This window comes from Acinetobacter sp. CAU_H_78 (genome assembly GCF_058599365.1).
On record NZ_CM178652.1, the window covers coordinates 458833 to 515650 of the forward strand.

51 protein-coding genes, 6 tRNA genes, 3 rRNA genes and 3 pseudogenes (2 of these 63 running past the window's edge) are annotated in these 56818 nt (G+C 42.3%); 37 read left to right on the forward strand and 26 right to left on the reverse strand.

All coding sequences use genetic code 11. The annotated features are described in order from the left end of the window. The 4 genes from AC4MCD_RS02230 to AC4MCD_RS02245 all read left to right on the forward strand — a co-directional run. A tRNA-Ser gene (locus tag AC4MCD_RS02230) sits at nucleotides 1-32 on the forward strand (it extends 58 nt beyond the left edge of the window). Between the two features lie 13 nt (nucleotides 33-45). Beyond that, nucleotides 46-122, forward strand: a tRNA-Arg gene (locus AC4MCD_RS02235). Between the two features lie 48 nt (nucleotides 123-170). Further along, nucleotides 171-247: transfer RNA gene (locus AC4MCD_RS02240), tRNA-Arg, on the forward strand. Nucleotides 248-822: 575 nt separating this feature from the next. Then, nucleotides 823-899: transfer RNA gene (locus tag AC4MCD_RS02245), tRNA-Arg, on the forward strand. 100 nt (nucleotides 900-999) lie between these two features. Here AC4MCD_RS02245 and AC4MCD_RS02250 read toward each other — a convergent pair. Further along, a complete protein-coding gene (locus AC4MCD_RS02250) occupies nucleotides 1000-2301 on the reverse strand; it encodes an SRPBCC family protein (RefSeq protein ID WP_491876521.1) in 1302 nt (433 codons plus the stop codon). A gap of 160 nt (nucleotides 2302-2461) precedes the next feature. On the opposite strand from AC4MCD_RS02250, the gene AC4MCD_RS02255 reads away from it, so the two are divergent. The 3 genes and pseudogenes from AC4MCD_RS02255 (at nucleotide 2462) to AC4MCD_RS02265 (ending at nucleotide 4823) form a co-directional block, all read left to right on the forward strand. After that, nucleotides 2462-2959: a YcxB family protein gene (locus tag AC4MCD_RS02255; protein WP_419364187.1), complete on the forward strand. Its 498-nt coding sequence runs from the start codon at nucleotides 2462-2464 to the stop codon at nucleotides 2957-2959. A gap of 26 nt (nucleotides 2960-2985) precedes the next feature. Beyond that, nucleotides 2986-3627, forward strand: coding sequence for a fumarylacetoacetate hydrolase family protein (locus tag AC4MCD_RS02260; protein ID WP_180025515.1), 642 nt, complete (start codon nucleotides 2986-2988; stop codon nucleotides 3625-3627). 258 nt (nucleotides 3628-3885) lie between these two features. Beyond that, nucleotides 3886-4823, forward strand: a pseudogene (locus AC4MCD_RS02265) (DMT family transporter). 131 nt (nucleotides 4824-4954) lie between these two features. Here AC4MCD_RS02265 and AC4MCD_RS02270 read toward each other — a convergent pair. Further along, entirely contained in the window at nucleotides 4955-6202 is a 1248-nt protein-coding gene (locus tag AC4MCD_RS02270; RefSeq protein ID WP_419374474.1) for a YihY family inner membrane protein, read from the reverse strand. A 113-nt stretch (nucleotides 6203-6315) separates the two neighbouring features. On the opposite strand from AC4MCD_RS02270, the gene wrbA reads away from it, so the two are divergent. Beyond that, the gene (gene wrbA, locus AC4MCD_RS02275) at nucleotides 6316-6912 is read left to right on the forward strand and encodes an NAD(P)H:quinone oxidoreductase (protein ID WP_419364190.1); all 597 of its coding nucleotides are present in this window, start codon (nucleotides 6316-6318) and stop codon (nucleotides 6910-6912) included. A gap of 50 nt (nucleotides 6913-6962) precedes the next feature. Here wrbA and AC4MCD_RS02280 read toward each other — a convergent pair whose 3' ends face one another. Next, nucleotides 6963-7397: a hypothetical protein gene (locus tag AC4MCD_RS02280; RefSeq protein WP_171431289.1), complete on the reverse strand. Its 435-nt coding sequence runs from the start codon at nucleotides 7395-7397 to the stop codon at nucleotides 6963-6965. A gap of 835 nt (nucleotides 7398-8232) precedes the next feature. On the opposite strand from AC4MCD_RS02280, the pseudogene AC4MCD_RS02285 reads away from it, so the two are divergent. The 3 genes and pseudogenes from AC4MCD_RS02285 (at nucleotide 8233) to AC4MCD_RS02295 (ending at nucleotide 10566) form a co-directional block, all read left to right on the forward strand. After that, nucleotides 8233-8609, forward strand: a pseudogene (locus AC4MCD_RS02285) (hypothetical protein). Next, nucleotides 8603-9805 (forward strand): CsgG/HfaB family protein, encoded by a 1203-nt coding sequence (locus AC4MCD_RS02290; protein WP_491876522.1) that lies wholly within the window; start codon nucleotides 8603-8605, stop codon nucleotides 9803-9805. The pseudogene AC4MCD_RS02285 and the gene AC4MCD_RS02290 overlap by 7 nt, the downstream one beginning before the upstream one ends. Nucleotides 9806-9891: 86 nt before the next feature. Next, complete coding sequence (locus AC4MCD_RS02295) at nucleotides 9892-10566, forward strand: hypothetical protein (protein ID WP_419364193.1); 675 nt, start codon at nucleotides 9892-9894, stop codon at nucleotides 10564-10566. A gap of 282 nt (nucleotides 10567-10848) precedes the next feature. Here the strand turns inward: AC4MCD_RS02295 and AC4MCD_RS02300 are convergent, their stop codons facing one another. From AC4MCD_RS02300 to AC4MCD_RS02310, 3 genes are all read right to left on the reverse strand, one after another. Then, nucleotides 10849-11424, reverse strand: coding sequence for a xanthine phosphoribosyltransferase (locus tag AC4MCD_RS02300; RefSeq protein WP_005233791.1), 576 nt, complete (start codon nucleotides 11422-11424; stop codon nucleotides 10849-10851). 90 nt (nucleotides 11425-11514) lie between these two features. Beyond that, nucleotides 11515-12174 (reverse strand): DUF3108 domain-containing protein, encoded by a 660-nt coding sequence (locus tag AC4MCD_RS02305; protein WP_373686180.1) that lies wholly within the window; start codon nucleotides 12172-12174, stop codon nucleotides 11515-11517. 207 nt (nucleotides 12175-12381) lie between these two features. Next, nucleotides 12382-13068, reverse strand: a complete 687-nt coding sequence (locus AC4MCD_RS02310) for a hypothetical protein (protein ID WP_312210164.1) — start codon at nucleotides 13066-13068, stop codon at nucleotides 12382-12384. Between the two features lie 262 nt (nucleotides 13069-13330). On the opposite strand from AC4MCD_RS02310, the gene AC4MCD_RS02315 reads away from it, so the two are divergent. Next, nucleotides 13331-14188, forward strand: a complete 858-nt coding sequence (locus AC4MCD_RS02315) for an energy transducer TonB (RefSeq protein ID WP_419364231.1) — start codon at nucleotides 13331-13333, stop codon at nucleotides 14186-14188. Here the strand turns inward: AC4MCD_RS02315 and AC4MCD_RS02320 are convergent. The 5 genes from AC4MCD_RS02320 to miaB all read right to left on the reverse strand — a co-directional run bounded on the left by AC4MCD_RS02320 (nucleotide 14185) and on the right by miaB (nucleotide 18224). Next, nucleotides 14185-14586, reverse strand: a complete 402-nt coding sequence (locus AC4MCD_RS02320) for a hypothetical protein (RefSeq protein ID WP_491876523.1) — start codon at nucleotides 14584-14586, stop codon at nucleotides 14185-14187. The genes AC4MCD_RS02315 and AC4MCD_RS02320 overlap by 4 nt on opposite strands. 156 nt (nucleotides 14587-14742) lie before the next feature. Beyond that, complete coding sequence (locus AC4MCD_RS02325) at nucleotides 14743-15042, reverse strand: antibiotic biosynthesis monooxygenase family protein (RefSeq protein WP_491876524.1); 300 nt, start codon at nucleotides 15040-15042, stop codon at nucleotides 14743-14745. Nucleotides 15043-15134: 92 nt separating this feature from the next. Next, nucleotides 15135-15617 (reverse strand): rRNA maturation RNase YbeY, encoded by a 483-nt coding sequence (gene ybeY, locus AC4MCD_RS02330; RefSeq protein ID WP_419364199.1) that lies wholly within the window; start codon nucleotides 15615-15617, stop codon nucleotides 15135-15137. 34 nt (nucleotides 15618-15651) lie between these two features. Continuing rightward, a complete protein-coding gene (locus AC4MCD_RS02335; protein ID WP_004786823.1) occupies nucleotides 15652-16728 on the reverse strand; it encodes a PhoH family protein in 1077 nt (358 codons plus the stop codon). A gap of 38 nt (nucleotides 16729-16766) precedes the next feature. Continuing rightward, nucleotides 16767-18224, reverse strand: a complete 1458-nt coding sequence (gene miaB / locus AC4MCD_RS02340; protein WP_419364202.1) for a tRNA (N6-isopentenyl adenosine(37)-C2)-methylthiotransferase MiaB — start codon at nucleotides 18222-18224, stop codon at nucleotides 16767-16769. Between the two features lie 334 nt (nucleotides 18225-18558). Between miaB and AC4MCD_RS02345 the strand changes: the two genes are divergently transcribed. From AC4MCD_RS02345 to AC4MCD_RS02370, 6 genes are all read left to right on the forward strand, one after another. Then, on the forward strand, nucleotides 18559-20493 hold the full coding sequence (locus AC4MCD_RS02345) for a lytic transglycosylase domain-containing protein (RefSeq protein ID WP_491876832.1): 1935 nt from the start codon (nucleotides 18559-18561) through the stop codon (nucleotides 20491-20493). Nucleotides 20494-20527: 34 nt separating this feature from the next. After that, complete coding sequence (locus AC4MCD_RS02350; RefSeq protein ID WP_491876833.1) at nucleotides 20528-21166, forward strand: ribonuclease T2 family protein; 639 nt, start codon at nucleotides 20528-20530, stop codon at nucleotides 21164-21166. A 172-nt stretch (nucleotides 21167-21338) separates the two neighbouring features. Further along, nucleotides 21339-22325, forward strand: a complete 987-nt coding sequence (locus tag AC4MCD_RS02355; protein ID WP_004786815.1) for a malate dehydrogenase — start codon at nucleotides 21339-21341, stop codon at nucleotides 22323-22325. A 177-nt stretch (nucleotides 22326-22502) separates the two neighbouring features. Beyond that, nucleotides 22503-22781 carry a DUF2789 family protein gene (locus tag AC4MCD_RS02360; protein WP_491876525.1) on the forward strand — a complete coding sequence of 93 codons (279 nt, stop codon included), beginning with the start codon at nucleotides 22503-22505 and terminating at the stop codon, nucleotides 22779-22781. Between the two features lie 63 nt (nucleotides 22782-22844). Then, nucleotides 22845-23099, forward strand: a complete 255-nt coding sequence (locus AC4MCD_RS02365; protein ID WP_151205357.1) for a DUF2789 family protein — start codon at nucleotides 22845-22847, stop codon at nucleotides 23097-23099. A gap of 117 nt (nucleotides 23100-23216) precedes the next feature. Further along, the gene (locus tag AC4MCD_RS02370) at nucleotides 23217-23483 is read left to right on the forward strand and encodes a DUF2789 family protein (protein WP_419364207.1); all 267 of its coding nucleotides are present in this window, start codon (nucleotides 23217-23219) and stop codon (nucleotides 23481-23483) included. Nucleotides 23484-23543: 60 nt separating this feature from the next. Here AC4MCD_RS02370 and AC4MCD_RS02375 read toward each other — a convergent pair whose 3' ends face one another. Next, nucleotides 23544-24071: a hypothetical protein gene (locus tag AC4MCD_RS02375; RefSeq protein ID WP_419364209.1), complete on the reverse strand. Its 528-nt coding sequence runs from the start codon at nucleotides 24069-24071 to the stop codon at nucleotides 23544-23546. A gap of 60 nt (nucleotides 24072-24131) precedes the next feature. Then, nucleotides 24132-24734 (reverse strand): 2OG-Fe(II) oxygenase, encoded by a 603-nt coding sequence (locus AC4MCD_RS02380; RefSeq protein WP_419364210.1) that lies wholly within the window; start codon nucleotides 24732-24734, stop codon nucleotides 24132-24134. A 117-nt stretch (nucleotides 24735-24851) separates the two neighbouring features. Here AC4MCD_RS02380 and AC4MCD_RS02385 point away from each other — a divergent pair, with 117 nt between their 5' ends. From AC4MCD_RS02385 to AC4MCD_RS02425, 9 genes and pseudogenes are all read left to right on the forward strand, one after another. Continuing rightward, complete coding sequence (locus AC4MCD_RS02385) at nucleotides 24852-25709, forward strand: 23S rRNA (adenine(2030)-N(6))-methyltransferase RlmJ (protein WP_419364212.1); 858 nt, start codon at nucleotides 24852-24854, stop codon at nucleotides 25707-25709. Nucleotides 25710-25746: 37 nt separating this feature from the next. Then, nucleotides 25747-26568, forward strand: a complete 822-nt coding sequence (pssA, locus tag AC4MCD_RS02390; protein WP_491876526.1) for a CDP-diacylglycerol--serine O-phosphatidyltransferase — start codon at nucleotides 25747-25749, stop codon at nucleotides 26566-26568. Between the two features lie 24 nt (nucleotides 26569-26592). Further along, nucleotides 26593-27672, forward strand: a complete 1080-nt coding sequence (locus AC4MCD_RS02395) for a DUF6670 family protein (RefSeq protein WP_491876527.1) — start codon at nucleotides 26593-26595, stop codon at nucleotides 27670-27672. 436 nt (nucleotides 27673-28108) lie between these two features. Then, nucleotides 28109-29646, forward strand: a 16S ribosomal RNA gene (locus AC4MCD_RS02400). 61 nt (nucleotides 29647-29707) lie between these two features. Then, a tRNA-Ile gene (locus tag AC4MCD_RS02405) sits at nucleotides 29708-29784 on the forward strand. A gap of 66 nt (nucleotides 29785-29850) precedes the next feature. Next, nucleotides 29851-29926 (forward strand) — tRNA-Ala (locus tag AC4MCD_RS02410). Between the two features lie 399 nt (nucleotides 29927-30325). Continuing rightward, nucleotides 30326-33217: ribosomal RNA gene (locus AC4MCD_RS02415) — 23S ribosomal RNA — on the forward strand. A 202-nt stretch (nucleotides 33218-33419) separates the two neighbouring features. Then, nucleotides 33420-33534, forward strand: a 5S ribosomal RNA gene (rrf, locus tag AC4MCD_RS02420). Together the 16S, 23S and 5S rRNA genes with 2 tRNA genes alongside form the textbook arrangement of a ribosomal RNA operon. 162 nt (nucleotides 33535-33696) lie before the next feature. Further along, nucleotides 33697-35292: pseudogene (locus tag AC4MCD_RS02425) on the forward strand (Na/Pi cotransporter family protein). Here the strand turns inward: AC4MCD_RS02425 and AC4MCD_RS02430 are convergent. Then, nucleotides 35276-36658 (reverse strand): dihydrolipoyl dehydrogenase, encoded by a 1383-nt coding sequence (locus tag AC4MCD_RS02430; RefSeq protein ID WP_491876528.1) that lies wholly within the window; start codon nucleotides 36656-36658, stop codon nucleotides 35276-35278. The pseudogene AC4MCD_RS02425 and the gene AC4MCD_RS02430 overlap by 17 nt on opposite strands. A 151-nt stretch (nucleotides 36659-36809) precedes the next feature. Between AC4MCD_RS02430 and AC4MCD_RS02435 the strand changes: the two genes are divergently transcribed. Next, nucleotides 36810-38345, forward strand: coding sequence for a hypothetical protein (locus AC4MCD_RS02435; protein WP_491876529.1), 1536 nt, complete (start codon nucleotides 36810-36812; stop codon nucleotides 38343-38345). A 415-nt stretch (nucleotides 38346-38760) separates the two neighbouring features. Here the strand turns inward: AC4MCD_RS02435 and AC4MCD_RS02440 are convergent, their stop codons facing one another. After that, nucleotides 38761-39096, reverse strand: a complete 336-nt coding sequence (locus AC4MCD_RS02440; protein ID WP_491876530.1) for a protein tyrosine phosphatase family protein — start codon at nucleotides 39094-39096, stop codon at nucleotides 38761-38763. A gap of 125 nt (nucleotides 39097-39221) precedes the next feature. Here AC4MCD_RS02440 and AC4MCD_RS02445 point away from each other — a divergent pair, with 125 nt between their 5' ends. The 3 genes from AC4MCD_RS02445 (at nucleotide 39222) to AC4MCD_RS02455 (ending at nucleotide 41000) form a co-directional block, all read left to right on the forward strand. Continuing rightward, entirely contained in the window at nucleotides 39222-40118 is an 897-nt protein-coding gene (locus tag AC4MCD_RS02445; RefSeq protein WP_491876531.1) for an alpha/beta hydrolase, read from the forward strand. Beyond that, a complete protein-coding gene (trxC, locus tag AC4MCD_RS02450) occupies nucleotides 40119-40553 on the forward strand; it encodes a thioredoxin TrxC (protein ID WP_491876532.1) in 435 nt (144 codons plus the stop codon). Between the two features lie 75 nt (nucleotides 40554-40628). Continuing rightward, nucleotides 40629-41000, forward strand: a complete 372-nt coding sequence (locus AC4MCD_RS02455) for an acyl-CoA thioesterase (RefSeq protein ID WP_171523022.1) — start codon at nucleotides 40629-40631, stop codon at nucleotides 40998-41000. A gap of 58 nt (nucleotides 41001-41058) precedes the next feature. On the opposite strand, the gene AC4MCD_RS02460 is transcribed toward AC4MCD_RS02455, so the two are convergent. Further along, nucleotides 41059-41562, reverse strand: coding sequence for a DUF4442 domain-containing protein (locus AC4MCD_RS02460; protein WP_491876533.1), 504 nt, complete (start codon nucleotides 41560-41562; stop codon nucleotides 41059-41061). Between the two features lie 27 nt (nucleotides 41563-41589). Then, on the reverse strand, nucleotides 41590-42078 hold the full coding sequence (locus AC4MCD_RS02465; protein WP_004783667.1) for a YajQ family cyclic di-GMP-binding protein: 489 nt from the start codon (nucleotides 42076-42078) through the stop codon (nucleotides 41590-41592). Nucleotides 42079-42169: 91 nt separating this feature from the next. Between AC4MCD_RS02465 and AC4MCD_RS02470 the strand changes: the two genes are divergently transcribed. Further along, on the forward strand, nucleotides 42170-42484 hold the full coding sequence (locus AC4MCD_RS02470) for a rhodanese-like domain-containing protein (RefSeq protein WP_179993326.1): 315 nt from the start codon (nucleotides 42170-42172) through the stop codon (nucleotides 42482-42484). A gap of 150 nt (nucleotides 42485-42634) precedes the next feature. Here the strand turns inward: AC4MCD_RS02470 and mnmC are convergent, their stop codons facing one another. From mnmC to AC4MCD_RS02490, 4 genes are read right to left on the reverse strand one after another with little or no spacing between them, the layout of a single operon-like run. Further along, complete coding sequence (mnmC, locus tag AC4MCD_RS02475; RefSeq protein WP_491876534.1) at nucleotides 42635-44542, reverse strand: bifunctional tRNA (5-methylaminomethyl-2-thiouridine)(34)-methyltransferase MnmC2/FAD-dependent 5-carboxymethylaminomethyl-2-thiouridine(34) oxidoreductase MnmC1; 1908 nt, start codon at nucleotides 44540-44542, stop codon at nucleotides 42635-42637. Nucleotides 44543-44581: 39 nt separating this feature from the next. Beyond that, the gene (locus AC4MCD_RS02480) at nucleotides 44582-45100 is read right to left on the reverse strand and encodes an SH3 domain-containing protein (protein ID WP_491876535.1); all 519 of its coding nucleotides are present in this window, start codon (nucleotides 45098-45100) and stop codon (nucleotides 44582-44584) included. Between the two features lie 5 nt (nucleotides 45101-45105). Beyond that, complete coding sequence (locus AC4MCD_RS02485) at nucleotides 45106-45408, reverse strand: YciI family protein (RefSeq protein WP_491876536.1); 303 nt, start codon at nucleotides 45406-45408, stop codon at nucleotides 45106-45108. A 28-nt stretch (nucleotides 45409-45436) separates the two neighbouring features. Next, on the reverse strand, nucleotides 45437-46048 hold the full coding sequence (locus AC4MCD_RS02490; RefSeq protein ID WP_005233839.1) for a septation protein IspZ: 612 nt from the start codon (nucleotides 46046-46048) through the stop codon (nucleotides 45437-45439). 44 nt (nucleotides 46049-46092) lie between these two features. On the opposite strand from AC4MCD_RS02490, the gene AC4MCD_RS02495 reads away from it, so the two are divergent. Further along, the gene (locus AC4MCD_RS02495; protein ID WP_491876537.1) at nucleotides 46093-46944 is read left to right on the forward strand and encodes a PHP domain-containing protein; all 852 of its coding nucleotides are present in this window, start codon (nucleotides 46093-46095) and stop codon (nucleotides 46942-46944) included. Nucleotides 46945-46946: 2 nt separating this feature from the next. On the opposite strand, the gene AC4MCD_RS02500 is transcribed toward AC4MCD_RS02495, so the two are convergent. The 3 genes from AC4MCD_RS02500 to radC all read right to left on the reverse strand — a co-directional run bounded on the left by AC4MCD_RS02500 (nucleotide 46947) and on the right by radC (nucleotide 49715). Continuing rightward, on the reverse strand, nucleotides 46947-47969 hold the full coding sequence (locus tag AC4MCD_RS02500) for a hypothetical protein (RefSeq protein ID WP_491876538.1): 1023 nt from the start codon (nucleotides 47967-47969) through the stop codon (nucleotides 46947-46949). Between the two features lie 67 nt (nucleotides 47970-48036). After that, a complete protein-coding gene (locus AC4MCD_RS02505; RefSeq protein ID WP_104425728.1) occupies nucleotides 48037-48948 on the reverse strand; it encodes a bestrophin family protein in 912 nt (303 codons plus the stop codon). Between the two features lie 71 nt (nucleotides 48949-49019). Beyond that, complete coding sequence (radC, locus tag AC4MCD_RS02510) at nucleotides 49020-49715, reverse strand: RadC family protein (RefSeq protein ID WP_419375150.1); 696 nt, start codon at nucleotides 49713-49715, stop codon at nucleotides 49020-49022. Nucleotides 49716-49828: 113 nt separating this feature from the next. Here radC and coaBC point away from each other — a divergent pair, with 113 nt between their 5' ends. Both coaBC and AC4MCD_RS02520 read left to right on the forward strand, forming a co-directional pair. After that, entirely contained in the window at nucleotides 49829-51103 is a 1275-nt protein-coding gene (gene coaBC / locus AC4MCD_RS02515) for a bifunctional phosphopantothenoylcysteine decarboxylase/phosphopantothenate--cysteine ligase CoaBC (RefSeq protein ID WP_262738091.1), read from the forward strand. 223 nt (nucleotides 51104-51326) lie between these two features. Further along, on the forward strand, nucleotides 51327-51839 hold the full coding sequence (locus AC4MCD_RS02520) for a hypothetical protein (RefSeq protein WP_491876539.1): 513 nt from the start codon (nucleotides 51327-51329) through the stop codon (nucleotides 51837-51839). Nucleotides 51840-51888: 49 nt separating this feature from the next. On the opposite strand, the gene dusA is transcribed toward AC4MCD_RS02520, so the two are convergent. Further along, nucleotides 51889-52911: a tRNA dihydrouridine(20/20a) synthase DusA gene (gene dusA, locus AC4MCD_RS02525; RefSeq protein ID WP_419365685.1), complete on the reverse strand. Its 1023-nt coding sequence runs from the start codon at nucleotides 52909-52911 to the stop codon at nucleotides 51889-51891. Between the two features lie 296 nt (nucleotides 52912-53207). Here dusA and AC4MCD_RS02530 point away from each other — a divergent pair, with 296 nt between their 5' ends. Then, nucleotides 53208-53852, forward strand: a complete 645-nt coding sequence (locus AC4MCD_RS02530) for a hypothetical protein (protein ID WP_419375146.1) — start codon at nucleotides 53208-53210, stop codon at nucleotides 53850-53852. Nucleotides 53853-53858: 6 nt separating this feature from the next. Here the strand turns inward: AC4MCD_RS02530 and AC4MCD_RS02535 are convergent, their stop codons facing one another. Beyond that, nucleotides 53859-55046, reverse strand: a complete 1188-nt coding sequence (locus AC4MCD_RS02535) for an MFS transporter (protein ID WP_491876540.1) — start codon at nucleotides 55044-55046, stop codon at nucleotides 53859-53861. 968 nt (nucleotides 55047-56014) lie between these two features. On the opposite strand from AC4MCD_RS02535, the gene AC4MCD_RS02540 reads away from it, so the two are divergent. Next, on the forward strand, nucleotides 56015-56818 hold the 5' portion of the coding sequence (locus tag AC4MCD_RS02540) for a Re/Si-specific NAD(P)(+) transhydrogenase subunit alpha (RefSeq protein ID WP_034170850.1). Its footprint extends 324 nt past the window's final position; the window shows 804 of its 1128 coding nt (coding positions 1-804); its start codon is at nucleotides 56015-56017; its stop codon lies off the right edge, out of view.

The following is a 56818-nucleotide window of genomic DNA, read 5'->3' on the forward strand; positions in this document are numbered from 1 at the left end:
TATCGAGGGTTCGAATCCCTCTCTCACCGCCACTTTACTTATGTCGCGCTCATAGCTCAGCTGGATAGAGCACTTGGCTACGAACTAAGGGGTCGGGAGTTCGAATCTCTCTGAGCGCACCAATAAGTAAACCGGAAAATAACGCAGTCTATAAAGACGACACAAGTTACGCGCTCATAGCTCAGCTGGATAGAGCACTTGGCTACGAACTAAGGGGTCGGGAGTTCGAATCTCTCTGAGCGCACCAACTTGAACATCGAAAGATGTAAAATTGACAAAGAACCGCATATGTTGCGGTTTTTTTGTGCCTGAAATTTGTGAACATTGATAGATGTGTGTTTATACTGAAAAATTAAAACTATAAAGATAATTAAAATGAATAAAAAAAAGTTAAAAAAATATGTCTTCAGCAGTTTTATCATCTACCACATATTACTATTGATCTTCTTTCTACTTACTTTAAATTCTGATTGTAATATTTTGATAGCGAGTAGTTGTAACAATGTGGATTTAATCTACATTATCTTAATATTTCCTTGGATTATTATTGCTGTTTTGATACATGAAGTGCTAGTCAATATTTTTTGACTCATATGATCTGAAATTTTGTTTAACTTTAGACTTAAATAATATAAAAAATGTATAAATTTAAAGGGTTTTATTTATGCTCAAAATATCCAGTCGGTAAAATATGATTAAACTTGTTGGGCTTTTAATCAAAAAGCAGCGTTATGCTTAAATACTAAACACTCGTACGTAAAATTGCTTAAAAGCACTTAACAAAAGCTGAAATTCATATATAATGCACTTCATCAAGACGTCGCGCTCATAGCTCAGCTGGATAGAGCACTTGGCTACGAACTAAGGGGTCGGGAGTTCGAATCTCTCTGAGCGCACCAATCTTGATAAAGAATTCTGAAAAAACCGCACATTGATGCGGTTTTTTTACGTCTTTAGTTTTTAATTTTTCATATAAAAAACCAATAATTAGAAATGAACTTAAGACTTTAACTTTTGTTGTACTTTCAGTGCGTAGACAGTATTGCCACCAACAGCCGGCAACATGTCATGATAGGGAAGGCTGCGCATGGCTTTCAGTAAGAACGGTGCCTGATCATGAATTTTCATGGAACTGGTGATCTGGAATAGCGTTCCCTGAGATTGCGGCAAAAGCTTCATTCCACCCCGTACAAATTTTAAATCTCCGCCATTGGCATAGAACTGGTTTTGTAAGGTATTTGGCTGTTCAAAACGCATTTTAAAATTAAAGGGAATCTGAATGACGCCCAAGCCGACTGATACCTTGTAGTTGGCATCAATACTTTGCGGGTTGACTGGGTTCAGTTCCACTTTTTTGATTTGTCGTGGAAAGAGTTTCTGGCTGGCCTGAGCCGATAACCAGGGCTGCAGCTTCTCAGTCGGATGCGAGAAATATTGATAGGTGGTACTGAATCTTAGATTTTCTGAACTTTTACCGGCCTTGACCTGATAATTGGGCAAAATAAAGCTGACAGGCTGTCCTGATTTTTGACTGAGCTGGGCAATTTTCTGGGTTTGCTGATTACTGAGCTGAACCCGGGGCACTGCCGTATTTAAAGCTATGGCAGCAGGATATCTAAAACGCTGCTGTAAAGCTTCAAGCAGAAAGGCATTAGTGCCAGCAGGAATGCCGAGTTTGGCTTCCGGCAGGGCATTCAGGATCTTGCTAAATAGAAAACCTTGCGGCTGGTTTAGATCGCCCCATTGCGTCACCGTCACTAAGGTTTTATTGGGACCCAGTGCAAACCATTCTAGCTTTCCGGCCCCATAGGGAATTGGCGCATCCAGAATTAGTGTGCTGATACTGTTATTTTCCAGATGATGCTGCATTACCACAGTTTCTTTAAAGTTTAAGACTGGAATTGGGGTAGGAATATGTACTTGATATTTGACTTGCTGAATGCTCCCTTGCTGTTCAATCACTTTGGCGGATTTCAGGGTCGGAAACAGGCCAACATAATTCGGATAATGTTGCAGTAATTTTTCGACTTGTGCTTCAGATGCAGGCAAGACCACAGCCGCACTATAAAACTGGGATTTGCTGCTAGAAGCCGTTTTAAAAGTCGGTAAATGGGTTTTGCTGGCAGGATGTGCATAAATCAGGATACGCTCGCCAGTGAGTTCAGCCAGTTGTTGAGAATTGCCCTGAAATACATCAAGACTGCTTGGCAGATTAGGGGTCCATGGCGTTATTTTTGCGAAAGCCGGTGAGATTGCACATAAGGTACTACTCATCAGCAAATAGGGGATCAATCCTTTCATCCAATATCCTATTGTGTATTTTTTGTTTTAATGATGATTTATTTAAAACTAAATTTAGTTATTTCCAAAGCAAAGTTATGTAATTGATAGCATAAGCCATGAGTTTCAAGCATATTTTGATATAGTATGGATCAGGATTTTATATTTTTGATGTGATGCTATGACTGAGTCAGCACCAACTTTATCCACCCGTTATTATCTCACTTTAGAAGAATCTCAGGATGGATTTGCTCTGGCCACTTTTGGCAAAAAACAGATTTCACGCTTTCTGACGCCTTTGGTCAGTATCGGGATTATTATCTGGGGCTTTTCAATGGGACTGAATGGGGTTGGCCGTTATTATGTGGCATTGGGTGCCTTCTTCCTGATTTTACAGGGCATCATGCGCTACTGGTTCCTGCCGATGATGTTTAAGCGCCAGTTTGTAAAATATCAGTTTGGAAAAAGTGAACAGGGCATTGACCTGTTTCAGGACTATGCAGAAATTTTCAATAACGGACGTAGCAAGGTCGTGCATTATAATGAAGTACAAAGTTTTGCTGTCGGCAAGCTGACCTATATGCTGGAACTGAAAAACCGTACAGTGGTGATTGTGCCAAAACGTGCCTTTAAAGATGGTGCCGAGCAAAGCATTTTCGAAAATACCTTTAAGAAATAAGACAGATCAAGAACAGGAAAGAGATCATGAGTACACGTCCATCAAAAATTGTTTGTGTCGGTCGCAGTTATGCTGACCATGCCAAAGAGCTTGGAAATGCGGTACCTGATCGTCCTGTGCTGTTTATCAAGCCACCGAGTGCTTTGACATCACTGGATGCTGGTATTGAATGGAATCCGGACTGGGGCAACTGTCATTATGAGTGTGAACTAAGTTTGCGTATTGACCGTACCTTAAGCAAGGAAAATGATCCTGCCAAAGTTTTGCAGGCAATTGGCGCTGTGACTTTAGGTCTGGATCTGACCTTACGTGATCTACAAGATGATCTGAAGAAAAAAGGTCAACCTTGGGAACGGGCCAAAGCTTTTGATGGTTCTTGTGTACTCGCAGACTGGGTGCCAGTAGGTGATGTGATTGCTGACTGGAAAGATGTGCACTATAAGCTGGAGATCAATGATGAGCTGCGTCAAAAAGGCGATACAGCTTTATTGATTTTTGATATTGCGACTTTATTGGCCGACATCAGTCAAGTGTTCACACTGGAAGCAGGTGATGTGGTCATGACCGGTACACCAGCAGGAGTGGCAGCCTTACAATCGGGTGATCAGTTGAAAATGACCCTAAAAGGCCAAAATCAGGATTATGTCTGGACGACATTTGTAAAGTAAGACCGGATTTTTGAGATCAAGGAGCCGAAGGGCTCCTTTATTTTGTTTAGAAAAGTGTAATGAGCAAGGGATAATTTATCAGACTGATCAGGCACCGTTGCCATTCAGTTTCTAGATATAAATTGGATAGCGTCTAAATCGTTTTTTATGCATCACTCTTTTTGCCTGAATCACCCCATCGTGTGTCTATTTTGAAGTATATCTTCTACTTCTGAAAATTTTATTGTGTAGCGGCTCCAATCAAGAACAGGAATATATTTGAATCATCGTCAGGCACTAGATGTTAAAGCATCTGCCATTATGTTTGTACTATGTATGTTGTGGGTTTGCAGCAGGTCGTACTGAAATGGGCGGCCAGTGATATTTCTGCCCTGATGCAAATTGCATTACGTTCAGCCTTATCTGCACTTATGGTTTATCCTTTAATTCAGCAGAGTGTACGCCGTCAGCTTTGGAGTGCACGATACTTGTCTGCGGGTTTACTGGTGGGTGTGCTGTTTGCCGCTGAATTTTATCTGGTGGGTGAGGCGCTGCGTTATACCTCAGCTTCGCATACCATTGTCTTGCTCTATACCGCACCGATTTTTGTGGCTTTAGGCTTGCACTGGAAACTGCCAGCGGAACGTTTGTCTCATGTGCAATGGGGAGGAATTTTCCTTGCTTTTAGCGGTATTGTAGTGAGTTTCGTGCTGCGTCCACAGACAGGATCTGCTCTACAACCTCATGCCTTATGGGGAGATTTTCTGGCATTACTGGCTGGTGTATTCTGGGCAGCCACGACCGTGAGTGTACGTCTGAGCTCGCTGGCTGAAGCACCTGCAACCCAGACCTTATTCTATCAATTGCTGATCGCTGGCATGGTGTTGTTGCCTTTGTCCTTTTTGACTGGGCAAGCCAGTATTCAATGGACAACTTTGTCGATTTCCAGCCTGATTTTTCATACGGTGGTGATTTCCTTTGCCAGTTATCTGATCTGGTTCTGGATGCTAAAACATTATCTGGCTTCACGTTTAGGGGTGTTTTCCTTTTTAACCCCAGTATTTGGCATGCTGTTTGGCGTATTGATTCTAAATGAACATATCGAGATCAATTTTATTGTCGGGACCTGTATGGTGATGCTGGGCGTGATTCTGGTGAGTTTACAGGGATGGTTAAAGAAACCTGAGCCTCAGATCAAGACTCAGACATCTATATAAAAAACCGGTCAATGAAAATGACGACACTTAGTTTTTGGATAAGTATAGCTTTAATGAAAGCAAGGACGATTATTTGCTGAAAATCAAATCAATCTACTTAAATTTAATCCTCTCAAAAGAGAGGATTAAACTTATTTACTGCGGAACAGTTCTGATAATGGAAAATTGAGTTTTTCTTCCAGAAACTGATCAGTTTCATTCAGTTTAGGTGAGAACTTTTGCATCCAGAGATCATCAGTATGCACATCAGTCAGATGCTGTTTGCGCGGTAAAGGATAAGGAAGCTGTAGATAAAAATTCCAGAAGCTGACCTGATCCAGATCGCGTACCAGCACATATTCATTATCATCCGTGCGTTTAATCAGATTCTGTTTTTCAAACATGCTGACATAGCTTGGCCAGCGTCCAATTTCATCCCGTCCTAAAACTTCCAGTGCCTGTGCTTCACTGATACTTTCACCAGTTTTCTGCTTTTTATAAAACAGTTCTAATAGATCCAGTAACATGACGATCGGATGACGCTTATTGTCTTGCCCAGATTCGAATGCAGTCAGGGCATAGCTGATTTCCACGCCCAACAATACAATAATCCAGGACAGGTAAATCCAGAGCAGGAAAATAGGGACAGCTGCGAAAGCGCCGTAAACAATTTCATAACTGGTAAAGTTTGACATCAAAAAGCCGAACAGGTTTTTCAGCAGCTCAAATACGATGGCACTAAACAGGCCGGCAATAAAAGCAGATTTGAGCGGTACACTCCGATTGGGAATAGTCCAGTTCAGAATAAAAAAGCCAAGCACGGTCAGAGAAAAAGATATTACCCAGAGAATAAAGGCGCCATCCAGTTCATAACCGGCAAAGTTATTACTGAGAATATTCATGGAGGCTAAAGTAGAAGAAATCACAAAGGCGCTGCCCAGCAGAATTGGACCGAGTGAAATAATAGTCCAGTAACGCATAAAACCGATAATGCCACCGCGGGTTTCAGTCACACGCCAGATCCGGTTAAAGACCGTTTCGATGCTACTGAGCATCAGTACTGTGGTGATGAATAAGAAAAGAATACCGATAATAGTTAAATTGCTGGACTTCTCCGTGAAGGCATTGAGCGCTTTATCGAAAGCAATCGTTGTTTTAGGTAAAAAGTTACTATAAATCAGCTGTTGGAGCTGTTGTCGTGCCGGTTCCAATGCCCTGATTGAAGAGATAATGACCAGAAACACGGTCAGCATTGGAACTACAGCAAACAGGGTGGTATAGGTCAGTGAACCGGCCTGCTCACGACATCGGTCAGCCTCAAAACGCCGTAGTACAAATAAAATAAATTGAAACCAGTGTTTTTCATAAAAAGGTAACTTCTTTAAATATTCAACGATCATGCGCTTTCAATCTCAATTTTTTTATTCATCATGAATTTTCATTCTTCAGCTTACCCAAAAAAGTTGCGAAATACCGTATAGTTTTATTTTTTTAAGTAATGAATAAGAACTTTATGCAACCTTATGTCCTTGTTTTATATTACAGCAAATATGGCTCAACCAAAGAAATGGCACATCTGATTGCGAATGGTGTTGAAGCAGCAGGGATGGCTGTAAAAATTCGCACTGTTCCAAATATTGCGACGGTGGTGAAAGAAGCAGAGCCGAGTATTCCGGCAGAAGGCGATATCTACTGTACTTTAGATGATCTTGCCCAGTGTGCTGCTTTGGCATTAGGTTCACCCACCCGCTTTGGGAATATGGCTTCAGAAATGAAATACTTCTGGGATCAGACCACCAGTTTATGGCTGAATGGCGCTTTGCATGGTAAGCCAGCCTGTGTTTTTACCGCGTCAGGCTCAATGCATGGCGGACAGGAAAGTACTTTACTGACGATGCTACCGCCATTGTTTCATCACGGTATGATGATCATGGGATTAAGCAATGCAACGCCAGCGCTGTCCAATACTAAAAGTGGTGGTACACCTTATGGTGCTAGTCATGTGAGTGGCCCGCGTCATGACCAAGGATTAAGCCAGGATGAGAAAATTTTATGTGAAGTACAGGGCAAACGTCTGGCCGAAGTTGCTTTAAAACTCCATCAGGCTTAAGGCTTTAATTAAAAAGGAAATGGAGAATCAGCTTCATTTCCTTGATTTTATTAATCTTCTTTTTGATCTTTTTGATCTTTTTGATCTTTTTGATCTTTTTGATCTTTTTGATCTTTTTGATCTTTTTGATCTTTTTGACTGAATCTATGTTTGCAATTCAGACACTGATAATCCAGAAACAGATTGCGATCTACAGAAACGCCTGCTTTTTTACCTAAGAAGTTTCCGACCACGCCTCCAGTAATGCCTACGCTGATTGCGCCTACGAAGGTTCCCACCGTGCCGCCTACAATTACCCCTAAAGGACCTGCGACCGTTCCAATGGCAGCGCCAATTGAAGCGCCAGAAGCTGCGCCACCCACTGTGCCCGCAGTGGCACCAGCTGAGGTCATTAAAATACCACCAATTTTTTTCAGATTCTTTTCGTGATCGCGTAGCTCAATTTCCGTTGAACCACATTTAGGACATTGCATAGGATTTTCCATCAGCGATTAGTATTTATTCATTTTAAGCAAATGTGTGACATGGGATCTTACTTAGACCAGCAGCTATCCAACACATCCGGCTCAACAGTATGTAGGTTCTGAATATTGAAGTCAGGAACATTTCATACCAATTTGATTCTAGTGGAATTTTATTCAGAGAAGTTTAGCTGAGTTGTAAATACATGCATTTTCCACTTTTATAATTTTTTTAATCTATGGGGTGAACAATATGCAGAGCTAAAGCATGAATATGCTTTTTTTAGGGATTTAGTCAGGCATTTCTCTGTTTGAATAGTTTTGAGCCGTGGCTAAATATAAGAAGAAGTCCGTGGTCATGCGAGTATATAAAGACAATTGGCATATTGAGACGAAAAAATATCTATAGAACAGACTTTCTTTATAAATGCCTTTCAGGGTAATTGATTAATTATATTTTATTTAATATGTGATATTTATTATTATTTCTAGAAATGCTAATAAAATAAAAATTTACGACTTTATAAAAATAAAAAGGAAGAGAATATTAATTATTTTAAGATTAATTTTTTATTAATTTAAATATTTAAAATATATTATTTAAATCAAGTTTATTAAATGAATTTTATATTCATTATTTTTCTTAATAATAATTTATTACAAATCACAAATTATAAACAAATTTATTTAATTTTAATAAAAACATAAGTTTAAATTTTTATTTAAAAATAAAAAATATGTGAATACGGATAATTTCTTTATTTTATTTTTTTATCTGATTAAATATTTTTTAGATAAATTAGATCTTATTTAAAGTAAAAAACTAAATAAACATTTTGAATCAGAGGATATTAATATTATGAGAATATTGGCGATCAATATGGGTTTAATTTGTTTATGTTTTTTAAGTAGCGCTTATGCAACCTCAGATGAGTGGAGTCAGCGTTGGAAAGCATCAGCAGCACGTTCTAGTGAAAATTTGGTTCAAGCAAACCTGATCGAACTTAGAGAGTCGGATTATTATTCTGGATTAGGAAAACCACGGTGTATAGCACCTCAACTACCTCTATCGGTACAGTAAATACGCCGACTAATAATATCAACATAGAGGGTTCGGATAACAATATAGATATTGCAAGCGAGCTTCTAAATGGAGCTCCTGTAAATTCGAATACCAATCAAAATACCAAACAGTGTCCTAACTTAAGTACCAGACAGGGAGAATCAGCATGCTGAATTTTCCATCCAGAAGAAAGATTTCTTTTGTGAGCTTACCGGTGCTTTTGAGCTATTTTCTAACTGGGTGTACTGGTTTGGCCCCCTCCAATAAGAAACCGGTGAAACTGGTACAAGGACCTCCTATTACCGATATTTTTACTCCTTTTGATATGGCTTTATCCTGTTTAAAAGGACAATTACGTAATGATGTCAGCTTCTCTGTAGGTGCGATTTTGGATCAAACCGGCAAAGATGTGGTGACCAATGGTGGTAGTGGGAAAATGGTCACTCAAGGCGCTGGAGATATGGTGCAGTCCGCTTTATTTCAGGCGGGAGTCAACTTAATGAACCGACGTGATCCCCGAATTATTGAAAGTGAAGCCAAGTGGGGGATTCGGGATCCAAGACAGATTCAGGCCTCTGATTATTATGTGACTGGCAGTATTAACAGTCTGGATTTTATTCCGGGTGGTGGATTTGATATGCAGATTGCGGGTGTTGGCCCGAACTATAGTCAAACCCGTATTATGGTTGGTCTGGATTTATCTCTTACCGATACACGTACGAGTAAAGTCGTTGCGAATGTATCGCTGCAAAAGCAGATTGCTGCACAGGATTATGGCGTTAGTGCAGGGCGGTTTACTGGACGTACCTTGTTAAATGTTCAAATCGGTAAAGGAGAACGTGAGGCGACTAATTTTGCTTTACGCCAAATGTTGAATCTGGCCACTTTTGAATTACTCAGTCAGGTTGTTCCACCTCCTGTCTTTGCTGGTTGCCGTGCACAAATACCACCTGAATATGGTCAGCTCAATCTGACACGAAGTTCTGTGGCTCTGCATAAGTACAAAAAAAGTCAGGAGCAAAACAGTATAGCGTCCAGCACTGCTGTTCAAGAATCAGCTGTAACAGAATCTTCTTCATCCAATGAAAAAAATAAATCGACCAATTCACCGAGTAAAGATACGAAGCCACCTAAAAACAAAGAATCCGAGGTGATTCAGAATACTGAAGCAGATCCTGAAATGAGTAAACAAGATTTAATTAAATATATCAGTAAGAAAAAAGCTTCGTCTTCTTCAGGTGTAGTAAAGAACGAAAAAGATTCGCAAGAAATGAATTCTAAAGAAAAAGAAGAGGAGAAGGTATCCATGTTGTGGGATGCCAATCCTGAAGTTATAGAAAATTACTGGTCAAGTTCTCAGCGAGATTAATTGACCAGTAAATATGGGCTCGCTCCCATTATGAGAAAGAAATACTGAGCGAGAAGTATTTCAAAGCTAAAAAAGGAAAAACAACGATGAAAAACACGATCAAAACAATCGCTTTATCCGTCGCTTTCCTGTCTGGTGCAGGTATGGCATATGCTCAAGATGATGAAACACCAACTGAAGTAACCGTAGATACTGGTTTACAAGCGACCTTGGAGTCGATCTCTCAGCAGGTGGAAAATGGTTCTGCCTTGAATCTTGCAGTAAATACAGGTGATGTTGATGCCAGCGTCGATTTACAAGCATTAGGAGAGGTATCAAGAGAAGCACAGGATGCAATTAGTTCAATTGAGGGTACGATTGAAACTACAGCAATTGGTGCCGCGAATACAGGTAGTATTACACTAGAGCAAGGTAGCTTTAATCGCGTGATATCAGATGTATCAGATGAGACATATAACTATGACTACAGTGAAGTTACCAGTGCAACTAATAACTCAGAAACTGTAGAAGAGCTCTCAGAGGTTGCTGATAGTTCAGACATCTCAGAAGTGGTGAGTACTACACTGGCGACCAACTATAGTGAGCAAATCAATGAAACTTTAAGTAATTATAGTGCAGCAAATATTGCTTACAATGCAGGTACCATTGATGCATCTGTAAGTGCAATTGCAGAAGGAACTCAAACTGCTGTTAACAACAGCATCACAACTACCGCCATTGGTGCTGTTAACAGCGGTAGTATTACTGTGACTGTCAAATAGTTTATTGTTGAAAATAAACCAAGGGCCTAACTATTGGCAGATAGTTAGGCCTCTTATTTTATAATAATATCAGTTTAAATTGTTGTTATTTGTCGGATAATAAATTCTTAAGGCTTGAGCTGTATTGAAATTTCATAAGAAAAAGTCGAAGTACAACTATTTATATGCAGTCGAAAATAGATAGTTTTATAGCTATGTTTTAGTTATTCCTAACTAACCGAAATTAAAAAAATCCAATAAAAAAGAGTGCCGAAGCACCCTTTAAGATATTCATTTGTAAATTTAATCTCGAACAAATTCGACAGTACCATTCGCTAAAGATTTCACACGCGCTAGTGATTCAACGCGGTAACCTTTTTCAAGTAACAGGTCACGGCCTGGTTGGAATGATTTTTCAATCACAATCCCGATTCCTACCACTTCAGCATTCGCCTGATGAATCAAGTCAGCAAGACCAAGTGCTGCCTGACCATTTGCCAGGAAGTCATCGATCACTAAAACTTTATCAGTTGAGCTGATGTGTTTATTTGAAATGGCAATCGTGCTTTCAGTCTGTTTGGTAAATGAAAATACTTTAGAACGGTATAAATCATCTTTTAACGTGAGAGACTGGTATTTACGTGCAAAGATTACTGGAACACCAAGCTCCAAGCCTGCCATGACTGCAGGTGCAATACCCGATGCTTCAATAGTAATAATTTTGGTAATACCAGCATCTTTAAACAGACGCGCAAATTCCTGACCAATTTGCTGCATCATGATTGGATCAATTTGGTGATTTAAGAAAGAATCAACTTTCAAAACTTCTTCAGATAGAACGATACCTTCGGCTAAGATTTTCTGTTCTAGTGCGTGCACGGGAGAATCCTCAAGAGCAGGTGCTTTTTAAAGCAAAAGCGTATTGTAAAAAGCACCCAAAAAAAATCAAGCGAAATTCACCAAAAAACCTTAGTTCGTTTTACCGTTATAGCCGGTCAGCAGTAAACCGTAAGAGGTTTTCTTATCGACATGCGATACTTTAACTGGTAAGTAGTCCAGTTTCGGTGCTAACCAGAAAGTAGTTTCACGGCCTGGTTTGTTGTGTTTAATCACTACTTTAATGGTACTAAATGAACCATATTTGGTGCTCACCGTTTCTGTACCTTGTTTGACGAATTTACGGCCTTCTACCTCTTTGGCATCAGCAATGTAGTAATTCGATTTTAAACCACCATTTTTCAGGTCTTCACGAATCTGCAATTCAGCATTTAGCTCATCCAGTACATCTGCTCTCCAGGCAAAAGAACGTTTTTCATCATCCTTCTTGGTACTGATTGTTTTGCTAGACGGATTAAAGTTGATACTCATGGTATTGCTATGCACCAGAATCTTACTGGTACGGCTGAAACTGCTTGAACCAATCTTGCCATTATTAAAAGTGAAACGGCTGGTTTCAGTTGCCGAAGCTACACCACCTGCTTTAGCTGCAAAAACATAGGTCCAGTTATTACCAGATTTGCTCAAGGTACGGGTAGCAGAACCCATATTTTTTCCATTATAGCTAAACTGATAATTGGCCTGGAAGGGCGCCATGGCGAAGGTCTGGGTGGATAAACCAGTAAGTACCATTGCGGTAGTCAAGCCTGCAGTCACACCTAAAGTTTTGAATACAGTTTTCGCCATAAAAAATTGTCCTGTGTAATTTCAGATAAAATTGATCACTTTCTACTTTTTATTATTTGGTCAAAATATGGAAAATGAAGGGAGATTTTCAATAAAAATGTATATTTCATGTATTTACTGGTGTGTTTGTTTAGATGTTGAATTACACACAGTTTAAGTCGGTTCTTTCTGTTTGATCGGTGTGACTTTATTGTCATCCATGTCGTCTTCGTCCCATTTCTCTTCTTTTTCCTGAGAAAGCTTTCTGAACAGGGCTGCAAGATTCACATTACCGATTACCACCAGTTCAGCTTCACGAAGTACTGCATGGTTCACATGAACCTTACCTAGCGTCTCAATCACCGAGCGGTTTTTACCTAACCAGCGATTCAGATCCAGATGCAATAAATCATCTTTTACTTTAATGACGCCGAGTTTTTCCAGAATCATGCCAAGAGGATCCTTGTGCAGTACGCGCTGATAGAAAAACAGGGCAAAGCGCACACCCAGTTTATAAAAGACATTTGGATATTTAGCTTCAATCAACTGGGTATCACTGATCTGTTCAAATACGATGAGCTGCGTATTCTTATTCAGCTCCATTTGCACCAGTTTTAAATCAACCGATAAGGTCACATTCAGACCTTTATAGTCCAGCGTAGCATAGAGTCGTAACCAGTCATCATGCAGATCGGCATGCAGATCTTTCAGCATGGAAACATTGTCAGTAACAAAACGTTGAAATGTCGCATTCAGGAAAACTTGAGACAAAGGGAATTCGCGTTCATCCTCAATAAATCCTTCCGCCTTTTGATACGCCTGGCGAATTTTATTAGAAATATTGGAAATTAGCGTTTGCATCTTTAAGCATCCTGGCAATTATATGTTTTAATTCGAAGTGTATCTTGTCGAATTGTATAAAAAATACAAGAGTTTCAGCTTGCAGTTTAGCAAAATAAATAGCACCATTTTTAGGATTTTAGTTATGTAACGTTGAAGATTTGATGGGTTTGGCATTTTTAAAAGAAAAATGCAAAGCCGTTTATTTTTTAATTTTTAAAAATGCTGTTTGGGGGATGAACTCAAGTCTGGGTTCGTAGCGATGAGATCAACCATGATATTAATGCCTCTGGTCAAAGCCTGGTGGAAAGATCCAATTTTTAATAGCGCCGTATTTGCAGCTGTTATTTTGCACGTGATTTTTCTCACGCTGGAATTTGGTATACCACAAGATCAGGAGAGCATGACTAAAGAGATTGCGGTCAGTATTCGTCAAACTGATGAAAAAATTGAGCATGCAGATTTTCTGGCTCAAACTGACCAGCAAGGTTCAGGCAAATTTCGTGAAGCACATCGTATGTCGAGCGATATGCCTGCACCGTTGATGGAGCAAAAGACCGGAGAAGAGCAGCAAGAAAGTCCGGACATGTTGCAGCAACAGCGTGAATTAAGCTTTGAAGAAAAAGTACTGATGACGACTTTAAGCTGGCAAAAACAGGCGGAAGAAAATCAGCGCAAAAAAATGCAGGAACAGTTACAAAGTCAGTTTCAGGCCAAAGCCGCTATGGTAGCCAGTCTGGAAGCCCAATATCTGCAACGACAACAAAACTTCAGTCGTCAGCAAAAAATTAAAACCGTAGATGGCATCCAGTCCAAACAGGATGTTTCTGCGGCTTATCTGGAAAAATTCCGTCAAAAAGTAGAGTTCTATGGTAACCGCTATTATCCAGACGCGGCTAAACAGCAGAATTTGGCAGGAGAGGTGCGCTTGATGGTGATCCTGAACCAGAACGGCGGAATCCGTGCAATTCGCTTAATTGACAGTTCAGGGCATAGTTTGCTAGATGAAGCTGCAAAATCTTCAGTACGCAAGGCAGCACCGTTCGGAGCATTTGATGCCAAGATGTCGGATATTTCCGAGCTACGAATCATTCGAACCTGGCGCTTTGATCCAGCTGAAGCAGAGTTTGAGGTGCGTTAATCGGGACGCTTCGCCTGTATATAACTACCTTGCTGAGTTCCATCGTCCCAGACCACATTTAAATGGTTTTCATCTATGGCTAGATATTTGGGAAATATCATCAAGTCCTGGTACTTTGGATCTGCTTTTAAGCCAATACACTCTTTATTTTGCCACCATGTTCCTTCGGCAAATTGATCCAGAGCACCATAGGCCAGATACCATTTAAAGGTACCATCTGCTTGCAGAAGCAACTCCGAACCTAATTCCATAACTCCGTTTAAATAATAATGGCCTGCCCATGAGCTTTGGTTCTGTTGAAATTTGAGTTTTGGGCACATGGGAATTGAGTGGGCATAAAGTGGTGAGCACAGCCAGGGAGAGAAAATGAGTAATGCAGTCGAGAACAATCTTTTCATTACGTTCTCCTAAAATTTTTGAAGCACAGTTCTTCGTTAAAGTTCATTATGTGCTTATGTATTTCTGGAAGAAATCATGAATGCGTAAGCAGATATTTTTTAAACTCTGTATCCAAGAATAGACCAAGAAAAAGATAAATAAGGATCGATGAATATTTAATTTAACTGTGCATCATAGCGCCGTAAAATTTCACAGACTTCTACTCTGAAATATGTATACCAGCTATTTTTCCCTAACTCTTGAGCGGCCTGATGTTCAGCATCTGCATGCCAGGCGCGAATATCATGAAGACTGTTCCAGTAAGAAAGCGCAATTTCCTGAGTACCTTCGGTTAAGGCTTCAAAATACTGGCAATAAAATTGTGAAAGGGCTCTTTCTCTCATTCGCTGGGCTGTTTCAAAATAACACTGATCTAATTCTTTAATTTGCGCTTTGAAAATCACGACATATTGCATAGTAGTTTTTATTTTATTTCTTTAGTTGAGCTTATTATGAAGTGAACAAAATAAAAAAAAGCGAGCCTTAGCCCGCATTTTAATTGTTGATATTAATCTCTTTCCAGATAGGGGTTGGTAATACCCAGTTTGTTCAGAATCTCGATCTCAATGCCTTCCATTTCTTCAGCATCTTCCTCTGAAGTTTCATGGTCATAACCCATCAGATGCAAAGTGCCATGTACCAGCATATGGGTGAAATGGATCAATGGAGCTTTGTCCTGTTCAGCAGCTTCACGCAGCACTACTGGAATACAAATCACCAAATCACCGATCGGGAAAGCATCCAGAACCTGTGCCATTTCATCTGGAAGTTCGCTTGGAAAAGACAGGACATTGGTCGGTTTATCCTTGCCGCGATATTCCAGATTAAGTTTATGACTTTCATCATTATCGACACAAGCAATGCCAATTTCACAATCACTTTGGGTACCGATATGGCGCAAAGTGGTTTCTACAACTTTTTTAATATAGGCACGTTTCAGCACCAGTTCTGGTGACTGAAAGTCCTGTTGCAGGGAGAGACTAAGTTTCAACGTGAATCCTTAAAAATTAAATAACAATGCAGCTTTAATGCTGTGCATCAGCCGCAGCATCATTCTCAGCGATCAAGGCTTCCTGACGGGCTTTACGCTCGGCACGAGCCTCAGCGCTTAAACGCTGCTGTTCACTGTCCCAGCCTTCATAGGCTTCAACAATTTTCTGAACCAGCTGGTGACGCACGACGTCACGAGAATGGAAACGGGTAATATGAATTTCAGGAATTTTATCAATCACACGTAAGGCATGAGCCAGACCAGACTGCTGACCACGTGGTAAGTCCACCTGAGTCACGTCACCGGTAATCACTGCACGTGAACCAAAACCTAAACGGGTCAGGAACATCTTCATCTGTTCAGGTGTGGTGTTCTGGGCTTCATCCAGAATTACAAAAGAATGATTCAGGGTACGACCACGCATATAGGCGAGAGGTGCAACTTCAATAATCTGACGTTCGATCAGCTTGGCCACTTTCTCGAAACCAAGCATCTCATACAGGGCATCATAAAGGGGACGCAAATACGGATCGATCTTCTGGGTTAAATCCCCCGGCAGGAAGCCAAGTTTCTCACCTGCTTCAACTGCGGGACGAACCAGTAGGATACGCTGGATTTCATTACGCTCCAGCATATCTACAGCGGCTGCAACGGCGAGATAGGTTTTACCGGTACCTGCAGGGCCAATACCAAAGGAAATATCACTTTGCAGAATACGCTGTACATAACGTTTCTGGTTAGCACCGCGCGGGTTGATCCGACCTTTGCGCGTCTGCAGCCAGACATTGTCCAGACCGGTATGTTCCTGTTCTTCCAGGTTCTCCTGGAGTTCACGATCGGTCTGGCTACCTTGAATCATCATATGCAAGGTATCTGCACTGATCTGCTGGCTGTGTTCAGATTCTTCATGAAGACGTTGCAAGAGCATTTCGGCTCTCTCAACGGCATCGATTCCACCATCGATAAAGAAACTTTCACCTCGGTGGGAAATTTTGACGTCTAAACGTTGTTCAATTTGTTTCAAATGACCGTTATAGGCACCTAAGACGGCTTGTAAACGGTCCATCGAAATTCCAGGAAAAGCTACTGTACGTCGAATCGTTGCAGTCAAGAGTGTTCCTTTTAGAAGTGTACGTTATATGCTCTACATTACGCCACGTCAGGCTCAAGATTCAAGAGTTCTCCGTAAACTAAATTTAAAGTTTTAATTTCGGTAATCTCGATCTCTGCAAAGCGTCCTACCCACGCTGCATCGCCAATAAAGGTGACATAACGGGTATTGTCTGCTGTACCGACCAGAACGTTCGGATCTTTATCAGAAACTTTCTCAACCAGTACACGTTGAACTGTACCGAGCATGGCATCTGTTTTACGGATACTCGACTGTTTAATCCAGTCCTGTACTTTGGCCAGACGTTCTTTTTTCACCTGTTCAGGGGTGGTATCTTCCAGCTCTGCGGCAGGGGTGCCCGGACGTTTTGAATAAACAAAACTATAAGAGTGGTCGAAATCTAGATCCTGAATAAACTGATAGGTTTCTTCAAAGTTTTCATCGGTTTCGCCCGGGAAGCCGATAATAAAGTCTGAAGATAAATGCATGTCTGGGCGAACTTTACGTAACTTCTCGATTTTCTCGATATACACATCAATGGTGTGGTTACGCTTCATCGCCTGCAATACATCATTGGAACCGCTTTGTACCGGCAGATGCAGATGTGACACCATCTGTGGCAGGTCACGGTAGCACTGGATCAGATCATCGTTGAATTCTAGTGGATGCGAAGTGGTATAGCGAATACGACCAATACCTGGAATTTCTGCAACCAAACGTAACAGATCGGCAAAAGTACAGATTTTTCCGTCGAAGGTCTCACCGCGATAACCATTCACGTTCTGACCGAGCAGCGAAATCTCACGCACGCCTTTTTCAGCCAGACCGGCAATTTCAGCCAAAACGTCATCTAATGGGCGCGATACTTCTTCGCCACGTGTATATGGAACTACACAGAAAGAACAGTATTTTGAACAGCCTTCCATGATCGAAACAAAGGCCTTATAACCTTCAACACGCGGTTCAGGCAGGAAGTCAAATTTCTCGATATCCGGGAATGAAATATCAACCAGTTTAATTTTTTCTTTTTTCGGTTTTTCGACCTGCTCGAAATGCTGGTCCAGCATTTGCGGTAAACGGTGCAGGGTTTGCGGCCCAAAAATCATGTCCACATAATTGGCACGTTTCTGGATATTGTCACCCTCCTGAGAAGCCACACATCCACCGACACCAATAATTAGGTCAGGATTTTTTTCTTTCAGCTTGCGCCAGCGTCCTAATTCTGAGAATACTTTTTCTTGTGCCTTTTCACGGATCGAGCAGGTATTCATCAGCAGAATATCCGCTTCTTTAGGATCAGTGGTCAGCACATAGCCGTGGGAATCGCCCAGCAGATCTGCCATACGGTGACTGTCATACTCATTCATCTGACACCCTTGCGTTTCGATATACAGTTTTTTAACTGAACCATCGATGGCTGGGGTGTGCGCTGGCTGGGTAACAGTGTTTTCTGAGGCAGCTGGGGCACCATTCGGAATGAAGGTTTGAACCGTCATGTAGGCTCCTACAAGGTAATACGTCGAAAGAGTGAACGAATAATCCATTTGCATAAACAAACGGCTAAATAAAAATTCAATTCACGTTCTGAAATCTTTAAAAGGCGCATATTTTAGCAGGAAAGTCGCTTAAACTTATAGCCTAAAATGCGGCTGGGAAAATATTGATTTATGGACAAAAAGTGTCTGAAAATTAATATTGTCTAATCATAAGGTTACATAAGTGAACAATACAGTGGGTTATAATTTTCCGGCTAACTCTTATGATAGGCAACAGGGGCTGGGCGAAAAATCGATGATAGAAGGCAAATTGATGTTTAAACACACTAAAAATATGAAGAAATATTATAAATTACTAAGCTTGAGTGTGGCGTGTCTCTGTTCAATGAGTGCGCAGGCAGCAGAAGAACAATTTAATGATGCCTTACGAGCGGCAAATGCTGGAAATATCGGACAATTACAACAATATCAGTCTGCCATGCAAAATGATGTCTTGGGCTATTATCCTGAATACTGGATTCTGAACCAGAATCTTGGCTCACAACCTGCCAGTCAAATTATCAGTTTCGCCCAACGTTATCCTCAGTCGGCTATGGCAGAAAAACTCGCAGCCGATTATGTCGAAGAAAAAGTCAAAATGGCTGACTTTGCTACTGCGCAACCCGTTCTGCAATATGTCACCAATGCCGATCCGGCTGAAGCCTGTGCAGTTGCACAAGTCCGTGCTAAAAGTGGCGATCAGCTGGTCTATGCTGAATTTAAAGATGTCTGGCTGACCACCAATTCTCAACCTGAGTCATGTACGGGCTTGGGGCGTATGATGTTATCCAGTCCGCTTATGACCAATGAAGACCGCCAGCAGCGTTTGTGGGTGCAATTGCGTGCTGGACAGTCTGGACAGGCGATTGCCACTGCACAAGGTTTAGGGCTTAACCTGTCTCTGGCTCAGCTCAATACGATTCAGGCCAATCCAACCAATTATTTATGGTCAGCCCCTAAAAGTACTGCGGCTGATCATGCCTATCTGATTTATGCGTTGGGACGTTTGGCAGATAGCGATCTTGATTCAGCAATGTCCATAGTGAAACGCACTGCTGAGGGTACGCCGGTACAAGTGCAGAAAACACTATTCAGAACTGTTGGTTATATTGGCGGCACTACGGTAATGAAGAATAACTTCAACCGTGAAGTGCTGAACTATCTGGATGCCAGCTATGGTTTGCCATTTAGTCCAGAAGAAGCCGAAATTTATGCCCGTCAGGCGATTCGTTTTAGTGCCTGGGAAAGTCTGATTCGTGCCATTGATGGCATGAGCGTGAACCAGAAACAGGAAGACCGCTGGCAATACTGGCTGGCGCGTGCCAGTGAACAGCGCACAGATCGCGCTTCAAAACAGGCAGCAGAAAGTATCTATAAAAAACTGGCGGTCGGTGAGGATTATCATAACCTGCTGGCACGGGATAGATTAGGCCAGTTAACGGCTTCTACCCCAAACTCAGCACAACCATCCAGTCAGGCCATGCAACGCCTGAACCAAGATATTCATTTCCGCCGTGCCTTTGCCTTACGTAATATTAATGCACCAGAGAATTATATTAACCGTGAATGGAACTGGGCAGTTCGTCAGGCTTATTTAAGAAAAGATGACGATTTACTGTTGGCAGCAGCCAAACGCGCGATGGATATGGGTTGGTATGACCGTGCCATTTATGCAGCGGATCGTACGGCGGACAAGCATAATTACAACTATCGTTATCCGATGCCACATCAGAATTATGTCGTGAGTCATAGCCGTAATGCCGGCATTGATGCTGCCTGGGCTTATGGTTTGATGCGTCAGGAAAGCCGGTTTAATACCGGCGCACGCTCTCATGTAGGGGCGGGTGGTCTAATGCAGATCATGCCGGACACCGCCAAATTGGTCGCTCGTCAAATGGGTGAGACCTATAATCCGGCAGCCTTAACCGATATGAACACCAATATCCGTTACGGAACTTACTATTTATCAACAATTCAGCGTCAATTGAGCAATAGTCCAGTACTGGCTACAGCAGGTTATAATGCCGGCCCGAACCGTGCCCGCCGTTGGCAACCCGAATTCCAAAGTATTGCTGCGGATCAATATACCGAGGCTATTCCTTTATTGGAAACGCGAGATTATGTGAAACATGTCATGACGAACGCGACATATTACGGTATTTTATTGGGACAGGGCGCACAATCGGTCGGTAAGCGTATGCAAGCCATTCCGTTACGTAATACACCATAGCATTCAAGAAATCTAAGGGAAGGATAGTTTGTTGATCAAGGGAATAAGGGGTGCTCAAATTTCTGCTGGATGGGCTGCACTTTTATTTTTAGCAGCAAGTCCAGCTGCCTTTGCACTGCCAACAGGTTATGTCATGGACATCCAGATGGTACCGGCACTTTGCAGTCTGGATCCGGCCTACAGTAAAAAAAGAAAATGTCTTGAAGGTTATTCCCTAAATATTTCTGGTCTCTATCCTCAAACCACATCGACACATTGCACTACTACCAGTTCTGCGAAGTTACCGCCTTTGCAGGCTAAGGTGGTGGCGCGTATCATGCCGGATGAAAACACCCGCGCATTACTCTGGCATAATATTGGCGGCTGTATTCCGATGAATGCCATGCAGTATTTTCGTACCGTGATCAATCATGCTGATCGTCTGAAAGTTCCTGAAGAACTCACCGAGCAGGAAAGTCATACCGTTTCCATTGATATGCTGCGTTCCAAATTTCTGAAAATCAATCCGCAACTGCCTTCAACAGCATTGCGCTTTAACTGCCATCAGACCCGCGCATCCAGCCTGCTGACCTCCATCCAGGTCTGTTACAACGCCAATGGTGGCTATAAAGGCTGTCCTGCAAACATTATTAATACATGCCCAAAAACTGTCACAATAAAAGGGACATACTAAGCTTTTTAGTCAAATTAATTTATATTTCCTATCATACTTTTGTTGAAATCCATTCTCTTTTACATGCATCTCGAAGAGGATTGGAGTACAATCTTTGCCGTTTATGATTATTAAGATTAGATAGAACAGCTATTTAATCATTATGACGATCCTCTCAATTGGAGATAATTACATGAAGCAACCTGTTCGCGTTGCCGTTACTGGCGCTGCTGGTCAAATTGGTTACAGCCTATTATTCCGTATCGCAAGCGGTGAAATGCTTGGTAAAGACCAACCAGTTATTCTTCAATTATTAGAAATTCCTGTTGAGAAAGCTCAGCAAGCGCTTAAAGGCGTAATGATGGAACTAGACGACTGTGCTTTCCCATTATTGGCGGGCATGATCGGTACTGATGATCCTAAAGTAGCTTTCAAAGATGCAGACTATGCTCTATTAGTTGGTTCACGTCCACGTGGTCCTGGTATGGAACGTGCTGACCTGCTTAAAGTAAACGGCGAAATCTTCATTGGTCAAGGCCAAGCACTGAATGAAGTTGCTAGCCGTGACGTTAAAGTTCTTGTTGTAGGTAACCCTGCGAACACTAACGCTTACATCGCAATGAAATCTGCTCCAGATCTTCCAGCGAAAAACTTCACAGCAATGTTGCGTCTTGACCACAACCGTGCGTTAACTCAACTTGCTCAAAAAGCGGGTGTTGCAGTTTCTGACATCGAAAACATGACTGTTTGGGGCAACCACTCTCCAACAATGTATGCTGACTACCGTTTTGCTAACGTAAACGGCGAAAGCTTGAAAGACAAAATCAACGATGCAGCTTGGAACAAAGACGTATTCCTTCCAACTGTTGGTAAACGTGGTGCTGCGATCATCGAAGCACGTGGTCTGTCTTCTGCTGCTTCTGCTGCGAACGCTGCAATCGACCATATGCGCGATTGGGCTCTTGGCACAAACGGCAAATGGGTAACTATGGGTATTCCTTCTGACGGTTCTTATGGTATTCCTGAAGGCGTAATGTTCGGTTTCCCTGTAACTACTGAAAACGGTGAATACAAAATCGTTCAAGGTCTTGAAATCGACGAATTCAGCCGTGAACGTATCAACGTTACACTGAACGAGCTTGAAGAAGAGCGCGCTGCAGTTGCTGACATGATCAAATAATTTAATCTTTTAAGATTAAATTAAAAAAAGCACTCCATTTGGGGTGCTTTTTTATTGCTATTTCTAAAAAATTTAAAGAACAAAAAATAACATCTTGTGAAGGAGGGACAACTGAACTTTGCGAGTGGCTCATCTAGTTTAATAAGAAGAATCATCAACAAAAGAGGAGGTACTGAGATGTTAGAGCAGCGACCTACCATGGAACTTTTTTTTGAGCAACTCGGCTTGGATTCAAGCCCGGAAGCAATCGATGAATTTATCAAAACCCATCAGATTGGGATGGATGTACCGCTACACAAAGCACCATTTTGGAGTAAGGCACAACATGACTTTTTGATCAGTCACTGGAAGAAAGATGATGACTGGGCCATATGGGTAGATGTGCTAAATGAGCAGTTACATACTGAAGCCGTGGGCTCAGGCTCCTGTAGCTTGCCCAGTGGTAATTCAAACTAAAGTTTTCAATCTGAACACCTTGATCATTTAACCAACTGATAAATCGAATAATGGAGTCTGCTTATGCTTATGGAACAACAGGTCACTCTGGAACTACTTTTTGAACAACTTGGTTTGCCGTCAGATGAGGCTTCGATCGAGCAATTTGCTAAAGATCATCAGCTCGATGCCAAAGTAGCTCTGCCAGATGCCGAATTCTGGAGTGAAGGACAGAGTGCCTTTTTACGTGAACACTGGCATCAGGATGATGAATGGATTGTCATTATTGACAAGTTAAATCAGTTGCTTCATGTAGAAAGTGATAAAGCAGCAGAATAAACTCCATCAGGTACAAAAAGAAACAACAAGCCTAGTCATTTGACTAGGCTTTTTTTATATTATGTTATAAGTTAGATATATAAATAACTACAAATTAACTGATATAAGGAGGGCGAGATGCTCGGAAGAATGCAACCGTCTTTGGAACTATTGTTTTCTCAACTCGGTCTACCGAATAGTCCAGCTGCCATTGAACTGTATATACGTACTCACCAGTTACCGGCTCATGTTTTTCTGCATGATGCGCCGTTTTGGAATAAAGCGCAGCGCTCATTATTAATCAGTCATCTGGTGCAAGATGATGACTGGGCGATTTGGGTAGATGAACTTAATCAGCAACTGCATATGGATGCGCAACATCCTAAGATTCTAAAGTCCGCTTAAACTTGATATCAAAAAAGCCTCATATTTATGAGGCTTTTTTGATGAAGGTCCTGGAGGTAATTAATGCATCCGGCGACGCAATAACTGAATAAACCAGTCCAATTGGCGGTATTCATCAAAAGCAGGATGTTGCTGTAACAGATCAAAGTCAAACACAGGCATCTTGCTGTATTTGTTCAGCCAATGACGGGTCATGGCAGGTTCTTTCTTGCTGGCAGACGCATAGGCCAGGAAGAAATAAATCTCCGCATGCTCATAATGGGTCATCGGTTTGAGAATCTGTTGGGTGATCAGGGCGAAATGCTTTTCCTGGGTCAGCTCAAAATAAATCATATACGCCTTGGCCAGATGCAAAGACAGATTAATATAAAGATCTAACGGAATTTCCTCAAAATCTACCCGGCCCTGTTCGAGCAAGACAATTGCTTCTTGCAGGAAATGCAGCTGTTCCTGGCGTATCTGGCTAATGGTCACCAGTTGCAAGCGAAGATCGGCGCGCTCAAGAGCCAATTCAGGAGTATTGCCGTTTAAAAACAGCTGATCAGTTTCACCGATACGGGCAATGATCTGTTGGGTGTTTGGTCGCATGAACGCCGTCCTCTAGTCTCAATAAGGGCTATATGAGGCTAAAAATAGAAATTTAAAGTTTTAAATCAGCTGATTGTCTGAACGCAGCCACGCAGTAATCGAAAGACGCTGCTGTTTGGACAGCAGAACCTCATGTAACAGATCACTTTGAAAGATGGCGATGCGGTTCGGTTTAGGCTGGATAATATGCCATTGATCATTTTTATCCTGCAGATGTAATTCGCCGCCCCAGTTATCTTGCCAATCATCATGCAGATAATAAACCGCAGAAATCATTCGGCCATTTTTGCCTTGAGGATTATCGCGATGCAGGGCATAGAACTCACCCGCGTTATAGCAGGCAAAATGGGCTTCCACATCTTTAATGCCTAAATAAAACGCGCGGTTTAAAATTTGAGAAAATTGTTGAAGGGTTTGAATGTGTCGGTGGGAAATTTGAAATTCAGGTTGTAACCAAAGAATATGATCACTACGGATGTTGTTAACGACACCATTTTGAATGGCTGCATTACGAAATTCGTTTAAGTGGCTTAAGCATTCTTGACTCACTGCATGTTGATATTCGCTAGAGTAAGCATCGTCAACAATACTAAAGCCATGTTGATCTAAATCATCTAAGATTTGATCAACATTCCAATCCCCTGGGATGATAACTGCTTCCATTTTTTCAATTCTCGATAGTGTGGTAAAAAAAGGTCCGCTATTTTAGTGCAATAATCGTTTCTGAACGAAATAGTTTTTCATGTTAAAATAGCAATTGATCTTAGGAATAATTGAAACATGAATTACCGTCACTCTTACCACGCAGGCAACTTTGCCGATGTCATGAAGCACGTTTTATTGCTTCAGTTGTTGACTCGACTGAATGCAAAAAACAAACCTTATCGCTATGTAGATACACATGGTGGTGCAGGTAAATATGATTTGTCGACTGCCGAAGCGCAAAAATCAGGTGAGTTTTTAAACGGTATTCATCGTCTTGTTAAGCTGGATGATTCGATCAAGCGTAATGCACCTGAAGGCGTACAACAATATCTAAAAATTGTTGAGAAAATGCGTGAAAACTTTGGTAAAGGTGCATATCCGGGTTCACCATGGTTTGCGCTGGAAGGCATGCGTGAAATTGACAAGGCCACTATTTTTGAAATGCAGCGAGATGTGTTCCAGCAGCTACGTCATAACATTTTTGACAAACGCGCCGGTCTGCATGAGCGTGATGCGTATGAAGGCTTACTCGCAGTCATTCCACCGAAAGAAAAACGTGGTTTGGTGATGATCGATCCGCCGTATGAGCTGGAGCGTAAAGACTTCCCACAACTGGTTGAATTATTGGTTGCTGCTTATAAAAAATGGCCAACAGGCGTATTTGCAGTTTGGTACCCAATTAAAGACCGTGCCATGATTGAACGTTTCGAGAAGAAAATGTTCAAGACCGGGATTCGCCGTCAGTTGGTATGTGAAATCTGTGTATGGCCAGATGATACACCAGTGGGTTTAAATGGTTGTGGTTTACTGGTGATTAACCCACCTTGGAAGTTCTCTGAAGATGCAGACGAAGCGCTGCAATGGTTATTTCCGCATTTACGTATGCAGGAAAATGGCGGTCATGCTGCAGTTCGTTGGTTAGTAGGCGAATAAAATTTTAAAGATCGGGTCATAGTTAGGATCGACAAGAATGACAAGTACAAATAAGCCGGGAAACGAATCTTCGAAAGATTTGCCATTTGATGGCATCACCTTCGAGGTGGAAGAGGTAGAACATACCCAGGAAGGGCAAAGAGTTAAGCGTCGAGGTATCTATTTGTGGCCTAACCTGATTACAACCGCTGCGTTGTTATCAGGCTTTTACTCGATTATTGCCAGTATGAATGGCGAATTCCAGCAAGCCATTTATGCGATTTTCCTGGCGGCCTTATTCGATGGTCTGGATGGCCGTGTGGCGCGCGCTATTGGTGCACAAAGTCCGTTTGGTGAGCAGTTTGACTCACTATCCGATATGCTGGCATTTGGGGTGGCACCGGCTATTTTGATGTATAGCTGGGGATTAAGTGATTTAGGCCGTATCGGGCTGGCGGCTTGTTTTGTCTATACGGCTTGTGCAGCTTTCCGCCTGGCACGCTTTAATGTTCAGATTGGCGTAGTGGATAAACGCTATTTTATTGGCGTTGCGAGTCCATTAGCAGCCGTCATTATTATTTCACTGGTCTGGGTAGGATTGGACTTCCCGGCTGTGTTTGATATTCGTGATTTTACTGTACAAATCATTAATGCTGCAATTATTGTAATCGTTGGCTTATTGATGATTTCTAATATCAAATACTATTCATTTAAAACCGTAGAGCGTAGACGGGTACCGTTTTTCGTGTTGCCGATCGCGGTGTTTATCTTTGCAGCGATGACTTATAATATTCCGGTAGGGATTCTCGTGATCTCTGTCATCTATGCCTTGTCTGGTTTTCTTACGACCTTTATGGCAAAAAGACAGAGTACCTTATAACAATATAAAAATAAGGAGTTTGAGATGCAGTTTCTTCAAGATTTTCTAGATCGTTCGAAACAGCTGAATCAGACTCCTGCTGTTTCCCAGCATAATCTTGCCTATCATGGGCCAAACCAGAAATATAAAATTATTCATCAGGGCCTGACACTTCCTGATCTACCTGCGCCACTCCATTATCTTAATTTTCTAAGTATTATTGGTCAGCCTAATGCTCCTATGTTGGCAAACCCGAGTGCCATTCAAACCAATGCATTGGATACAGCCACAGTAATCTGTAGCACCAGCCCGCATATGGCGGGACAATTAAATTGCTATTCAGTCAAAAAGGATTGCAAATTTCAGTATGGCCTGTTTCAGTTTCTGGATCGTGAAAAACTGACGGGCGACTTTCCGCATTTTCGTTTACAGCGTTTTGATTCTGAACTGAGCTTTGATCTCAGCATCCATACGACCAATCTGATTTCACACTTCACCCAAATGCGCTTTGCACTGGCTGATCATTGGTCTTTGCTCTGTTATTGTCAGGGTACCTTACATTATAAAGATCAGAAATACCTTATCGAGAGCTTAGGTAGTTTTGAATTTGCACGAAGCTTTAATTTTCCCTATTTACCTTTAGCCTTTCTGACCTATCAGATTATTAACCTGAGTGAAGGGCGGCAATTATTGCTGGCACAAATTCGCGATAGTCTGAACAGTATTGTGCAGTCACGCATCTATTTACGTGATCTAAAAAATATGACCAGTCAAATGTTCGATCAAAAGGTCTATTTCAAGGTGCATCGGGTTTATCCGAGTGTGACTACCCCAAATGGGCAAAAGATGTATCTGCCGCGTGAGTTTGAATGGTGCTATGAAGACGGCAAAGGAATGCAGATCTTGCTGCAGGGACAAAGCCGGGGAGATTTCAAATTTGGTCTGGCTGCGGGTTATGTTGGAAGCTTTAATTACGAAGTCAGAATTAATGGCGAGACTGAGCGTGGGGATGGGGGCTACTGTGAATATATAGATTGCCGCTCCTTGCGCTTTCAGGAACACAATAAAAAAGAGAAATTATTAAGTACATTGGCCAATCCTGTACCTTTAATGCTCAAAAAATAGTGAAAATCGGAATTTTTGTAGAAATAATAATCAACTGAAGTATTTTCTTAAAAATAGGGGTTGCGCTTGCTTGGGATTGGTCTATAATGCACATCCATCGGCGGTGATGAAGATTAAAACTTCTGATAAAACAGTAACTTAGCATGAAATGGTTGAGTTAGGTTTTAGAAAGGAAGTTTAAAAATAATTTTCATTACTGGTTGACTTTCTAGAGATAGAGAGTAATATAGCCGACCTAGCTTGCTACTGACGAAGTAGTAAGAAGATCATTAAGAGATTATGAAGAACAACTTGTGTGGATTTTTACTGGTTGATTAATCGAAATTATTTTCATTGATTGAATGGTAGAAATTACTCGAAGTTTATTTGAGAAATATTTGTCAGAAAATTGATGAGCCAAGTTTAAGAACTTTACTTATAAAGTTCGAAATGATTTTAACTGAAGAGTTTGATCATGGCTCAGATTGAACGCTGGCGGCAGGCTTAACACATGCAAGTCGAGCGGGGATAGGGTGCTTGCACCTGATTCCTAGCGGCGGACGGGTGAGTAATGCTTAGGAATCTGCCTATTAGTGGGGGACAACGTTCCGAAAGGGACGCTAATACCGCATACGTCCTACGGGAGAAAGCAGGGGATCTTCGGACCTTGCGCTAATAGATGAGCCTAAGTCGGATTAGCTAGTTGGTGGGGTAAAGGCCTACCAAGGCGACGATCTGTAGCGGGTCTGAGAGGATGATCCGCCACACTGGGACTGAGACACGGCCCAGACTCCTACGGGAGGCAGCAGTGGGGAATATTGGACAATGGGGGCAACCCTGATCCAGCCATGCCGCGTGTGTGAAGAAGGCCTTTTGGTTGTAAAGCACTTTAAGCGAGGAGGAGGCTTACCTGGTTAATACCTGGGATAAGTGGACGTTACTCGCAGAATAAGCACCGGCTAACTCTGTGCCAGCAGCCGCGGTAATACAGAGGGTGCAAGCGTTAATCGGATTTACTGGGCGTAAAGCGCGCGTAGGTGGCTAATTAAGTCAAATGTGAAATCCCCGAGCTTAACTTGGGAATTGCATTCGATACTGGTTAGCTAGAGTATGGGAGAGGATGGTAGAATTCCAGGTGTAGCGGTGAAATGCGTAGAGATCTGGAGGAATACCGATGGCGAAGGCAGCCATCTGGCCTAATACTGACACTGAGGTGCGAAAGCATGGGGAGCAAACAGGATTAGATACCCTGGTAGTCCATGCCGTAAACGATGTCTACTAGCCGTTGGGGCCCTTGAGGCTTTAGTGGCGCAGCTAACGCGATAAGTAGACCGCCTGGGGAGTACGGTCGCAAGACTAAAACTCAAATGAATTGACGGGGGCCCGCACAAGCGGTGGAGCATGTGGTTTAATTCGATGCAACGCGAAGAACCTTACCTGGCCTTGACATACAGAGAACTTTCCAGAGATGGATTGGTGCCTTCGGGAACTCTGATACAGGTGCTGCATGGCTGTCGTCAGCTCGTGTCGTGAGATGTTGGGTTAAGTCCCGCAACGAGCGCAACCCTTTTCCTTATTTGCCAGCACTTCGGGTGGGAACTTTAAGGATACTGCCAGTGACAAACTGGAGGAAGGCGGGGACGACGTCAAGTCATCATGGCCCTTACGGCCAGGGCTACACACGTGCTACAATGGTCGGTACAAAGGGTTGCTACTGCGCGAGCAGATGCTAATCTCAAAAAGCCGATCGTAGTCCGGATCGCAGTCTGCAACTCGACTGCGTGAAGTCGGAATCGCTAGTAATCGCGGATCAGAATGCCGCGGTGAATACGTTCCCGGGCCTTGTACACACCGCCCGTCACACCATGGGAGTTTGTTGCACCAGAAGTAGGTAGTCTAACCTTAGGGAGGACGCTTACCACGGTGTGGCCGATGACTGGGGTGAAGTCGTAACAAGGTAGCCGTAGGGGAACCTGCGGCTGGATCACCTCCTTAACGAAAGATTGACGATTGGTAAGAATCCACAACAAGTTGTTCTTCATGACGATGTATCTGAGGGTCTGTAGCTCAGTTGGTTAGAGCACACGCTTGATAAGCGTGGGGTCACAAGTTCAAGTCTTGTCAGACCCACCACTACTGACGAAGCGTTAATTGCAGAGCGAACAGAAACGGAACGATACATTGACTTATTGATAAGCTGGGGACTTAGCTTAGTTGGTAGAGCGCCTGCTTTGCACGCAGGAGGTCAGGAGTTCGACTCTCCTAGTCTCCACCACGTATTCGTTCGAATACGTAATAAGCAAACGGTTTGATAGCTTATAGAGCTTAGTAAGAAAGCGGCGTATAATGCGCGGCATTGTTATTAACCTCTGTGATTTATCACAGTTTCTCGATCTGACGAAGACGAGAAAAATCATTAACAGAATATATTTGAGTTGAAATAATTTGTTCATACTCATACAAGAGCGGAAACGACACGACTTCGGTTGTGAAGTTGAAGTGATTGAATGAGAACTAGCGAAATTAACTGAATCAAGCGTTTTGGTATATGAATCTAATTGAAGCTGTACAGTAGTTAAATCTACGAGATGCCAACTGTATGAGAGTGATGAGTAATCATCACAATCTGTTGCTCATCCTACTTGTAGGGATGAACGACTGTTTGGGGTTGTATAGTCAAGTAATTAAGTGCATGTGGTGGATGCCTTGGCAGTCAGAGGCGAAGAAAGACGTGATAGCCTGCGAAAAGCTCCGGGGAGGCGGCAAATATCCTGTGATCCGGAGATGTCTGAATGGGGAAACCCACCGGCTATAAGGTCGGTATCATAAACTGAATACATAGGTTTATGAGGCGAACGCGGAGAAGTGAAACATCTCAGTATCCGTAGGAAAAGAAATCAATTGAGATTCCCTCAGTAGCGGCGAGCGAAAGGGGAACAGCCCATTAAGTCATATCAGTTTTAGTGGAATGCTCTGGGAAGTGCAACCATAGTGGGTGATAGTCCTGTACACGAAAGGGCTGATATGATGATGTCGAGTAGGGCGAGGCACGTGAAACCTTGTCTGAATATAGGGGGACCATCCTCTAAGGCTAAATACTCCTGACTGACCGATAGTGAACCAGTACCGTGAGGGAAAGGCGAAAAGAACCCCTGTGAGGGGAGTGAAATAGATCCTGAAACCGCATGCATACAAGCAGTGGGAGCCACTTTGTGTGGTGACTGCGTACCTTTTGTATAATGGGTCAGCGACTTATATTCAGTAGCGAGGTTAACCGAATAGGGGAGCCGTAGAGAAATCGAGTCTTAATAGGGCGTTTAGTTGCTGGGTATAGACCCGAAACCGGGTGATCTATCCATGAGCAGGTTGAAGGTTGGGTAACACTAACTGGAGGACCGAACCCACTGTCGTTGAAAAGCCAGGGGATGACTTGTGGATAGGGGTGAAAGGCTAATCAAACTCGGTGATAGCTGGTTCTCCCCGAAAGCTATTTAGGTAGCGCCTCGGACGAATACCATTGGGGGTAGAGCACTGTTTCGGCTAGGGGGTCATCCCGACTTACCAAACCGATGCAAACTCCGAATACCAATGAGTACTATCCGGGAGACAGACTGCGGGTGCTAACGTCCGTAGTCAAGAGGAAAACAATCCAGACCGCCAGCTAAGGTCCCTAAATCATAGTTAAGTGGGAAACGATGTGGGAAGGCATAGACAGCTAGGAGGTTGGCTTAGAAGCAGCCACCCTTTAAAGAAAGCGTAATAGCTCACTAGTCGAGTCGGCCTGCGCGGAAGATGTAACGGGGCTAAAACTATGTACCGAAGCTGCGGATTTGCAATTTATTGCAAGTGGTAGGGGAGCGTTCTGTAAGCCGATGAAGGTGTGTTGAGAAGCATGCTGGAGGTATCAGAAGTGCGAATGCTGACGTGAGTAACGACAAAACGGGTGAAAAACCCGTTCGCTGAAAGACCAAGGGTTCCAGTCCAACGTTAATCGGGGCTGGGTGAGTCGACCCCTAAGGCGAGGCCGAGAGGCGTAGTCGATGGGAAATTGGTTAATATTCCAATACTTCAGTGTAATGCGATGAGAGGACGGAGAAGGTTAAGTCAGCCTGGCGTTGGTTGTCCAGGTGGAAGGAAGTAGGCATGCATCTTAGGCAAATCCGGGGTGCTCTATGCTGAGATCTGATAGCAAGCCAGTTTACTGGTGAAGTGGCTGATACCATACTTCCAGGAAAAGTCTCTAAGCTTCAGTTACACTGGAATCGTACCCGAAACCGACACAGGTGGTCAGGTCGAGTAGACCAAAGCGCTTGAGAGAACTCTGCTGAAGGAACTAGGCAAAATGGTACCGTAACTTCGGGAGAAGGTACGCTGTTGATGGTGATGGGACTTGCTCCTTGAGCTGTTGACAGCCTCAGAAACCAGGCCGCTGCAACTGTTTATTAAAAACATAGCACTCTGCAAACACGAAAGTGGACGTATAGGGTGTGATGCCTGCCCGGTGCTGGAAGGTTAATTGATGTGGTTAGCGCAAGCGAAGCTATTGATCGAAGCCCCAGTAAACGGCGGCCGTAACTATAACGGTCCTAAGGTAGCGAAATTCCTTGTCGGGTAAGTTCCGACCTGCACGAATGGCATAATGATGGCGGCGCTGTCTCCAGCAGAGGCTCAGTGAAATCGAATTCGCCGTGAAGATGCGGTGTACCCGCGGCTAGACGGAAAGACCCCGTGAACCTTTACTGCAGCTTGACATTGAACTTTGATCTTACTTGTGTAGGATAGGTGGGAGGCTTTGAAGTGGTGACGCTAGTTGCCATGGAGCCGTCCTTGAAATACCACCCTGGTAATATTGAGGTTCTAACTCTGCTCCCTGATCGGGAGCGAGGACCATGTCTGGTGGGTAGTTTGACTGGGGCGGTCTCCTCCTAAAGAGTAACGGAGGAGTACGAAGGTGCGCTCAGCGTGGTCGGAAATCACGCGTAGAGTATAAAGGCAAAAGCGCGCTTAACTGCGAGACCCACAAGTCGAGCAGGTACGAAAGTAGGTCTTAGTGATCCGGTGGTTCTGTATGGAAGGGCCATCGCTCAACGGATAAAAGGTACTCTGGGGATAACAGGCTGATACCGCCCAAGAGTTCATATCGACGGCGGTGTTTGGCACCTCGATGTCGGCTCATCTCATCCTGGGGCTGAAGCAGGTCCCAAGGGTATGGCTGTTCGCCATTTAAAGAGGTACGCGAGCTGGGTTTAGAACGTCGTGAGACAGTTCGGTCCCTATCTACCGTGGGCGCTGGAAATTTGAGAGGATCTGCTCCTAGTACGAGAGGACCAGAGTGGACGAACCTCTGGTGTACCGGTTGTGACGCCAGTCGCATCGCCGGGTAGCTATGTTCGGAAGGGATAACCGCTGAAAGCATCTAAGCGGGAAGCCTACCTCAAGATAAGATTTCCCCGAGACTTTATGTCTCCTAAAGAGCCGTTGAAGACTACGACGTTGATAGGTTGGATGTGGAAGTGCAGTGATGCATGAAGCTGACCAATACTAATTGCTCGTGAGGCTTGACTATACAACACCCAAGCAGTTGTATATAAAGCATCAATTGATTTCATATTGATCTAACGATCAGACGAAACCTTGATTTAGTTAAGCTAATCGAACAAACTACTGCGACTCAGATACATCTGTTAATGCATTCTATTTGAAGAAAGCTAGGCAAACGAAGCGCAAGCAACGTAGATAAGACCATAGCGAGTAATCATACCAGTTGTGCTGGCGACCATAGCAAGAGTGAACCACCTGATCCCTTCCCGAACTCAGAAGTGAAACCTCTTAGCGCTGATGGTAGTGTGGGGTATCCCATGTGAGAGTAAGTCATCGCCAGCTCATTATTCCAGACACCCCCAACTAAAGAGTTGGGGGTGTTTTTTTACGCCTAAAAAATTCTGTTAATCACCCTATAAACTCTAAATCATTTGTTATGCTGTCTGTATTTTGAGTGACCTTGTTTAAATTATTTCAGCTTTAAGAATTATAAAAAGGGTGGGTGTGTTTGAGGTATTCATACAACTCTGTGGTGGAATAGGCCTATTTCTGCTCGGCATGACCTTGATGACCGATAGCCTCAAGGATCTGGCGGGTGAGTCACTGAGACAGTGGTTAGGCTGATTTACAGGTTCACCCATCAAGGCAATGAATTCCGGCATTGTTTTTACCCTGATTGTACAGTCTTCTACTGCAACAACGCTCGCTACGATTGGTTTTGTGAGTGCAGGTGTACTGACTTTTGCTCAGTCGGTAGGTGTGATTATCGGTGCGAATATCGGTACGACCAGTACGGGATGGATGGTTGCTGTTTTAGGGGTTAAATTCTCTATTGGCCAGTTTGCTTTGCCCATGGTGGCCTTGGGGGCATTACTAAAAATTTTAACGCAGGGACGTGTTGCTCTCATTGGGTTAACACTTGCTGGTTTTGGAGTACTTTTTTACGGCATTGAATTACTGCAACTAGCAATGTCCGGCTTATCTGATCAGATTGATCTTTCTGCTTTTAAAACGGATACATTCTTTTCAAAATTTTTGCTGGTACTGATTGGTTTTGTTTTAACCGTTATCTTACAGTCATCCAGTGCTGCATTGACTGCAACGATCACTGCATTAGCCAGTCAAATTATCCAGTTAGAGCAGGCGCTTTTGCTGGTGATTGGTGAAAATGTGGGTACGGTGGCTACGGCAGTGTTGGCTGCGATTGGTGCCAATAGCAATGCCCTGCGAACGGCTGCTGTGCATGTGGGTTTCAATCTGATTAGTGCCATTTTTGCTTTTTTTATTTTGTGCCCATTATTCCTATGGCTACATCAGCAAGGCAGATTACTGTCCTCTTGGGATGAGGTACTGATTATTGCAGCTTTTCATACCGCTTTTAGCTTGTTTTGCGCTATGCTAACGATGCCTTTTATTGAACAATTTAAACAACTGCTGATTCGATTGATTCTTTCTGATGACGATCGCCTGATTCAATCTTTGGATGAATCTAGTCTGGCTGTGCCAGCGATCGCGATTGCTCAAGCTGAACAGGTTATTTTTCAGTTGATGTGGCAGCAATATGTTTGGTTTAAGGCTGCATTTAATAATGGGCAACTTGTTGCAGCCAATCAGTTGAAACAACAGGATGAATTGATCCGTACGCTGCAAGAATATCTAGAAAAAATTGTAGTGGCTGATCATTCAGAAGATCAGGCTAACTTACTAATATTGCTACGCATGGTTGTTTATCTGAAAGTACTGCGTAGCGATCTGGAACAGTTATCTTATAGTCTGGATTTAAGGACTCAGCCCGCACTGTATCAGGTTGCGTTAGACTTCATGGAAGTTGTAGGTAATTATTGGGAAGAAGCCTCAGATTTGGCAGATCATGAAAAAATTAAGGCTTTGCAGAATGAACTGATTTTACTGGAACAATGGGTCAAGCAACATCATGTTGAGCTGCGTGAAAAGATCAATGAGTATGCTGCAAGTCATCATTTAAATGCTGCCAGAATTGTAGAGTTACTTGCAGCTCACCGCTGGCTGGAACGTCTGATTGTGCATAGCCAGCGCTTTGTAAATGTGCTTTGTGAAAAGGAATTTAAACAGAAGTATTAAGCTGACGACGTGCATGTTTAAGTGCTGTACGTAAACCTTCTTCAAGGGTAGGGTGATAGAATGGTTTTTCCAAAATCTGATCCACTGTCAGCTCTTCACTAATAATCCAGGCTAGTAGATGTGCTAAATGTTCAGCCTGAGCACAGAAAAGTTCAGCCCCCACCAGTTTGCGCGTTGTCTTTTCTATATAGAGTTCAATAGCACCGATATTAGTAGCTTCAACTCGGGCACGACCTTGTCTTTCATAAGAGGCAGAACCGGTCACAAACTCAATCCTATTTTCTTTTAATTGCTTATATGTTTTACCAATTGTTGCCATTTCCGGTTGGCTAAATACAATGGCTAATGGAGTAAGTTTTGGTATCGGTTTGATCTCTGGAAATTTCAGACAATTTTTAACCAGATTTTTTCCAGTGTGAGCCGCAATATGCTGTATCGGATGATCGTATCCTGCATCTCCCGCAATAAAGATTGGATAATTGCCTAATTGTTTGGTTGACGCATCTATTGGCAGATTTTTAATATCGCTGAAAGCTACATCAATATTTTCTAGTCCAAGCTGATCCAGATTGCTGCTGCGACCCGTAGCAGATAAGACATAATCTACTTCTAGAGTTTCTGTTTGATTATTTTGTTTAAATTTAACCTGAACTTTATCCCCCTGTCTGATCATCTTATCAGGGAGCGTTTTAAATTTGATATCAAGTTCTGAGCTCAGTTGTTGTTGAGCTAGTTCCTGTAATGCAGGACTAGTCAGTGAGCCAACTTTTTGGCTACGGGCAAACACTGTAGTCTGTACCCCTAAACGTTGCATGGCTTGGGCCAGTTCGATGGCAATAATACCGCTGCCGATCACAGCTAAGGATTTTGGCAGGGTAGGTAATTCAAATATTTCATTCGAGGTAATCAGTCGATCACTTAGTGGTTCTTTTTGTTGTTTATCTATATTTGGGCGTGAGCCGACAGCCAGAATAAAGCTTTTGGCCTGATAATGTTGCCCGTTAACTTCTATAGTTTGAGCATCGATAAATTTTGCTTGACCTGAAATTTTATGCTTTGGGTTCCACTGCTCAACATCGTTCAGTGTTGCTTGAGTAAAAAAGTCTCGTAATTCCCGAACTCGTGACATCACCTGAGAAGTATCAATTTCAGCTTTAACATCCAAAGCAAGATCCTGAGCATGATTAACCAGATGCATGCGATTAGCCGAGGCAATCAGGACTTTACTCGGCATACAACCCACCCGCGCACAGGTTGTTCCCCAAGAACCTTCATTAATGATCAGGATATTGTCTGTGTGTTTGATTACTTCTTTATAGGCTGTGATGCCTGCTGTACCTGAGCCGATGATGATAATGTCGTACATACTCAGCCTTTATTCAAATTATTTTTCATTAAAAGTTAGCATATAAAAGATGAGTCTCGCTTTTATTTATATAAAATTTTATCTATGATTACATAATCTACAAAAAATTATTGATAACACACTCTTATAAATGAGGGGTTTGGGGTTTTACATGATTAATACACAATTAGGTACTAAGTTGTCTGCTCTTGCATTAGCTTTGCTTTTAGCAGGCTGTGGTGGTGGGGGAAGTGAGGGCTATTTTAATAAAGGTATAGAACAACCTTCAACTGGAGGGGCAACTGATCAGCTAGAGGAAAATAAACTGACAAATGTGCAGATACAGTATTTACCATTGGTTGAAAAGTTGAATGCACGAGGGGATACATACACTGTATCGGTTCGTGTTATGAATAATGGTGCTATTTTACCGAACGTCACTTTAAAAGTTGAATCTACTGATGTTTTAAAAAATAAAGCAGCAATAGAATATATTTCTTCAAAGGAGGATGAAGGTGAAGACATCCTTGGTGTGAGCACAGATGGTCAAGGTATTGCTAGATTTAATATAAAAGTTGACTCTGGATTGGATGAAGCTACAGTTGCTGAAATCCTTAAAGGTGTAAATATAAAAGTCTCACTCATTGATGAAAAGAATAAAATTTTAGCATCTGAACCACTGTTAATATCGAGTTACGATCCTAAATCAATCCCAGAAGTTGTGATTCCAAATAAATATGAATGGAATATTTTAACGGATAAACAAGCTCTAGCAGTTACTAATGATCAGATAACTGTCCAAATTAGGCTTAAAGCAATTAATGGTACTGATCCTATTAATAACAAGCCTGTTCAAATTTCGATTGAGAATATTAGTAATATATCTATAACAAGCAATACAGTTGCCTCGACCAATGATGAAGGATATGTTGCTTTTACAATTGCGTCTAACTCAGCTAATTTAAGTGATCAACAGATAGCAAATATGCTTGCTCAAGGTCTAAAACTTAAGGTGCAGGTAGTAGAAAATGGTGTTGTAACTAGTGAAAAAACAAAAGTAGTTGATTTAGTAAAGTACATTGATGAAAGCTTGTATGGTGGTATTAAATCTAGCGTAGCACTGGGTGAATTAAAAGCAAATAATGGAAATTATATTCAAAAGGTTGAGTTTTCATTTGGTTCGGAGTATGCAAACCAAGATGTAACCGTTTCATCTCGTGCTATTCAATACAGTAAAGGCAAATATTATTTTTCTAATAATATTGGATTTTATCCATTGAGTTCTGTAATTTGTACATTTAATAATTCACCTGTTAAGAATGAAAATGGTTTTGATTGGAATAGTAAACCTATTACCTACTCCACTTTAGTTTCAGAAAAACTAAAATTAAATAATACAGACATTAATAATGTTGTGTATTTAAATAAAGATGGATTTACTAATTCTCAATTATCATTTGTAAAAGTTAAAACAGACGATAAAGGTAAGGCTATTATCGATCTTGTTTACGATAAGTCTTACTCCAAATGGCTAAATTTAAGTTTAAGTGCACGTTTAGAAAACCAGTCTGTTCCATTTGGCATTACTTATGATTTACAGTTGCCGGTACTTGAAGATGATTACAAAGTTATTGTAGATACAGAACCTACAGGGCCAAATATGATTAGTCCTTTTGGTACATCTGATGACTGCTTTAATGCTCAATAAATAAAAAACAGCGCTTTGGCGCTGTTTTTTATGGGAGCTGAAATTTAAAAAAAATTAAATTGAAGTTCCCATACTTACACCCACAGTCGGCTTCACATTCATGGAACTACAACCAACGAAACCTAAGCTTAAACAGATCACCAGTAAAACTTTATTCATGAATTAACCCTTGTTTCTTTACCTTTTGATTTAAGGTAGCAGCTCGTATGCCACTGCAGCATGTGATGCAAATAGATTTAGGTAAATCATTATAGTATTTGAATAATTATTCAATGTTTTATTGTGTAATCTGAATGCTAGAGATAAAGGATTACTCATAATTATTTGTTAATTATAGTATTGGTATCAGTGGAAGATTAATGTTTTATTATTAAAAGCCTAGGCCACCTGCAAAATCACAGATGGCCTAAAAGATTTAGTCATCCAACAAATCCATTTGTTTTGCCAGTTGATACAGGTTATTTGAACGGTTACCGGTACGGCAGAACATCAGAACCGGTTTTGGTAATTCATTAAAGTGATTGGCAAAGGTACGGACATCCAACTCGGTAATTTGCCCAGCCACCACCGGTTGATAGACATAATCTAACCCTGCATTACGCGCTGCATCTTCAATTTGTGCGCTGGTCGGTTGTTCAGGGCCACCTTCCATATCTGGACGGTTATTGATAATTGATTTAAAACCTTTTTCAACTACTTGAGAGATATGTTCAGGACCAATTTGGCCAGCAAAGCCTACATTTTCGCTCATGATGTCACTCCATTATGTTATTTATCTTGATATGCTTTATGATAGCATTAAGCTGAAAACATGATGGCCTAGTTCTGAAAAATTTATAAACGATTACAACTATAAAATAACGCAATGGAGCGCGTATGTACGCCTATACAGTCGAACCACTGTATGTCAAAAGCGGTCAGGAAGTGATTGCTGCGGATTTCTATCGTCCTCAACAGATTGACAAACCAGCTGTGATCCTGATGGCTCATGGCCTGGCTGCTTTACGTCATTTTAAACTGGTACAATATGCCCAACGTTTTGCCAGTGCAGGTTATGCGGTGGTTCTGTTTGATTATCGCTATTGGGGAGGCAGTACCGGGCGTCCGCGTGAATTGGTTTCAATCAGTGCTCAGCTTGAAGACTGGCGTACAATGATTCAGCATTTGCAGGCACGTAAATCCATTGATGCTAAACGGATTGTGTTATGGGGAACAGCATTGAGTGGCGGGCATGTACTGACATTGGCCGCAGAACTAAAAAATATTCAGGCGGTAATGGTACAGGTACCCTTTGTTGATGGTACAGAAAGTGCCAAACTTTATCCTTTGCAGCAATTGCCTAAAGCCCTGAAGATTTCCAGTCAGGATTATATGGGAGCAAAGGTAGGAATGGCGCCCAAGACCTTGCCGGTGGTTGATCGTCATGAACTCTGTTTTATGCCGACACAAGACAGTTATGAAGGATATCTATCCATTGTGAATCCAGATTATTACTGGAGTGGTCATATCCCAGCCCGGGTATTCTTTAAATTGATGCGATATCGTCCTATTCAGGAAGTCCGCAAAATCACTATTCCTGTCCTGTTTATCGCAGCACAACAAGACAGCCTGATTCCCATTGAAGCCAGTCGGGAAACCGCAACCAATATTGCACCATTTGTACAATATCATGAGTGGAATATGCGGCATTTTGATATTTATCATGGTGAATGGTTTGAAAAAGCAGTCTCGACCCAATTAGAATTCTTACATCAACATATTGGAGTGCGCTAGATGATCATTGTATGCCCGAATTGCCAGGCTAAAAATCGTGTGCCTGAAGAAAAATTAACGGCCGATCCAGCATGTGGTCATTGTCATCAAGCTTTAGTTCCATTGGCGCCGATTGAGCTAAATGAACAGAACTTTAGTCAGTTTGTCACCCATAGTGATCTTCCCATCCTGATTGATCTATGGGCAGACTGGTGTGGTCCATGTAAAATGATGGCACCGCATTTTGCTGCTGTAGCAAAAGAAAATCCACAAGTGGTATTTGCTAAAATTGATACCGAAGCCAATCCGCGATTAAGCTCAGCATTTAATGTACGTAGTATTCCGACGCTGGTTTTGATGAATAAAACCAATGAAATTGCTAGAATAAGCGGTGCATTACGTTCAAGCGAACTACAAAAGTGGCTTGATCAGCAGTTAAATAATGCTCAATCCTAATTTTAAAAGCCTGGAGTTCAAGTGACAGATTCTCATATTAAACCAGAGGGAGTACTTTCCCTGCAGACGATTGCAATGCCTGCGGATACCAACTGGAGTGGAGATGTATTTGGTGGCTGGATTGTTTCACAAATGGACTTGGCGGGAGCAATTCATGCAGAGCGCTTTAGTAAAGGACGCTGTGCAACGATTTCAATTAACCAGATGACCTTCCTGGTTCCTGTGAAAGTCGGTGATGTCATTAGCTGCTATACCAAAATTCTAAAAGTCGGTAATACTTCAATCCAGATGCAAATCGAAGTATGGGACAGTCATGATAACTCACGTGCACCTGTACGCGTGACTGAAGGGGTATTTACCTTTGTCGCAGTGGATGTCAAAGGCAATAAACGTCCAATTCCGGATGAAGCAAAACAGAAATTTGCAGAATCTCAGCAGAACTCATAATTCTTTAAATAAAAAATCCCAGATCAATGATCTGGGATTTTTTTTGTCTGTATTGAAATTAGCTTGGCTTCAACTGATTCTTGGCAATCCAAGCCCAGAGCATCTCGCATTGAATTGGTGCTTCACCAGATTCATCGCTTACGATTACTTGTACCAGTGTTTCACCTTTTTCTGAACTTTGCATCAATTGCTGCTGTTCAGGAGTCAACGTAGCCACCGCAGTCATGGCACCTTTGGTTGGACGCTTAAAGTCCACTTTTAGGCTTTTAATTAGAACCACTGCGCTATCAGGTACATTCATCGCAGTCACAAAGCCGGTTGCTGTTTCTGCCAGCAGTGCCATCGCACAGGCATGAATCTGACCGATATGGTTCTGCATGGCCTTATGATTGGCCATACTCACCACAACTTTGGATGCACTGACTTCCTGATAGCGAATCTTGGCAGAACCGACCATCGGAACCACTCGGCCAAAGGTCTTACTCAATAAAGCAGTACGTATACCTTGCGGTAATCTTGATGTCGCTTTGACCAGTTTGGTCAGTCGGTTGCTCTTTGCCATAATTCCATCTACAGACGTTGAGATATCTTAGTCTTTAAAGTTGTTGAACTGTAAAGGCAAACCGAATTGTTGTTCTTTCAGGAATGCCATGACTTGTTGCAAGGTATCGCGTTTTTTATCAGTCACACGAATCTTGTCACCCTGAATTGAAGATTGCACTTTAATGCCGCTTTCTTTAATGGCCTTATTAATTTTTTTCGCCGTATCTGAGTCAAGGCCATCTTTAAGCTTGATCACTTGAACTACATTTTTGCCTGAAGCGGTCATTTTTTGTGGATCTAGTGCCTGAATATCCACTTTACGCTTGAAGAAATGGTTTTCCAGCATGGTATACACTTGCTCACATTGGAAATCACTTTCTGTGCTAATTTTGATTTCCTTGTTTTTTTCATTCAGTTCAATAGAAACATCCTGTCCACGGAAATCGAAGCGGGTTGCAATCTCTTTTTGGGTATTTTGAACTGCATGATTTACTTCAAAAATTTCTAATTCAGAAACAATATCGAAAGAAGGCATAGTTTAGACCTTTACAAAGGGAAAGAATATCTGAGATGCTAGGGATGTTTTCTTCATTTGCCAAGTGTTGTTTACATCAAAGGAGTGCGCAATGATCCGTAAACAAGAAATTACAACATTTGAGTTCCCAGAAAATGCTGTAATCTGGGATGTACGAGATGCAAGTGCTTATGCTGAAGCACACGTGAAAGGGGCGGTCAATCAGCCCATTAACGATCTTTCAGCAGATAGCCTGACTCAGGTGTCAGCGGATCAACCGATTTACATTTTATGTGGTGGTGGGAGTAAAGCTCCACGTGCAGCTGAAAAGTTAGAGGGTTTTGACAGCACACGTGAATATGTCATTCTGATGGGTGGTACTCGTGCTGCTCGTGATGCAGGTATGCCACTGGAACAAGGTGCATAATTGACCTTGTGAAAAAAAGCGCCGTCAGGCGCTTTTTTGTTGTCTAGATTTCTTCAAAGCCCCTTTTTTTAAAGAGGGGGTTAAACTCTTTCTAAAAATCTCTCCCTTGCGGAACAGTGTTCCTCACCCTTTATTAAAGGGAGGAGCTCTTTAATCTTGAGGCTTAAAATAAGGCTTCTTGGCTTTTACCTTCTTTTGAAAACGTGTCACGTCGAGTTTTTTTATCAAGTTTGAAGGTGCGGGGCAGGCTTCCCCTAAAATCTGGGCTGCCAGAATTTCACTACACAGTGGTGCGAACAGAAAACCTTTAGAGCCGAGACCCGCAAAACTGTAAACTTCTTGATCCACATTCATCTTACCGAGCAAGGGAAAATAATCCTGACTCTGTGCGCGTACCGCTGCTCGACCTTGCCAAGTTTCGGTAGATGGTAATAATTGTGCATATTCAGGAAAGACACTGTGGATAAGTTCATAATTATGCACATGATCTTCTACTAAGACTTCTGCATCATCCCGGCCTGGATAGAATGAAGCACCCAAAATCAGTTGTTCGGGATTGAGCTGCATACAGTAACCGCCGTAACTATAGGCTGTATCCTGATTTAAAGGCTGATCTTGATTATTGACCCAGCTGACCTGTCCGCGAATCGGTTTCAAGACTGGATAATTTTCAAAGAATTGCTGGGTATCACGTGCAGTACATACAACGATGTGATCAAACTTGCCTAAGAATTGCTGCTCTGCAAATAACTCAGGTTGAGTAGTAGTTTCAATACGGTTAATTTTAGCCTGTACATATTGAATAAGAGGATGCTGCAAAATTTCATCACGCAGTTGATGAGGTGAAACTGCGCCCGCTGCTAATAGTTTTAACGCTGGAAATTCAGTTTGAATCTCTTGGTCTGCGGCACTTTGAGCAGCAAGAATTTCTGCGGGATATTCATCTGCCAATCCTAAAAGCTGTTCAGGATTTTTTAAGGCAAGCTGATTGACCTGAATTGAGCGAAAAGCTTTAAATTTCTGATAATGATTTAAGGCATGCTGCCAAGCCACCGTCATCAGATGTTCAGCACTTTGCTCAACTGGACACAGTTTAGGATTGAGCAGGGCAAGGGGATTGCCGGAACCACCTGAAAGAGGCGCTGACTGGTCGTAAATCGTGACTTGATGACCACGCTGAGCGAATGCCCATGCTGCACTTAAACCTGCGATTCCAGCGCCAATCACAGCGATTTGACGAGGTCTGGTAGGACTCTCTAGGTCTGATTTAGTTTTTTTTTGAGTAATTTCTTGTTCTAAAGCCGTTTCACTGTCTTTATTTTCTTCAACAGAATTCCAGATCGCTTTCAGCATTTCACGTTTATGGCCAAATCCACGTGGACGGGAAATAGAGATGCCGTGCTGTTTTAAACCACGTTTTAAGACACCTGCAACGCTAAAAGAAGCAAAAGTCGTCCCAATCTCGGATAAACGCACGATATTATTTAGAACATTTTCTTCCCACATATCCGGATTACATGAAGGTGCGAAGCCATCCAGAAACCAGGCATTAACTGGTGCAGTTTTTTCAATGACAGGAAAGACATCATGTGCATCTCCCAGCCACAGGTCCAGACTGAAACGCTCTTCAGGAAAGCTGAGACGATGACAACCGGCAATCGGCATTGGATATTGGGAGATGAGTTGATCTGCGAGTGGTTTCAATTCTGGCCAGGCATTTAAGGCGCGAACTAAATCTGCTTTAGAAAGCGGAAATTTTTCTACTGAAATCGCATGTAGATGACTTTGATTATCCGGACGAACCTGTTGCCAGAGCTGCCATAAAGCCAGAATATTTAAACCCGTACCAAAACCCGTTTCGCCGACACAGAAATAAGCAAAAGGTTTTAAATCAGCCAGGCGGGTACTAAGGTCATTACCATTTAAAAAGACATGCCGGGTTTCCAGCAATCCATTGTCTTTGGAAAAATACACATCACCAAATTGCTTGGACACAGGCACATCAATGCCATCCACCAATTGCCAATCCAGATTGGCAGTTTGAATTGCATGCGACAAAACGGGTACAACCTTAAAGATATTTGGAAGGCTTATAGATTACCACTGACGGCGACGTTTGGTATAAACATAGCTTGCAATCAGAAAGCCAAGTAATACACCGACTGCCAAAGTTGCCGCGCCGTAGAGAAACATCTGGGCACTACGTTCACTTTGCAAGACCTGTACCTGAACCCCGAGATTGTCATTCTTGAGCTGCAATTCCTGATTTTGTGACAGGGCTTCCAGATTGGCTTTTTCCAGTTGCTGTAGACGCGTTGCCTGATCTTTGACTAAAGCTTTGACTTTGGCATCTTGCTGGGCTTTCTGCTTGGCAATTTCTTCTGCAGTGAGCGGTTTTTTTTCAGTTGGCTGAACTGTCTGAGCTGTTGTCGCAACTGCTGGAATAATTCCAGCCTGCTGTGCAGAAGCACCCTGAGCAGGTGCTTGTGTGGTAACAGCTTGAACAGGAGTAGCTGCTGGCTGTGTAGCCGGGGCAGCTGGAGCAGAAACTTCAACAGCCCAGGCAGAAGGAATCATGAAACAAAAGCCAATGAAACTGGCGGTAACAGCGCGCATGAACCTTATCCTTTAGGAAATGCTTTATTAAATGGTTTCACATCAATATGCGCGTACACACCTTCTTTCAGGAATGGCTCATCCTGTAACCATGCATCCAGTGCTTCACGACTGTCAAAATCAACGATGATGGTACTGCCATAGAAACCGGCTTGAGGATTGGCTGGATCTTTAGGCATGGCACCTGCAACAATCAGACATCCTTCAGCATCTAACTGTTCCAGACGTGCAAGATGTTGTGGACGAATCGCAAGGCGTTTTTCAACTGTACCTTCCCGGTCGGTACAGCTAACGACGAATAATGGCATGATGACTCTCTATCGTTTGTAGTTGGACTTATTCAGCTGTTCTAAAGTATTTGCGCAATACAATAAACTGAATAATGATAAAGGAAAACATCACAATCATGTCACCGAATGCAGTAAATTCGCCCCAATATTTTCCATCCATCCATAAATAGGCGAAGAAAGTATGCAGAAATGACATGAGAGTAAACATACCGACCCAGGCATAGTTTAATTTGAGCCAGCCTTTGGCACTCAAATTGAATACCGGTCCAAACAGACGCTGGATGAGTGGCTTCTTATCTTTGCTAAACCATGGCGATAACAGGAAGACACCAGCGAAAACCAGATTCAGTAATACAGCTTTAAGACGGATATAGAAATCGTCGCTGAGCATCAAGGTAATACCACCGAAGATCACCGTCATAAACAGAACGATCCATTGCTGTTTGTCCAGACGGAATTTTTGCATGACAAATAACGCACCATAGACCACCAGCATGGAAATGATCAGACCTGTAGTTGCAACGAGAATATTGTTATTGTCGACACCCCCCGCAGAACCGATCAATTGTAAAAGTTGATGGTCAGTGTCTTTTGGATCTACAGTTTTATATAAATAAAAGAAAATAATGAGTGGCACAAAGTCTAAAAGTGCTTTCATGTTAGAGTATCTAAATCTGATCAAATAAATGTCATAGTATAGAGATGCACGGCGTAGATTTACATACACATAGTAATATTTCTGATGGAACTTTGAGTCCTCAGCAATTGGTCGAAGCGGCTGCGGGCAAATTCATCCATACTTTGGCCCTAACTGATCATGACACCATGGACGGTTTGGAGCTGGCTGAAGAAGCTGCCAAAAAACATGAGATTAAGATAATTTCTGGAGTCGAGATTTCCAGCCAGTGGTCACGTCCAGCGACCAAGAAAAATTATGGTGTGCATATTGTGGCACTCAATGTTCAGAATCCTGAGCCGTTACAAAAAGCCCTCAATCAGCAGAAAATTATTCGTGCTGAACGCTCTAAGCAGATCTGTGATCTTCTGGTTCCTTTAATTGGTCAGGATATTTATGCTGACGTGATTGCCAAAGTTGACAATATTCCTGATCGGGTTACCCGAACCCATATTGCCAAAACGCTGGTAGAAAAAGGCATTGTGACCCGTCCCCAACAGGCCTTTGATAAATACATCAAGGAAGGTAAAAAGGCCTATGTCAAATTTGATGGTCTGGGTCTGGAAGAAACCATTCAGGTGATTCATGACAGCGGTGGCTTTGCCGTACTGGCACATCCAACCCGTTATGATTTATCCGCGACTAATATTCGTTATCTGATCGAGATCTTCGCCAAGTTTGGTGGAGATGCAGTGGAGTTACCGCCCGCTATTGATCCAAGTTCAACCCGTCAGATGGTCGACCGAATGATTGCAGAGCAAGGACTTAAAGTTTCAATTGGCAGTGATTTTCATGGCGACCATATGCCCTGGATTAAACTGGGGAATGTGCCGAGCTTAAAACCAGGGCAGGTCGGGATTTGGGAGAGTTTTTGTTAATTCTAAATCTTGATGAATGGATCAGTTTTAAGATCTTGGGCGAATTTATACATCAAATGCAGAATGAGGACATTAACAAGTAATAAGGCCCATTCAGAAGTGATTAAAGTCATGATGACGATATACAGCATGATGGAAGTCAGGACTAAATTTCGATAAAAGTTTGGATGTTTTTTTGAAATGAACAGATGATCAATCTTGAGATCAAGTTTGAACTTACGATAGGCAATCACATCAATGCGTGAGGATAAGGCGAGTTCCAATTGTTTAAAGTATTTTGCATGAGAATGAATGAGATAAGTTTTACCATAACCTGTGGTTAACTGTAAGTCATGACTTTCTGGACAGGTTCTCAAGGCTTCTATGTGTGTAATTCGGGATAAGTCGAGCATAAGCGCCGATGGGATTTTTTCTAATCTCCCTAGTCCTCTTTGTGCTCCAACTTCTGTGCCAATGAATATTGAAAAATCATTATTTTGGGAAATTTCAAATAACTGGATGATTACATGAGAGCGTGTCAAAAAATGTATATCGATCAGTTGCCCAATCATCGCATCACTTAATTTGACTTGAAGTGTAAAAAAAGGCGAAAGATTAAAAACCTGTTTTAAATCTACATTAAACCAGATGCCTTGATCATGATTGGGCAGTTGTAATAATAACTGTGGCTGTTTCACCTGCCACCATTTTGCACGAATAGTACGTTGAGCCAGAATAATTGCTTGTGAATGTTGGACTGCTTGCTCAGTCATATCTTTTTTGAGTTGAGGATCGATCAAATATTTTTGTATAAAAAAAGGAAACTTTAAATTTATTCCTCGATCCTGAAACAGAAAGAGGGGAACACATAGACTAAATAAAATATGGAAAACAGGCCTACGTTGAAGATCGAGAAAAAGTTCTGATTGGACTAATGAACTCACTATAAAAGCCAAGATGGCACAAAGTAAAAATAGTGCTAAAGCCAACCATGGTCGAACAATGGGTTGAGGCACCGCTTGTTGAATTTTTTGTTTTAATTCCATATTTTTTTGAATTTTTAGATAAAAATTAGAACCTCAAAATGCTAATTCTGAGGCATTTATTTATAAATTATAGCAAATTATTATCTCGAGCCTGAATCGGCGGAGGTGTCGGTTTACCTAGAGTTCCCAAGAGTTCAATTTCAATAGTACGCACCATAGAATCAAGTGGTAAGTCATTGCTTTGGGTGCCAAAAGGCTCTTCGATTTCTGAACTTAAAGCGTCCAGTCCTAGGAAGGTATAAGCGAGAATGCCGACCAGAAAAGGAGTGAATAAACCTAATGTGGCACCAAGGCTAAACGGCAGAATAAAACAGAAGAAATAAACAGTACGGTTCAGCAGAACCGAATAAGCAAAAGGTAAGGGAGTTGTCGCAATCCGGTCACAACCTGTCTGCACAATACTGAGTTCTGCGACATGATTATTCATCTGCATATAAATGATGTCAGAGATTTCACCTTCTTTGAGAGCCTGCATCAGCTCCCATTGAATCAGGCTCAAGGTATATTGCGGTGCATTGGCCTGTTGATAGAGCTGGGTAATTGCCTGCTGGCTCATCCCACTGGTTTCCACCAGTTCAGTTGGATTGGCTGTCTGATGGCGTAGACGGTCACGCAGGACATTTGCGAAAACGATGACGTGCTGAATCACACGTTCACGACGGCCTTGAGACAACATCCGGCAGTCCCGGTCAAAATGACGTGCATTGGCAATCAGAATACCCCAGAGTTTACGTGCTTCCCACCAACGGTCGTAACAGGCAGTATTTTTAAATCCGAGAAAGATAGACAGTACTACGCCGATGAGGGTAAAGCCAACGAGAGGGAGTTCTGGAAAATGAAAGTAACCTACACGTGAAAAACCACCAATAATGGCTGAAATCAGCATGACCACGCCTAAAGGAGGTAGAACCTTAGGTAAAATCGTTCCTCGCCAGGAAAATAATAATTTAAAAACGTTCTGCTGGTCACGTACGATCATTTATTGGAATCATCACAATTTTTTTCATGATCTTCTTGAGTTGTAGCTGCTTTGTCAAGTGCTATTCCCCCTTAGACTTCAGGTTTGATGAGTTGCTGCTCAGCAAAGGAAAAACTGCCTTCCAGAGCAATGATGCAATGATCAATTAAACGGATATCGACCAGTCGACATGCCTGCTGAATCTGGCGGGTCAGATACAGGTCAGCTTTAGAAGGAGTGGCTTGGCCCAAGGGGTGATTATGCGCAATCACAATTGAAGTTGCCTGTTGGGTAATGGCATATCTGAGCAACTGATTAATCGAAATATCACATGTATTCACAGAGCCATAAAACAGCTTTTTAAATGCAATTTTCCTTAAACTGGCGTCCAGACACAGGACCGCGAACACTTCCTGATTTTCACCCAATAATTCGAAACGTAAATAATCCCGTAGTCTTTTTGAATTACTTAATTCTAAAGCATCCTGTTTAAGATGCTCGGCAATATAACGCCGTCCTAATTCTTTAACCGCCATCAGTTGGGTATATTTACTGATGCCCATGCCATGAAACTGGCTGACTTCTTGTAAAGGTGCATCGAGTAAAGCAGTTAAATGGCCAAAATGTTGAATCAGTAGCCGGGCTAATTCTACGGCCGAGTGCTGTTGTGAACCTGATCGGAGAAAAATGGCGAGTAGTTCTGCATCAGATAAACTTTCTGCTCCATATTGAATTAAACGTTCCCGCGGCCGTTCCAGCTCAGGCCAGTTTTTGATTGAAAATTGCATAGTTATTAGACTTATTTATTATGAATTATGGGTTTTCCCTGAAGCTGATCTCTTGGGAATGCAATTATTTAATGCTATTGTGAGCCCCACTGCAACAGAAAGGTAAGCTGTTCGTGAGCTTTGATCTAAGTGTAATTCCTCATAAAAATATCATTTTAGCAGTCACTGGCGGTATTGCTGCCTATAAAAGTGCCATTCTAGTTCGTCGTCTGAAAGATGCCGGGTTTAATGTGCGGGTTGTCATGACTCAAGGCGCACAGGCTTTCATTACTCCTTTGACCTTTCAAGCTTTGTCAGGCAATCCGGTACATACCGAGTTGCTGGATCCTGAAGCAGAAGCAGGCATGGGGCATATCGAGCTGGCACGTTGGGCTGATCTGTTATTGGTAGCGCCAGCCAGTTGCGACACGCTGGCAAAATTTGCTGCAGGTCTTGCAGATGATTTGCTCAGCACTTTGTATCTGGCGACCAATGCACCGGTTTGGGTAGCACCAGCCATGAACCAGCAGATGTGGGCTGCCAAAGCGACACAGCGTAATCTTGCGACTTTGATTGAAGATGGCGTACATGTGATTATGCCGGATGCCGGTTCTCAAGCTTGTGGTGATGTAGGCTTGGGCCGTATGCCGGAACCGGAAGATCTGGCACGTCAGGTCACAGAGTATTTCCATAAAGCTCAGCGCGCGATTGCAGAAAAATTTGGCATGCTGGCGGGTAAGCAAGTAACCATTACAGCTGGTCCGACTCGTGAAGCGATTGACCCGGTACGTTATATTTCCAACCACAGTACCGGGAAAATGGGTTTTGCATTGGCAGCAGCCTGTTATGCAGCTGGAGCGAATGTGACCCTGATTGCTGGACCGGTGAGCCTGGATACACCGAATGGCGTCAAACGTAAAAATGTTTCTTCTGCAGTGCAAATGCTGAATGAAAGTATGCAAATGTTGGAGCAGGGCTGTGACATCTTCATTGCAACCGCTGCAGTAGCTGATTATCGTGTCGCACAGGTGGCCGAGCATAAAATCAAGAAAGCAGGCGATGAGCTGAATGTCGCTTTAATAAAGAATCCGGATATTGTGGCGACCATCGCACAGCAGGAAAAACGTCCATTTATGGTAGGCTTTGCTGCAGAAACCCGAAATATTGAAGAATATGCAGCGGGTAAACTGGTGGCGAAAAAACTGGATATGATTGCCTGCAATGATGTTTCGCGTGCGGATATTGGCTTTGCATCCGATGAAAATGCCATGACGGTATTCTTTGCCGAACACTATCATCTGGATAAGCGTGATTTGGATAAGGCCTCTAAACAGGAAATTGCCCAGCAGTTGGTTGAAGCGATCCATGATGCCTTGCACCATGATCCTGCTGCAGAAGATGATTTTTAAGTTTTAAATGACGATTAAAGCCCTGACTGGTTCAGGGCTTTTTATTACCAGTTTTTTACTATTAAGTTAAAAAATCGGTATGACATAAAAATAAAAACGACTTTATAGACTAAGGATTTATTTATTCATTTATTTAAAAAAAGTATAAAATAGATCACAGAATAATCCAAAGATGAAAAGTTTTACACATCTGTAAAGCAGTGAGAGAACACAAGGGGGCGGGATGAAAAAAATCATAATGATATTGATGATCGCCTGTCTGGCTGGATGCAGCTATTTTGTATCAATTGATGAACTGGCCAGAAATATTCAAGGACAAATGCAGCAAGAATTTAATGCCAATCCGAATTATCAGCATTATCGTCTGACTGTGGTAAATGTAAAAATCCGCCATCGCAAAGGCAATGAGTTTGAAGCGGTTTCACATCTGAATTATCAGGGCAATGAATATCCCATTAACGTCAAAATTTCAAAGGTGAATGGTGGTTATAGCTGGGCTATTGAAGACGATGCTTTTGCCTTTATCGATGAAATCGAGATTGAAAAATATCGTCAGCAACTGGATCGTGAACTGGAACAGTTGGCCTCATCACTTGATGATCTGAAACCTGTGAATGAGCCTACCAGTATTGAGTTAGGGCCAGATGTCCGTCCAGTTACAGAACCTGTCCTGCAAGCGGCTTCCTATGATGAAGAACCGATTCCGGTGGGAAATATTACAGCCTATACCCACTAATTTTTATTTTAGGTCATTAAAAAGCACCGGATCTCGGTGCTTTTTGATTTTAAGGCTGAACTTGATGTTCACGCAGATAATCTTCAGTGCGCTGCATGGCTTCCTGAATATTCAATAATGCTGTTTCTACATCTTTTAGCGTTTTGGCATTGCCGCCACTTAAAGCCTGGCGCCATTTACGTGCACCTGGCAAGTTCTGAAATAAACCTAAAATATGACGGGTAATAATCGACAATGGTGCACCTTCAGCCATACGTTGGGCAATATAAGGCAGCATTTGTTGCATGATCTCAAAACGGTCTGGTGCTTCGAGATTCCATAGTTGACCCAGCTCAGCTAAAAGGTACGGGTTGTGATAGGCTTCGCGGCCAATCATCACGCCATCGACATGTTTGAGATGTTCAAGCGTTTCTGCATAAGTTTTAATTCCACCATTAATTTCAATGGTCAGTTCCGGACGGTCCTGCTTCAGACGGTAAACATCTTCATAGCGTAGTGGCGGAATTTCACGGTTTTCTTTAGGTGAAAGACCTTGGAGTAAAGCAATTCGGGCATGCACAATAAAGTTATCGCAACCGGTTTTGGCGACCGTATCCACAAAATGCAGCATCTCTTCATAAGAATGCATGTCATCAATACCAATGCGGTGTTTCACACTCACCGGAATATCAACGGCATTACGCATTGTATCAATACATTCTGCGACCAGATCAGGTTCGGCCATCAGGCAGGCACCGATTTTATTATTCTGTACCCGATCACTCGGACAGCCGACATTCAGGTTAACTTCGTTATATCCCCAGTCCTGAGCCATTTTAGTACAAGTTGCCAGATCTTGAGGATTTGAACCGCCGAGCTGTAACACAATTGGATGCTCTTCTTGATTGAAGTCCAGATGCCGTTTGGCATCGCCATGAATGATGGCGCCTGTCGTCACCATCTCGGTATATAAAATGATATTTGGATTAAACAGGCGCGCAAAGAAACGATAGTCTTTGGTGGTCCAGTCCATCATCGGCGCAACACTGATGCGAGGTTGAAGTTTGTTTTCAATGGTGCTGAGATCAGTCATTCAAAATCACGCCTTAAATGAAATGGAAGAGTAATAGCAGTACAAGAATGAGCAGGAATTGCTGGAAATCTGCTCAAAAAAAAGCAGTACTGCAAAAAGAGGGCGTAATACTAGCATAAAATTTGCATGACCAAAGGCTGAACTGCATGAGGATCTATAACTGTCATTCCAATAAAGATATTTAACAAGAGAAACTGTGGGAATTGAAAAAATAAACTCCCAGTCATTCTGCAATGCTATATTTTGAGATATTTAAGATTAAGATAAAGAAAACGAGATAAATAAGGAGAATAACGATGCTCATGTTGGAGGAGATTTATAAAAGCAAAAAACCTCAGCATTCAGACTATTTTAATTTACGGATTCAACGGGGACTTAGCTGGTTTAAAAAAGCATTAGAGCTGGATGAGGAACTAGAGTTTAAGTTTATTAGCCTGTGGATCAGTTTTAATTCGATTTATGCACAAGAAACAGAGGTTCGTCAGGATCAACAAAGCCTGCATCAATTTCTAGAAACTCTTTGTCAAAAAGATGTGGAACAAAAACTTCAGCATATTGTCTGGGAAAAATATAGCCAGCCAATTTCTGCGCTGCTGGATAGCCCTTATACCGATCAAGGTTTCTGGGATTATCGTCATCATAAAGTCAGTCTGGAAAGCTGTCGTGAAGCATTAGACCAGCAAAAACAAAAAATACAAAAGGCTGTACAGGAACAGAATTTAAGTGAAATCTTATTGGTGATTTTTAACCGTCTTTCCACCTTGCATTATCAGCTTATGCAGGGCGGTGCGACTTATCAAAGTTCATTTAATATAAAGCAGCTCCAAGACAGTTGCCGGGTTCTGGCCGGGTTGCTGCCCACTTTTATCTGCATTCTTTTGGAAAATGCAGCAACTTGGGATTCGGGTAAACCTTATTACCCAGTCGTACAAGTCAGCTAAATTTGTTTAAGCTTTTGCTCGATGCTGCTGCCATTGATCCATCAGCACGAACAGGATAGCGCATAGCGCCAAGCCAAGTCCAAACAGACAGGTCATGCTCCAGCCACCATGATGCCAGGCATATACCCCCAAGGCAGAACCACAGGCACCACCAATGAAATACAGCGTCATGTAAATAGAGTTCAGGCGTGATTTGGCATCCGGGCGCAAGCGGAAAATCACGTTCTGATTACAGCTATGAGTAATCGCCAGACCTAAGTTAATCAGGGCATAACCCAGAATATAACTGAGCAGAGATACGCCACCAAAATATAAAAATAGCCAGCTTCCTGCCAGAATTGAACAGCCAATCCAGGTCAGGATCTTGATATAACCACGATCCGCCCATTTACCAATAACCTGAGTGGATAGCGCACCAAAAACACCAACTAGGGTCACCAGGCCCACCATCACATCAGAAAGATGAAAAGGTTTTTGGGTCAGTAGCAGGGCAATGGTTGAAAACAGCATGCTCATGGCTGCAAAGGCACATGCACCAATCAGGGAGCGTAAGCCCAGTCGCGGTTCCTCACGCAGTAGCGTACCCATGGATTTGAAAATCGCTGCATAACTGATTCGCATACGCGGCATGCTGGGTAATTGTCCTTTTAAGTAAAAGCCCAAAACCAATAGTGCCATACTGCTGAGCGCATAAATGGTTTTCCAGTGAAACAGGTCTGAAAGCAATCCGGCAATACTGGTCGACAATAAGATACCGACTAATAAGCCACTCATGAGAAAACCGACCACTTCTCCGGTTTTTTCAGGTCGGACAGCCATCGTAGCTAAAGGAATCAGAATCTGGGCAGCAACAGAAAATAGCCCGGCAATAATAGTCCCCACCCAGAGCATCGGCAGGTTGACTGCTGTGGCACAGATCAGCAAACCTAAGGCGGCACCAAACATCAAAAAAGGAATGAGTCTGGACTTATTCAGCATGTCTCCCAAAGGCACAATAAACAGCAGGCCCAAGGCATAAGAAACCTGCGCAAAGGTCACGGTCAGCGCCACTTGGGATTCTGGTACCTGATAATATTGCTGAATTGAGGAGATAAGCGGTTGGCAATAATAGTTTGCACCTGCACATAAACCACATGCGATCGCCATCAGCCATAACAGGGATTTATTTTGACTGATATCGAGAGGAGGAGTCATGGCAAGTACCTTAAGCTCAGGGAGAATTTTTATAAAGAACATCAAAGATGATGCGTAAGTTGCAGGCACTATAGGCGAAAACCCGTCAGGATAAAAGGAGAAAAATAGTGCAAAGTGCTCGAACTAATATAAGAGAAATGCCACAAAAAAGTACGTTTCTGAATTGAGAAGAGATGAAAATTCGCTAGAAATTTAACTTTTTCACTTAAGAAAATGTACGTGGAAGCGCTTTGTATTAAGTCATCTCATTTAAGACCAAGTGACAGAGATCAATCTGAATCAGTGATTGCCCAAAATTGGTGCAAAATGAAGAATTTGTAAATCTGACAGTGGGCTGAGTATTAATATAATAAATGTTGCAGAATATTTTTTTCACCTATTTCAAGCAAGTCTTAAGACTTGAGCTGAATAAGTCAAATAAGTGAATCCCCAATCAATTTTTTCATCATCAATTCATATTTTTTATGAGTCAAAAATGAAAAAGTTATAGGAAAACAGTATTTTTAGATCTTAAAAATGAATATTCCAAAGTAGATCAAATTTGTCAAAAAGGTCAAAAACAGAAAACTGCCCTAGAAAAGTGCCTTAATTTAGGCTTTATCAGTTCATTTGAAATAAAGATTTGCCTAGCAAGAAAAATGAAATATCTGTCAGAATGATCAATGTAACAAAATAAAACAAAAAGTAATCTAATAAAAAATAGCCAGGAAAATAGTCATCGTTCAAGAGAATGAATATCGTTTATAAATTCAGCAAATCAAAATAATCAGGCTGAACTAATAAATGCTATATGACAGCATCATTTTTATGAATCGTCAGTTCAAAATATGGGTATTTATTAAATAAATAATAGGTAGTAATTTCTAGAAGTTTAATTAGAATCCAAAAATTCAACAAAAACACATCCTGAGGGGAAGCACCGTAAATCACGGTGTTTACTTAAGAAAAAATTAGCTTGAGGGACGCTCATGCAGATTGGAATTCCAGCCGAAACTGTCGTCGGTGAAAATCGCGTCGCTGCGACGCCTGAGACAGTAAAGAAATTGATCAGCGCTGGTCATAGTGTGGTGATCGAACGTGGAGCAGGTGTTAAAGCTGCCTACATCGACAGTGCCTATGAGCAAGTTGGTGCCAAAATTACGGATGATGCCTACACCGGTAGCCAGATAGTTTTGAAAGTTCGTGCACCGAAGGGTGAGGAAATTCAAAAGCTGTCAGCCAACACCACGGTTGTAGCGATGTTTGACCCATACCGCAATACCGAGCTTGACCAGTTCGCGGCACAGAATGTGTCTGCCTTTGCTCTTGAGCTTTTGCCACGTACGCTGTCACGTGCGCAAAACATGGACGTATTGTCTTCGCAAGCGAACCTTGCAGGTTATAAATCAGTGCTATTAGCCGCTGCTGAATATCAGCGCATGTTCCCAATGCTGATGACAGCGGCAGGTACGGTAAAACCGGCTCGTGTCGTGATCATGGGTGTCGGGGTAGCAGGACTTCAAGCGATTGCAACAGCGAAACGTCTGGGTGCAGTCGTAGAAGCAACTGACCTTCGTCCGACTGCCAAAGATCAGGTTGAGTCTTTGGGTGGTAAATGGCTAGACGTACCGATGTCTCCTGAAGAGCAGGCACGTGCTGATGAAGCAGCTAAAAACGGTTATGGCTGGATGCCAGGTGAACAGTACATCAAGGATCAGGCAGCGATTGTCGATAAAGCGGTATCGAATGCCGATATCGTGATTACCACTGCATTGTTACCAGGTCGTGATGCA

Bases quoted from the DNA above. Each gene is read 5' to 3' on its own strand.
- AC4MCD_RS02250 (WP_491876521.1), bottom strand. From the start codon at position 2,301: ATGAAAGGATTGATCCCCTATTTGCTGATGAGTAGTACCTTATGTGCA.
- AC4MCD_RS02255 (WP_419364187.1), top strand. From the start codon at position 2,462: ATGACTGAGTCAGCACCAACTTTATCCACCCGTTATTATCTCACTTTA.
- AC4MCD_RS02260 (WP_180025515.1), top strand. From the start codon at position 2,986: ATGAGTACACGTCCATCAAAAATTGTTTGTGTCGGTCGCAGTTATGCT.
- AC4MCD_RS02270 (WP_419374474.1), bottom strand. From the start codon at position 6,202: ATGATCGTTGAATATTTAAAGAAGTTACCTTTTTATGAAAAACACTGG.
- wrbA (WP_419364190.1), top strand. From the start codon at position 6,316: ATGCAACCTTATGTCCTTGTTTTATATTACAGCAAATATGGCTCAACC.
- AC4MCD_RS02280 (WP_171431289.1), bottom strand. From the start codon at position 7,397: ATGGAAAATCCTATGCAATGTCCTAAATGTGGTTCAACGGAAATTGAG.
- AC4MCD_RS02290 (WP_491876522.1), top strand. From the start codon at position 8,603: ATGCTGAATTTTCCATCCAGAAGAAAGATTTCTTTTGTGAGCTTACCG.
- AC4MCD_RS02295 (WP_419364193.1), top strand. From the start codon at position 9,892: ATGAAAAACACGATCAAAACAATCGCTTTATCCGTCGCTTTCCTGTCT.
- AC4MCD_RS02305 (WP_373686180.1), bottom strand. From the start codon at position 12,174: ATGGTACTTACTGGTTTATCCACCCAGACCTTCGCCATGGCGCCCTTC.
- AC4MCD_RS02310 (WP_312210164.1), bottom strand. From the start codon at position 13,068: ATGCAAACGCTAATTTCCAATATTTCTAATAAAATTCGCCAGGCGTAT.
- AC4MCD_RS02315 (WP_419364231.1), top strand. From the start codon at position 13,331: ATGCCTCTGGTCAAAGCCTGGTGGAAAGATCCAATTTTTAATAGCGCC.
- AC4MCD_RS02320 (WP_491876523.1), bottom strand. From the start codon at position 14,586: ATGAAAAGATTGTTCTCGACTGCATTACTCATTTTCTCTCCCTGGCTG.
- AC4MCD_RS02325 (WP_491876524.1), bottom strand. From the start codon at position 15,042: ATGCAATATGTCGTGATTTTCAAAGCGCAAATTAAAGAATTAGATCAG.
- miaB (WP_419364202.1), bottom strand. From the start codon at position 18,224: ATGACGGTTCAAACCTTCATTCCGAATGGTGCCCCAGCTGCCTCAGAA.
- AC4MCD_RS02345 (WP_491876832.1), top strand. From the start codon at position 18,559: ATGAAGAAATATTATAAATTACTAAGCTTGAGTGTGGCGTGTCTCTGT.
- AC4MCD_RS02355 (WP_004786815.1), top strand. From the start codon at position 21,339: ATGAAGCAACCTGTTCGCGTTGCCGTTACTGGCGCTGCTGGTCAAATT.
- AC4MCD_RS02360 (WP_491876525.1), top strand. From the start codon at position 22,503: ATGTTAGAGCAGCGACCTACCATGGAACTTTTTTTTGAGCAACTCGGC.
- AC4MCD_RS02365 (WP_151205357.1), top strand. From the start codon at position 22,845: ATGCTTATGGAACAACAGGTCACTCTGGAACTACTTTTTGAACAACTT.
- AC4MCD_RS02370 (WP_419364207.1), top strand. From the start codon at position 23,217: ATGCTCGGAAGAATGCAACCGTCTTTGGAACTATTGTTTTCTCAACTC.
- AC4MCD_RS02375 (WP_419364209.1), bottom strand. From the start codon at position 24,071: ATGCGACCAAACACCCAACAGATCATTGCCCGTATCGGTGAAACTGAT.
- AC4MCD_RS02380 (WP_419364210.1), bottom strand. From the start codon at position 24,734: ATGGAAGCAGTTATCATCCCAGGGGATTGGAATGTTGATCAAATCTTA.
- AC4MCD_RS02385 (WP_419364212.1), top strand. From the start codon at position 24,852: ATGAATTACCGTCACTCTTACCACGCAGGCAACTTTGCCGATGTCATG.
- pssA (WP_491876526.1), top strand. From the start codon at position 25,747: ATGACAAGTACAAATAAGCCGGGAAACGAATCTTCGAAAGATTTGCCA.
- AC4MCD_RS02395 (WP_491876527.1), top strand. From the start codon at position 26,593: ATGCAGTTTCTTCAAGATTTTCTAGATCGTTCGAAACAGCTGAATCAG.
- AC4MCD_RS02430 (WP_491876528.1), bottom strand. From the start codon at position 36,658: ATGTACGACATTATCATCATCGGCTCAGGTACAGCAGGCATCACAGCC.
- AC4MCD_RS02435 (WP_491876529.1), top strand. From the start codon at position 36,810: ATGATTAATACACAATTAGGTACTAAGTTGTCTGCTCTTGCATTAGCT.
- AC4MCD_RS02440 (WP_491876530.1), bottom strand. From the start codon at position 39,096: ATGAGCGAAAATGTAGGCTTTGCTGGCCAAATTGGTCCTGAACATATC.
- AC4MCD_RS02445 (WP_491876531.1), top strand. From the start codon at position 39,222: ATGTACGCCTATACAGTCGAACCACTGTATGTCAAAAGCGGTCAGGAA.
- trxC (WP_491876532.1), top strand. From the start codon at position 40,119: ATGATCATTGTATGCCCGAATTGCCAGGCTAAAAATCGTGTGCCTGAA.
- AC4MCD_RS02455 (WP_171523022.1), top strand. From the start codon at position 40,629: ATGCCTGCGGATACCAACTGGAGTGGAGATGTATTTGGTGGCTGGATT.
- AC4MCD_RS02460 (WP_491876533.1), bottom strand. From the start codon at position 41,562: ATGGCAAAGAGCAACCGACTGACCAAACTGGTCAAAGCGACATCAAGA.
- AC4MCD_RS02465 (WP_004783667.1), bottom strand. From the start codon at position 42,078: ATGCCTTCTTTCGATATTGTTTCTGAATTAGAAATTTTTGAAGTAAAT.
- AC4MCD_RS02470 (WP_179993326.1), top strand. From the start codon at position 42,170: ATGATCCGTAAACAAGAAATTACAACATTTGAGTTCCCAGAAAATGCT.
- AC4MCD_RS02480 (WP_491876535.1), bottom strand. From the start codon at position 45,100: ATGCGCGCTGTTACCGCCAGTTTCATTGGCTTTTGTTTCATGATTCCT.
- AC4MCD_RS02485 (WP_491876536.1), bottom strand. From the start codon at position 45,408: ATGCCATTATTCGTCGTTAGCTGTACCGACCGGGAAGGTACAGTTGAA.
- AC4MCD_RS02490 (WP_005233839.1), bottom strand. From the start codon at position 46,048: ATGAAAGCACTTTTAGACTTTGTGCCACTCATTATTTTCTTTTATTTA.
- AC4MCD_RS02495 (WP_491876537.1), top strand. From the start codon at position 46,093: ATGCACGGCGTAGATTTACATACACATAGTAATATTTCTGATGGAACT.
- AC4MCD_RS02500 (WP_491876538.1), bottom strand. From the start codon at position 47,969: ATGGAATTAAAACAAAAAATTCAACAAGCGGTGCCTCAACCCATTGTT.
- AC4MCD_RS02505 (WP_104425728.1), bottom strand. From the start codon at position 48,948: ATGATCGTACGTGACCAGCAGAACGTTTTTAAATTATTATTTTCCTGG.
- radC (WP_419375150.1), bottom strand. From the start codon at position 49,715: ATGCAATTTTCAATCAAAAACTGGCCTGAGCTGGAACGGCCGCGGGAA.
- AC4MCD_RS02520 (WP_491876539.1), top strand. From the start codon at position 51,327: ATGAAAAAAATCATAATGATATTGATGATCGCCTGTCTGGCTGGATGC.
- dusA (WP_419365685.1), bottom strand. From the start codon at position 52,911: ATGACTGATCTCAGCACCATTGAAAACAAACTTCAACCTCGCATCAGT.
- AC4MCD_RS02530 (WP_419375146.1), top strand. From the start codon at position 53,208: ATGCTCATGTTGGAGGAGATTTATAAAAGCAAAAAACCTCAGCATTCA.
- AC4MCD_RS02535 (WP_491876540.1), bottom strand. From the start codon at position 55,046: ATGACTCCTCCTCTCGATATCAGTCAAAATAAATCCCTGTTATGGCTG.